The 54,440-nt window shown below is 69.3% G+C and carries 57 protein-coding genes, 1 tRNA gene and 2 pseudogenes (1 of these 60 running past the window's edge); 29 read left to right on the top strand and 31 right to left on the bottom strand.

Annotation, left to right across the window (positions count from 1 at the left end; genetic code table 11):
• Positions 1-256 (bottom strand): annotated as a pseudogene (locus AB0C16_RS22830) (hypothetical protein); the annotation flags it as partial.
• 617 nt (positions 257-873) lie between these two features.
• Between AB0C16_RS22830 and AB0C16_RS22835 the strand changes: the two are divergent.
• Positions 874-1,014, top strand: coding sequence for a hypothetical protein (locus tag AB0C16_RS22835; RefSeq protein ID WP_357685909.1), 141 nt, complete (start codon positions 874-876; stop codon positions 1,012-1,014).
• A 28-nt stretch (positions 1,015-1,042) separates the two neighbouring features.
• Here AB0C16_RS22835 and AB0C16_RS22840 read toward each other — a convergent pair whose 3' ends face one another.
• From AB0C16_RS22840 to AB0C16_RS22880, 9 genes and pseudogenes are all read right to left on the bottom strand, one after another.
• The gene (locus AB0C16_RS22840) at positions 1,043-2,230 is read right to left on the bottom strand and encodes a hypothetical protein (protein ID WP_357685910.1); all 1,188 of its coding nucleotides are present in this window, start codon (positions 2,228-2,230) and stop codon (positions 1,043-1,045) included.
• Complete coding sequence (locus AB0C16_RS22845) at positions 2,227-2,748, bottom strand: SigE family RNA polymerase sigma factor (RefSeq protein ID WP_357685911.1); 522 nt, start codon at positions 2,746-2,748, stop codon at positions 2,227-2,229. Before AB0C16_RS22845 ends, AB0C16_RS22840 begins: the two co-directional genes overlap by 4 nt.
• Before the next feature lie 522 nt (positions 2,749-3,270).
• Positions 3,271-4,728 carry a Re/Si-specific NAD(P)(+) transhydrogenase subunit beta gene (gene pntB / locus AB0C16_RS22850; protein ID WP_357685912.1) on the bottom strand — a complete coding sequence of 486 codons (1,458 nt, stop codon included), beginning with the start codon at positions 4,726-4,728 and terminating at the stop codon, positions 3,271-3,273.
• Positions 4,729-4,737: 9 nt separating this feature from the next.
• Positions 4,738-6,276, bottom strand: coding sequence for a Re/Si-specific NAD(P)(+) transhydrogenase subunit alpha (locus AB0C16_RS22855; protein WP_357685913.1), 1,539 nt, complete (start codon positions 6,274-6,276; stop codon positions 4,738-4,740).
• 440 nt (positions 6,277-6,716) lie between these two features.
• Positions 6,717-7,376, bottom strand: a pseudogene (locus AB0C16_RS22860) (HAD-IC family P-type ATPase); the annotation flags it as partial.
• A 186-nt stretch (positions 7,377-7,562) separates the two neighbouring features.
• The gene (locus tag AB0C16_RS22865) at positions 7,563-8,333 is read right to left on the bottom strand and encodes a hypothetical protein (RefSeq protein ID WP_357685914.1); all 771 of its coding nucleotides are present in this window, start codon (positions 8,331-8,333) and stop codon (positions 7,563-7,565) included.
• A 208-nt stretch (positions 8,334-8,541) separates the two neighbouring features.
• Positions 8,542-8,913, bottom strand: a complete 372-nt coding sequence (locus AB0C16_RS22870) for a group II intron maturase-specific domain-containing protein (RefSeq protein WP_357686037.1) — start codon at positions 8,911-8,913, stop codon at positions 8,542-8,544.
• Positions 8,910-10,802: a cation-translocating P-type ATPase gene (locus AB0C16_RS22875; protein WP_357685915.1), complete on the bottom strand. Its 1,893-nt coding sequence runs from the start codon at positions 10,800-10,802 to the stop codon at positions 8,910-8,912. Before AB0C16_RS22875 ends, AB0C16_RS22870 begins: the two co-directional genes overlap by 4 nt.
• 193 nt (positions 10,803-10,995) lie before the next feature.
• Positions 10,996-11,679 carry a Crp/Fnr family transcriptional regulator gene (locus AB0C16_RS22880; RefSeq protein ID WP_357685916.1) on the bottom strand — a complete coding sequence of 228 codons (684 nt, stop codon included), beginning with the start codon at positions 11,677-11,679 and terminating at the stop codon, positions 10,996-10,998.
• Positions 11,680-11,817: 138 nt separating this feature from the next.
• Between AB0C16_RS22880 and AB0C16_RS22885 the strand changes: the two genes are divergently transcribed.
• The 4 genes from AB0C16_RS22885 (at position 11,818) to AB0C16_RS22900 (ending at position 15,211) form a co-directional block, all read left to right on the top strand.
• On the top strand, positions 11,818-12,051 hold the full coding sequence (locus tag AB0C16_RS22885; RefSeq protein ID WP_357685917.1) for a heavy-metal-associated domain-containing protein: 234 nt from the start codon (positions 11,818-11,820) through the stop codon (positions 12,049-12,051).
• Between the two features lie 342 nt (positions 12,052-12,393).
• Entirely contained in the window at positions 12,394-12,936 is a 543-nt protein-coding gene (locus AB0C16_RS22890) for a hypothetical protein (RefSeq protein WP_357685918.1), read from the top strand.
• A gap of 645 nt (positions 12,937-13,581) precedes the next feature.
• Positions 13,582-13,953, top strand: coding sequence for a YciI family protein (locus tag AB0C16_RS22895; protein ID WP_357685919.1), 372 nt, complete (start codon positions 13,582-13,584; stop codon positions 13,951-13,953).
• 43 nt (positions 13,954-13,996) lie between these two features.
• A complete protein-coding gene (locus AB0C16_RS22900) occupies positions 13,997-15,211 on the top strand; it encodes a DUF6596 domain-containing protein (RefSeq protein ID WP_357685920.1) in 1,215 nt (404 codons plus the stop codon).
• Between the two features lie 614 nt (positions 15,212-15,825).
• Here the strand turns inward: AB0C16_RS22900 and AB0C16_RS22905 are convergent.
• Positions 15,826-16,389 carry an ABATE domain-containing protein gene (locus AB0C16_RS22905; RefSeq protein WP_357685921.1) on the bottom strand — a complete coding sequence of 188 codons (564 nt, stop codon included), beginning with the start codon at positions 16,387-16,389 and terminating at the stop codon, positions 15,826-15,828.
• A 102-nt stretch (positions 16,390-16,491) separates the two neighbouring features.
• On the opposite strand from AB0C16_RS22905, the gene AB0C16_RS22910 reads away from it, so the two are divergent.
• The 8 genes from AB0C16_RS22910 (at position 16,492) to AB0C16_RS22945 (ending at position 22,748) form a co-directional block, all read left to right on the top strand.
• Positions 16,492-17,388: an arginase family protein gene (locus AB0C16_RS22910; RefSeq protein ID WP_357685922.1), complete on the top strand. Its 897-nt coding sequence runs from the start codon at positions 16,492-16,494 to the stop codon at positions 17,386-17,388.
• An 18-nt stretch (positions 17,389-17,406) separates the two neighbouring features.
• Complete coding sequence (locus AB0C16_RS22915; RefSeq protein ID WP_357685923.1) at positions 17,407-18,441, top strand: alpha/beta hydrolase-fold protein; 1,035 nt, start codon at positions 17,407-17,409, stop codon at positions 18,439-18,441.
• A 93-nt stretch (positions 18,442-18,534) separates the two neighbouring features.
• Positions 18,535-18,768, top strand: a complete 234-nt coding sequence (locus tag AB0C16_RS22920) for a hypothetical protein (RefSeq protein WP_357685924.1) — start codon at positions 18,535-18,537, stop codon at positions 18,766-18,768.
• A gap of 435 nt (positions 18,769-19,203) precedes the next feature.
• Positions 19,204-19,425 carry a hypothetical protein gene (locus AB0C16_RS22925; protein ID WP_357685925.1) on the top strand — a complete coding sequence of 74 codons (222 nt, stop codon included), beginning with the start codon at positions 19,204-19,206 and terminating at the stop codon, positions 19,423-19,425.
• Between the two features lie 35 nt (positions 19,426-19,460).
• On the top strand, positions 19,461-20,219 hold the full coding sequence (locus AB0C16_RS22930) for a hypothetical protein (RefSeq protein WP_357685926.1): 759 nt from the start codon (positions 19,461-19,463) through the stop codon (positions 20,217-20,219).
• Between the two features lie 16 nt (positions 20,220-20,235).
• Complete coding sequence (locus AB0C16_RS22935) at positions 20,236-21,039, top strand: alpha/beta hydrolase (protein WP_357686038.1); 804 nt, start codon at positions 20,236-20,238, stop codon at positions 21,037-21,039.
• A gap of 587 nt (positions 21,040-21,626) precedes the next feature.
• Positions 21,627-22,280, top strand: a complete 654-nt coding sequence (locus AB0C16_RS22940) for a recombinase family protein (protein WP_357686039.1) — start codon at positions 21,627-21,629, stop codon at positions 22,278-22,280.
• Positions 22,281-22,310: 30 nt separating this feature from the next.
• Positions 22,311-22,748, top strand: a complete 438-nt coding sequence (locus AB0C16_RS22945) for a hypothetical protein (protein ID WP_357685927.1) — start codon at positions 22,311-22,313, stop codon at positions 22,746-22,748.
• Positions 22,749-22,918: 170 nt separating this feature from the next.
• On the opposite strand, the gene AB0C16_RS22950 is transcribed toward AB0C16_RS22945, so the two are convergent.
• From AB0C16_RS22950 to AB0C16_RS22980, 7 genes are all read right to left on the bottom strand, one after another.
• Complete coding sequence (locus tag AB0C16_RS22950; protein ID WP_357685928.1) at positions 22,919-24,025, bottom strand: cytochrome P450; 1,107 nt, start codon at positions 24,023-24,025, stop codon at positions 22,919-22,921.
• A 17-nt stretch (positions 24,026-24,042) separates the two neighbouring features.
• Positions 24,043-24,813 carry an NAD(P)H-binding protein gene (locus AB0C16_RS22955; RefSeq protein WP_357685929.1) on the bottom strand — a complete coding sequence of 257 codons (771 nt, stop codon included), beginning with the start codon at positions 24,811-24,813 and terminating at the stop codon, positions 24,043-24,045.
• Between the two features lie 122 nt (positions 24,814-24,935).
• Positions 24,936-25,322, bottom strand: a complete 387-nt coding sequence (locus AB0C16_RS22960; protein WP_349695089.1) for a DoxX family protein — start codon at positions 25,320-25,322, stop codon at positions 24,936-24,938.
• A 90-nt stretch (positions 25,323-25,412) separates the two neighbouring features.
• Complete coding sequence (locus AB0C16_RS22965; protein ID WP_357685930.1) at positions 25,413-25,883, bottom strand: carboxymuconolactone decarboxylase family protein; 471 nt, start codon at positions 25,881-25,883, stop codon at positions 25,413-25,415.
• A gap of 85 nt (positions 25,884-25,968) precedes the next feature.
• A complete protein-coding gene (locus tag AB0C16_RS22970; protein WP_357685931.1) occupies positions 25,969-26,850 on the bottom strand; it encodes a sigma-70 family RNA polymerase sigma factor in 882 nt (293 codons plus the stop codon).
• Positions 26,851-27,092: 242 nt separating this feature from the next.
• Entirely contained in the window at positions 27,093-27,686 is a 594-nt protein-coding gene (locus AB0C16_RS22975; RefSeq protein WP_357685932.1) for a hypothetical protein, read from the bottom strand.
• 619 nt (positions 27,687-28,305) lie between these two features.
• Positions 28,306-28,671, bottom strand: coding sequence for a hypothetical protein (locus AB0C16_RS22980; protein ID WP_357685933.1), 366 nt, complete (start codon positions 28,669-28,671; stop codon positions 28,306-28,308).
• Positions 28,672-29,004: 333 nt separating this feature from the next.
• Between AB0C16_RS22980 and AB0C16_RS22985 the strand changes: the two genes are divergently transcribed.
• Both AB0C16_RS22985 and AB0C16_RS22990 read left to right on the top strand, forming a co-directional pair.
• Entirely contained in the window at positions 29,005-29,472 is a 468-nt protein-coding gene (locus AB0C16_RS22985) for a hypothetical protein (protein ID WP_357685934.1), read from the top strand.
• A 275-nt stretch (positions 29,473-29,747) separates the two neighbouring features.
• Complete coding sequence (locus AB0C16_RS22990; protein ID WP_357685935.1) at positions 29,748-30,482, top strand: hypothetical protein; 735 nt, start codon at positions 29,748-29,750, stop codon at positions 30,480-30,482.
• Between the two features lie 237 nt (positions 30,483-30,719).
• On the opposite strand, the gene AB0C16_RS22995 is transcribed toward AB0C16_RS22990, so the two are convergent.
• Complete coding sequence (locus AB0C16_RS22995; protein WP_357685936.1) at positions 30,720-31,064, bottom strand: hypothetical protein; 345 nt, start codon at positions 31,062-31,064, stop codon at positions 30,720-30,722.
• Between the two features lie 131 nt (positions 31,065-31,195).
• Positions 31,196-31,828 carry a hypothetical protein gene (locus AB0C16_RS23000; RefSeq protein WP_357685937.1) on the bottom strand — a complete coding sequence of 211 codons (633 nt, stop codon included), beginning with the start codon at positions 31,826-31,828 and terminating at the stop codon, positions 31,196-31,198.
• A 317-nt stretch (positions 31,829-32,145) separates the two neighbouring features.
• Here AB0C16_RS23000 and AB0C16_RS23005 point away from each other — a divergent pair, with 317 nt between their 5' ends.
• Entirely contained in the window at positions 32,146-32,271 is a 126-nt protein-coding gene (locus AB0C16_RS23005; RefSeq protein WP_357685938.1) for a hypothetical protein, read from the top strand.
• A 256-nt stretch (positions 32,272-32,527) separates the two neighbouring features.
• On the opposite strand, the gene AB0C16_RS23010 is transcribed toward AB0C16_RS23005, so the two are convergent.
• A complete protein-coding gene (locus AB0C16_RS23010; RefSeq protein WP_357685939.1) occupies positions 32,528-32,917 on the bottom strand; it encodes a hypothetical protein in 390 nt (129 codons plus the stop codon).
• Positions 32,918-34,366: 1,449 nt separating this feature from the next.
• Positions 34,367-34,440 (bottom strand) — tRNA-Pro (locus AB0C16_RS23015).
• 92 nt (positions 34,441-34,532) lie between these two features.
• Here AB0C16_RS23015 and AB0C16_RS23020 point away from each other — a divergent pair.
• The 4 genes from AB0C16_RS23020 to AB0C16_RS23035 all read left to right on the top strand — a co-directional run bounded on the left by AB0C16_RS23020 (position 34,533) and on the right by AB0C16_RS23035 (position 36,530).
• Positions 34,533-34,958, top strand: a complete 426-nt coding sequence (locus AB0C16_RS23020) for a hypothetical protein (protein WP_357685940.1) — start codon at positions 34,533-34,535, stop codon at positions 34,956-34,958.
• A gap of 67 nt (positions 34,959-35,025) precedes the next feature.
• Complete coding sequence (locus AB0C16_RS23025) at positions 35,026-35,571, top strand: hypothetical protein (RefSeq protein ID WP_357685941.1); 546 nt, start codon at positions 35,026-35,028, stop codon at positions 35,569-35,571.
• 7 nt (positions 35,572-35,578) lie between these two features.
• Positions 35,579-36,334, top strand: coding sequence for a hypothetical protein (locus AB0C16_RS23030; protein WP_357685942.1), 756 nt, complete (start codon positions 35,579-35,581; stop codon positions 36,332-36,334).
• A gap of 1 nt (position 36,335) precedes the next feature.
• The gene (locus tag AB0C16_RS23035; protein ID WP_357685943.1) at positions 36,336-36,530 is read left to right on the top strand and encodes a hypothetical protein; all 195 of its coding nucleotides are present in this window, start codon (positions 36,336-36,338) and stop codon (positions 36,528-36,530) included.
• Positions 36,531-37,036: 506 nt separating this feature from the next.
• Here the strand turns inward: AB0C16_RS23035 and AB0C16_RS23040 are convergent.
• Positions 37,037-37,453, bottom strand: a complete 417-nt coding sequence (locus AB0C16_RS23040; protein WP_357685944.1) for an ATP-binding protein — start codon at positions 37,451-37,453, stop codon at positions 37,037-37,039.
• Between the two features lie 14 nt (positions 37,454-37,467).
• Positions 37,468-38,238 carry a SigB/SigF/SigG family RNA polymerase sigma factor gene (locus AB0C16_RS23045; RefSeq protein ID WP_357685945.1) on the bottom strand — a complete coding sequence of 257 codons (771 nt, stop codon included), beginning with the start codon at positions 38,236-38,238 and terminating at the stop codon, positions 37,468-37,470.
• A gap of 177 nt (positions 38,239-38,415) precedes the next feature.
• On the opposite strand from AB0C16_RS23045, the gene AB0C16_RS23050 reads away from it, so the two are divergent.
• Positions 38,416-38,772, top strand: a complete 357-nt coding sequence (locus tag AB0C16_RS23050) for an STAS domain-containing protein (RefSeq protein ID WP_357686040.1) — start codon at positions 38,416-38,418, stop codon at positions 38,770-38,772.
• 23 nt (positions 38,773-38,795) lie between these two features.
• Here AB0C16_RS23050 and AB0C16_RS23055 read toward each other — a convergent pair whose 3' ends face one another.
• The gene (locus tag AB0C16_RS23055) at positions 38,796-39,425 is read right to left on the bottom strand and encodes a GAF and ANTAR domain-containing protein (protein WP_357685946.1); all 630 of its coding nucleotides are present in this window, start codon (positions 39,423-39,425) and stop codon (positions 38,796-38,798) included.
• A gap of 146 nt (positions 39,426-39,571) precedes the next feature.
• On the opposite strand from AB0C16_RS23055, the gene AB0C16_RS23060 reads away from it, so the two are divergent.
• Both AB0C16_RS23060 and AB0C16_RS23065 read left to right on the top strand, forming a co-directional pair.
• Positions 39,572-41,407, top strand: a complete 1,836-nt coding sequence (locus tag AB0C16_RS23060; protein WP_357685947.1) for a SpoIIE family protein phosphatase — start codon at positions 39,572-39,574, stop codon at positions 41,405-41,407.
• Positions 41,408-41,528: 121 nt separating this feature from the next.
• Positions 41,529-42,632, top strand: a complete 1,104-nt coding sequence (locus AB0C16_RS23065; RefSeq protein ID WP_357685948.1) for a glycosyltransferase — start codon at positions 41,529-41,531, stop codon at positions 42,630-42,632.
• Between the two features lie 96 nt (positions 42,633-42,728).
• Here the strand turns inward: AB0C16_RS23065 and AB0C16_RS23070 are convergent, their stop codons facing one another.
• Positions 42,729-43,823, bottom strand: coding sequence for a helix-turn-helix domain-containing protein (locus tag AB0C16_RS23070; protein ID WP_357685949.1), 1,095 nt, complete (start codon positions 43,821-43,823; stop codon positions 42,729-42,731).
• A gap of 76 nt (positions 43,824-43,899) precedes the next feature.
• Here AB0C16_RS23070 and AB0C16_RS23075 point away from each other — a divergent pair, with 76 nt between their 5' ends.
• Together AB0C16_RS23075 and pruA are read left to right on the top strand one after the other, a co-directional pair.
• Positions 43,900-44,817 carry a proline dehydrogenase family protein gene (locus AB0C16_RS23075; RefSeq protein ID WP_357685950.1) on the top strand — a complete coding sequence of 306 codons (918 nt, stop codon included), beginning with the start codon at positions 43,900-43,902 and terminating at the stop codon, positions 44,815-44,817.
• Position 44,818: 1 nt separating this feature from the next.
• Positions 44,819-46,444: an L-glutamate gamma-semialdehyde dehydrogenase gene (gene pruA / locus AB0C16_RS23080; RefSeq protein ID WP_357685951.1), complete on the top strand. Its 1,626-nt coding sequence runs from the start codon at positions 44,819-44,821 to the stop codon at positions 46,442-46,444.
• A gap of 115 nt (positions 46,445-46,559) precedes the next feature.
• Here the strand turns inward: pruA and AB0C16_RS23085 are convergent, their stop codons facing one another.
• The 3 genes from AB0C16_RS23085 to AB0C16_RS23095 all read right to left on the bottom strand — a co-directional run bounded on the left by AB0C16_RS23085 (position 46,560) and on the right by AB0C16_RS23095 (position 50,522).
• Positions 46,560-47,351 (bottom strand): HAD-IA family hydrolase, encoded by a 792-nt coding sequence (locus tag AB0C16_RS23085; protein ID WP_357685952.1) that lies wholly within the window; start codon positions 47,349-47,351, stop codon positions 46,560-46,562.
• Positions 47,352-47,377: 26 nt separating this feature from the next.
• A complete protein-coding gene (locus AB0C16_RS23090) occupies positions 47,378-49,795 on the bottom strand; it encodes a glycosyl hydrolase family 65 protein (RefSeq protein WP_357685953.1) in 2,418 nt (805 codons plus the stop codon).
• 130 nt (positions 49,796-49,925) lie between these two features.
• Positions 49,926-50,522, bottom strand: coding sequence for a hypothetical protein (locus tag AB0C16_RS23095; protein WP_357685954.1), 597 nt, complete (start codon positions 50,520-50,522; stop codon positions 49,926-49,928).
• A gap of 228 nt (positions 50,523-50,750) precedes the next feature.
• Here AB0C16_RS23095 and AB0C16_RS23100 point away from each other — a divergent pair, with 228 nt between their 5' ends.
• From AB0C16_RS23100 to AB0C16_RS23110, 3 genes are all read left to right on the top strand, one after another.
• A complete protein-coding gene (locus AB0C16_RS23100) occupies positions 50,751-50,990 on the top strand; it encodes a ferredoxin (RefSeq protein ID WP_357685955.1) in 240 nt (79 codons plus the stop codon).
• A 104-nt stretch (positions 50,991-51,094) separates the two neighbouring features.
• Positions 51,095-51,412: a DJ-1/PfpI family protein gene (locus AB0C16_RS23105; protein WP_357686041.1), complete on the top strand. Its 318-nt coding sequence runs from the start codon at positions 51,095-51,097 to the stop codon at positions 51,410-51,412.
• On the top strand, positions 51,327-51,923 hold the full coding sequence (locus AB0C16_RS23110) for a DJ-1/PfpI family protein (protein ID WP_357686042.1): 597 nt from the start codon (positions 51,327-51,329) through the stop codon (positions 51,921-51,923). Before AB0C16_RS23105 ends, AB0C16_RS23110 begins: the two co-directional genes overlap by 86 nt.
• Here AB0C16_RS23110 and AB0C16_RS23115 read toward each other — a convergent pair.
• Complete coding sequence (locus AB0C16_RS23115) at positions 51,892-52,722, bottom strand: hypothetical protein (RefSeq protein WP_357685956.1); 831 nt, start codon at positions 52,720-52,722, stop codon at positions 51,892-51,894. The two genes, AB0C16_RS23110 and AB0C16_RS23115, sit on opposite strands and share 32 nt — an antisense overlap.
• Positions 52,723-52,820: 98 nt before the next feature.
• On the opposite strand from AB0C16_RS23115, the gene AB0C16_RS23120 reads away from it, so the two are divergent.
• A complete protein-coding gene (locus AB0C16_RS23120; RefSeq protein WP_357685957.1) occupies positions 52,821-53,816 on the top strand; it encodes a helix-turn-helix domain-containing protein in 996 nt (331 codons plus the stop codon).
• 122 nt (positions 53,817-53,938) lie between these two features.
• Here AB0C16_RS23120 and AB0C16_RS23125 read toward each other — a convergent pair whose 3' ends face one another.
• Positions 53,939-54,440, bottom strand: partial view of a SpoIIE family protein phosphatase gene (locus tag AB0C16_RS23125; protein ID WP_357685958.1) — the 3' end only. It continues 674 nt past the right edge of the window; 502 of the gene's 1,176 nt are visible here — the last part of the coding sequence; the start codon falls outside the window, past its right edge; it ends in the stop codon at positions 53,939-53,941.

The raw sequence follows: 54,440 nt of genomic DNA on the forward strand, positions 1-54,440 counted from the left end.
TGAGGACGCCGAGCTCAGTATCGATCGCAGCCTGTTCCGTGACGACCCACGAGGGGCGTGGTTCCGGGCCGCGAGAACCGCGCTCGACCTCCAGCCAGGTGGACCACCGCTGATCCGGGCCCAGCTCCTCGTCGACCGAATGGAACTTGAAGACGAAGGCTGCGGCCGGATCTGGCTGGGACTCGTCACCGGTGAAATCGGACCAGCGGGAGTCGAGGTCGGAGTAGGTATCAGAGAGTTCGTACTCGGAAGACAACGGGTGTGCTCCTGAACAAAGAGGTGGGACTGATGCGGACATGCCGCAGCACAGTGATGGCCATCCGTCAGCCCTCCTTAGTCCAGGCAGCGCTCTCCGCCGCTCGATCGACCCAGCATGCCCCCCGTTCCGGACCCCGCAACGGTTGTTCTCGGCAACCAAGCTCTCGAACGCCGCGACCGGCTGGGCACCGGTCGCGGCCAGCACAGGGACACGTGATCGGCGAAGTATTCGAAGAACCCGTCGTCGGCGGGGCGTCCAGCGCCGGATAGCCGGCACTGAGCCGCACCGGCTTCAGCAGCAGTCGCTTGACCGGGGCTGATCATTCTAAGGTCGGCTCGGTGGGGCTCTGCCCCTGAAGCGTGGATACCTTGAGTACCGGATGATGGAGATCCGGAGACAAGGAGTTCCACGTGGCGATGAAGTCGTACCCGCCGGACGGTGTCGCTAGATGGCTCGGCGGAAACACCAACGCGCTCCACGGCGCAGGGGATGACGTTGAACGTCACGCATGCACGACGCGCGTGTGACCACTGTGACTGACGCGACCAAGATGACGATCAAGAAACGAATCTTCCAACCTCAATGATCACCTTGACAGATGGAGATCGGCAACTGTGCGACAGCCTCTCCGCCGTTGCGGCCCGACAGGAACCCTGATCGGCGGCGCGCACATGCTGTTCGCCGATGGGGAGAGCGACCCGCCCGAGGCCGTCGGCAAGGTCGTGAACGCGGTCATCGCCGACATCGTGCAATGACGCCTGCTGTGAGGCAGGAAGGTCGCGGTCAGATCGCCCCTGGAGGGCCGGGCATGGCGATGCCGAAGATGTCCCGCGCCCTGTACGTGGTGAGTTTCCTGGCCTCGCCGGTCCTGACGTTCACCGCGTAGGCCGTGAAGGTCCGGTATGGCGGGTCGATCTGCGCGGGCTCGTCGTCTGGCACCTCGGAGGACGGTCTGCAGTGGACGGACGTCGTCAGGGCCGTGACCTCGTCGGCGCTGCGCCACGTACGCAGGTAGATCTGGCTGACGTCAGGCGACAGGCCACGGATGGGGGCGGTCTTCCGCTTCTTGCCGGTGAGCGGGTCCAGCAGGACGAGGTCGCCCATCTGGCAGGGCTTCTCGGCGGTGCTGAGGTCCTCGACGGCCGCGACGGTCTTGCCGTCCGGGGCCAGCGGGCTGAAGTCGTAGTGCTGCGGCAGGATGACCGCCGTGGAGTTGCCCGGTGAGGTGGGCGGCCACAGGTTGGAAATCGTGCGCAGCTGGGAGTTGGGCGAGTACTCCGCAAGGGTGATGGTGGCGCCGTCCGGTGACAGTCCGATGGGAACCCAGCGGGCCGGAAGTTCGCGGACGACCCTGTCGCGCATGTCGAAGAGCAGCGCGGGATCCTTGAACTCGGGGACCTTGCTGAAGGCCAGGAACCGCCCGTCGTCCGACACCATTAGCCGCGTGATGCTGTACAGCCACTTCTTCGCCGGCAGCTTCATCGGCGCCGTGGTCTTCGCGCCCGAGGCCAGGTCGCGGACCTGGAAGGTGCCTTCCTTCGCGCTGTAGTAAGCGATCTTGCGGCCGTCCCGGCTGATCGCCAGCGGGCTGTCCCGCTGGCTGAGGCTCGGCAGCGCCTCCGGCACGTGGTAGGTCCTGCCGCTGCGGGTGACCACTCGCCAACCCCCGTCCTGGCAGTGTGACGGAGCCTTCCCGCTGACCGGCTTGCAGAAGGTCTTGTACGCATGACTCAGCGGCCCCACCCCACGCGCGGGCAGGTCGTCCTTGCCCAAGGTGGCCGGAGTGGGCGCCTGCGGCATCAGCCGCACGGCGAGCGTCCCGCCGAGCGCGGTGACCACGACCATGGCCGCCGCGAGGAGCGAGATCGCGGTACGCCGCCTGCGGTCGCGCGTGGCGATCGTGCGCTCGGCCAGGTCCACCCGTGGTGACTCTGCGGCCAGATCGACGAGCACATCTCGCAGCCAGGTCATCGGTAGGCCTCCTCGGTGTCCAGGCCGGCGAGCTTCGGCGCCAGGCCGGGCGCCAGCTCGCGCAGGCGGGCCAGCGCGTAGTGGGTCTGACTCTTCACCGTCCCGATCGAGCAGTTCATCAGCTCAGCGGTCTCCCGTTCCGTCCGGTCCTCGTAGTAACGCAGCACGATCACCGCCCGCTGCCGAGGCGGCAGCCCCATGAGGGCCTGGCGCATGACGAGCCGTACGAGGGTGGAGTCCTCGCTCGAGTACGGCCGGTCGGGCGGTTCGGCGGTCGGGAACTCCGTCCTGACCCGGCGCCGCCGCCACGAGATGTGCTGGTTCACCAGCGCCTTACGCGCGTACGCCTCGGGGCGCTCGACGTGCGACGACCGGGACCAGCGCCGCAGCACCTTCAGCAGGACGCTCTGCAGCAGGTCCTCGGCCTGGTGGGCGTCTCCCGTGAGCAGGTACGCCGTGCGCATCAGCGCTTGCTGATGCGCGGCGACGAACTCACGGAAGCTGTCATTGCGATCCAAGACGACTCCTCTCAACCGATACCGACGCCGGAGAGGAGTGGAAAGGTTCGATCCGCGCTAGAAGGGGTGCCGGTAAGAACCGAGTCACACGCCCAACCGAGCGGAATCGTCGCAGGTCGCTACACGCGACCGGTATCCCGACAGAAGCAAAGGAGCGACGAATGGGGGCAACGCTACGCTCCCGGGCAGGCGTCGAGGGCACCATCCGCCCCAGGAGTCAAAGGTTTCGGCCTGCGACGGTCTCGCTGTCCGCGGGATCGCCAAGATCGGCAGGAGGCTGCGTGGCCACAGGCAGACGCCTCGGAGATGGACCCGGGCAGATAGCCGGCGAGCTTCCAACGGCGCACTCACGCGCCGGGCCTATGAGACGGGGACCGCACTGGGACTGCTCCCCCAGCCGCCACGTCGGAATTCAGGGGAAGCTCATCACTTCGTCATACGAGCTCTGTCAGCCCAGATGGCGAAGTTTTCGAGACGCCGAAGGGACCGTAGCTGACGCTCCGGCGTCCCCTCGGCTCCTCATCATCTCCTCGCCCCCGCTGGGGTAACGACTTCGTCGCTACCCAGGGCTCGGACGATGTCCTCCACACGGTCCTTCGCGTCGCCGAACAGCATCTGGCTGTTGTCGCGGAAGAACAGGGGGTTCTGGACGCCGGCGTAGCCGGCGGCCATGGAACGTTTGAAGACGATGACGTCCTTGGCGTTCCAGACCTTGAGGACCGGCATGCCGGCAATCGGGCTACCAGGATCTTCGTCAGCGGCCGGGTTGACCGTGTCGTTGGCGCCGATGACGAGGACGACGTCGGTGTCGGGGAAGTCGTCGTTGATCTCGTCCATCTCCAGCACGATGTCGTAGGGCACCTTGGCCTCGGCCAGCAGCACGTTCATGTGGCCGGGCAGGCGGCCAGCGACCGGGTGGATGCCGAACCGGACGTCGACGCCCCTGGCTCGCAGCTTCGCGGTGAGCTCGGCGACGGGGTACTGCGCCTGGGCGACCGCCATGCCGTAGCCGGGAGTGATCACGACCGAGGAGGCCCGTGCGAGGAGCTCGGCCGCGGCGTCCGCCTGGATCTCGCGGTAGTCGCCGTAGTCGGTGTCGTCGGACGGTCCGGCCTCGATGCCGAAGCCGCCGGCGATGACGGAGATGAACGAGCGGTTCATCGCCTTGCACATGATGTAGGACAGGTAGGCGCCCGAGGAGCCCACGAGGGCGCCGGTGACGATGAGCAGGTCGTTGTTGAGCAGGAAGCCCGACGCCGCGGCGGCCCAGCCGGAGTAGCTGTTGAGCATGGACACCACGACCGGCATGTCACCGCCGCCGATGGAGGCCACGAGGTGCCAGCCGAGTGCCAGCGCGAGCGTGGTCAGGACCACCAGTACGAAGTCCTGGGCGGTGCTCGCGCGGTCGCCCGCGACGTAGACGACGGTGAGGATCGCGAACGCGACCAGGGAGCCGACGTTGATGAGGTTCTTGCCCGGCAGCATGAGCGGCGCGGACTTCATCCTCGCCGACAGCTTGAGGTTGGCGACGATCGAGCCGCTGAAGGTGATTGCACCGATGAAGATGCCGATCGAGACCTCGGCCTCGTGGATGTTGTTGAGGCTCTCCAGCGTGTGGTGCGAGCCTTCGAGGTGGCCGTTCCAGCCGATGAGGACCGCGGCCAAACCGACGAAGCTGTGCAGCGCGGCGATGAGCTCCGGCATGCCGGTCATCTCCACGATCCGCGCCCGCCACAGGCCGATCACGGCACCCATGACGACCGCGCCCAGCATCAGCACGATCGGGATCCAGCCGTCATCGAGGTCGGTGGTGACGTCGATGACGAGGACGCCCGTCGCCACCAGGGCGATGGCCATACCGATCATGCCGTAGACGAGACCGTTCCTGGAGGTCTCGTGCTTCGACAGCCCGGCCAGCGACAGGATGAAGAACAGCGACGCAACGATGTACGCCGCGGTGGTGATTGAACCGATGTCCATGATGTGGCCTCAGGATCCCTTGCTGAACATGCCGAGCATGCGGCGTGTGACGGCGAAGCCACCGAAGATGTTGATGGAGGCGAGCAGGATCGCGCCCGCGGAAAGGGCGCGGATCACGCCGTCGGCACTGGCCACCTGCAGCAGCGCGCCGACGACGACCACGCCCGAGATGGCGTTGGTGACCGACATCAGCGGCGTGTGGAGAGCGTGCGCGACCTTGCCGATCACGTAGTAGCCGACCACGATCGAAAGCATCAGGACCGTGAAGTGCCGCGGGATCGGGTCCGGCGCGGTGGCGTTGACCAGCCAGAACGCGGCGATGCCGGCGAGCACCAAGCCGATCCTCGCGCCCGGCGACAGCGGCTTGGTCTCCTTGGCCGACTCGGCCGCCGGCTTGACGGCCGAGGGCGAGGCGGGCGCGGCCGACACCTGCACCGCCGGAGGAGGCCACATGCCCTCGCCGTCACGCACCACGGTGATGCCGCGCTGGACGACGTCGTCCATGTCGAGGGTGAGCCGGCCGTCCTTCTCGGGGGTCGTCAGCTTGAGAAGGTTGAGGACGTTGGTGCCGTAAAGCTGCGAGGTCTGGGCGGCCAGGCGACCGGCGAGGTCGGTGTAGCCCAGGATGGTCACGCCGTTGTCGGTGACGACCCTCTCCCCGGAGACCGTGCCGGCCACGTTGCCGCCGTTGGCCGCCGCCATGTCGACCGCGACCGAGCCGTTCTTCATGCCGGCGACGGTCTCGGCGCCGATCAGGCTCGGCGCGGGCCGGCCTGGAATCAGGGCCGTGGTGATGACGATGTCGGCGGCGCGGGCCTCCTCGTCGTACATCGAAGCCGTCGCGGCCTCCTGCTCCGCGGTCATCTCCTTGGCGTAGCCGTCGGCGGAGACCTCGGACTCGAAGTCGACCTTGACGAACTGCGCGCCCATCGACTCGACCTGCTCGGCCACCTCGGGACGCACGTCGAAGGCGCGCACGATCGCGCCCATCGCCGAGGCGGCGCCGATCGCGGCCAGACCGGCAACGCCGGCTCCTACCACGAACACGCGCGCCGGCGGGATCTTGCCCGCCGCGGTGACCTGGCCCGTGAACATCCGGCCGAACTCGTGGGCGGCCTCGACGACCGCGCGGTAGCCCGCGACGTTCGCCATCGAGGACAGCACATCCATCGACTGCGCGCGGGAGATTCGCGGCACGGCGTCCATCGCCAGCGCGGTGACACCCGCGGCCTGCAGCTTCTCCAGCAGCTCGGAATTGCGCGACGGAGCCATCATGGAGATGATCGTCGCGCCTCGCCGGAGGCGGCCGATCTCCTCATCGGTCGGGGCGTTGACCTTCACGACGACGTCGGCGGCCCATACCTCCTCCGTCGTACCGACCTTGACACCGGCCTCGACGAACGCGCTGTCCGGCTGGTCGGCGAGCTCGCCGGCGCCCGACTCGACGATCACGTCGTACCCGAGGCCGGTCAGTTGTGACACGGTCTTGGCAGTCGCCGCAACCAGGGTTTCACCCTGTTTCGACTCGCGCGGGATGCCGATCAGCATGCAAGTCCTCCGACGTTCCAGCAGGATCGATTAAGCGGTCGGCTCATGCCTGCGGGAGCTCTTCGCCGTCCACATCGAAGACGATCGTGAGGCGGTTCATCGAACCGTGACTCACCGTCCTCATCGGCGTAAACGCGTAGGACCACCGGTTCCATTACGGACTGGTGCCTTCCTGCTTGCGACATCGTTCTCTCCGCTCAGCTATGCGGTCGCCGGGTGGTGCGGAACCACCGACGCCCTGGACATAGGGGATCAGACCGCCCGTTGGGATTGGGAGACTGATCATTCTGTCAGCCTCGGCCGACAAATCGGTTTCGGACTGCTCCGATCCCCTCAACCCGCGACAGGGACATCAGGATCGCGCCGACCGACATGGGCAGGACGAACCCGGCGGATGCCAGAACCCCGGCGGCGAGCGGCACGGAGATCAGGTTGTATCCAGCGCGGACGATCGCCTTGGCCAGCGGGTGCTCGCTGTCGGTCTCGGCCGCGGCGGCGAGCGCGAGCACTTCATCGGTGGTGAACCAGGCTGCCGGTTCGACGGCGATGACGGTCGGCTCGCCCTTGGTCAGGGTGCCGGTCTTGTCGAACAACACGGCGCCGACGGTGCGCATGCTCTCCAGGGCCAGCCGGTCCTTGACCAGCACCCCGCCACGGGCGGCGCGTTCGGTGGCGATGGACACCACCAGCGGGATGGCCAGGCCGAGGCCGTGCGGGCAGGCAATGACCAGCACGGTGATGGTGCGGGTAACCGCATCGTCGGGGTAGCCGAGCAGCAGCGCCCAGACCAGTACGGTGATCACGGCCGCACCGAGCGCGAACCAGAACAGCCACCCGGCGGCGGTGTCAGCCAGCCGCTGCGCCCGGGAGGAGGAGTTCTGCGCCTCGGACACCAGGCGCCGGATACCGGCCAGTGCGGTGTCCTCGCCGGTGGCGGTGATCTCGATCCGCAGCCCCGAGTCGGTCGCGACGGTCCCGGCCACGACCTGGTCCCCGATACCGCGTCGGACGGTGCGGGACTCGCCGGTAACCATCGACTCGTCCACTTCGGCCGCACCGTCAACGATCCGCCCGTCCGCCGGTACGCCGCCGCCCGGTCGCGGACGTCGATGCCCTCGTGCAGGTAGCGGTAGCCAGTGGCCTGGCGGAACGTCAAGCGTGGCCACATAGGTGACCAACGTGAAGCCTCTGGTTGTTACGGACACGATCTTGTGGTGAAACCTGTCCTACCAGAGGCTTTGCGTCTCTCTGCAACGAGGGCGGACCGTCACGAAGCTGAGGTCCGCTCAGCTCCCGGCTTCGGTGCGGGTGAAGACATGCGAGCGGCCGATCGGGCTGAAGCCCCGGCGGGCGTACCAGGTGCGTGGCCAGTCGTCAGGGTCGGCGAGCAGGAAGACCAGGCCGTAGGCCGAAGCGTGTTGCAGGGCGGTGACGAGGATGGTGTCCGCGTAACCGCGCCGGACGTGGGTGTCGGCGGTGACGACGTCCTCAATCTGGGCGATCCCCTGGGCCGCGTCGAGGTAGACATCGGCCCAGGCGCCGACAGCGCCGTTCTCGTCGCGGACGGCAAGAAAGCGGACCTGCTCGGCACCGCGGAGCCGGGCTGTTCGGCGGTCAGCGAGCTGGTGGACAACAGCGTCTTCGGCCTGGGGCATCCAGATGCGGAGCTGGCGGATCAGCGCGGGTCGCAGGTCAGCGAGGGCGACGGTCTGTGCGAGCGCACCAGGGACGGGGGCAGCGCCGGAGTAGGTCATGACGAGCTCGGCCTCGTGGGCGTAGCCGGCTGCGGTGAGGGCGGGCGCGCAGAAGGTGCCAGCGGCGTCGTCGAGGACCGTGATCCGACGGTGGCGCAGGTGGCCGAGAGCCGTATCGGCCAGAGCCGGGAGGTCGGAGGGAGCCGTCGGCCCCTCGAAGACGAGCTGGTTGTGCTCGTGGGATGCCGCGTACTCCTGGTCCAAGACCGCCACGCCGCCGGGAATCTCGGTCACCGCAGCGGCCTGACGCCGGGCGAAGGACGCGCGGAAGGCCGCGATGCGCTGGAGATCCGTGGCCGACATGCGATCAGTCTATGGATCGATGCCACCCTGGAGTGATCGTTGTAGGGTCGGGAGCTGGCGCGGTGGCTTCCTGGCTGTAGGGCTCGGGGCCTGTCTTCCGCCGGTTTCCCGGTCGGCTGTGCCCTCCCCGATGACCATGACCAGGTTCATGGCTCCGTTTCCAGCTCCCGCCGCATCGATCCGTGCATGCGGTTCTCCCGCACACGGCTCACCGACGCCGTTCACCGGCGGCATTCGGCCTCACCCGCCAGGGTTTGCCCGCCCTGGGGGCGACGGTGATTCCATACAAGCTGATCAGTCCGAGGCCCGGCGGCCGGGAATTGAGCAGGACCTGCCAGCCGAACGCCATGCTGCGACGGTGACGTCGGCGCATGAACTGCGCCAGCCGCCACTGCGCATATCGCCTGATCTTGCTGAGGCGCTGGGCCGAATGTCCGTAACGGAAATAGGCGGCCCAGACGACCGGCTGGGTAGCGGTGACGCAGGCGTTCCCGGCGGCGGACCTCAGCTCCCTACGCTCCCTGATGGACGCGGAGCCAAACCGGGATGCCAGCCCCCGGCCGCGGTGCTGATGGGTCAGGCCGGCTGTCGGTCCGTGTCGCGGGCCTCGGACTGGTTTGACGTCGGTCCGGTGGCGCTGCCGCCGTTCTGGGGCGTGCCGCGGCGGCGCAGCAGCCGCATCGCGTTGCCGATGACCACCAGCACGGACATCTCGTGCACGAGCATCCCGATCGCCATCGTGACGCCGCCCAGGAGCACCCCCGCGAGGAGCGCGCCCACGGTGACCAGGGCGATCGCGATGTTCTGGCGCATGACCGAGACGGTGCGGCGGGCCAGGCTGACGGCCCGGGGCAGTTTGAGCAGGTCATCCTTCATCAGGGCGATGTCCGCGGTCTCGATCGCCACACCCGTGCCCGCCGCGCCCATCGCGACGCCGATGTCGGCGGTGGCCAGGGCGGGGGCGTCGTTGACGCCGTCGCCAACCATGGCGACCACGTGTCCACGGGCCTGCAGGTCGCGAACGACCTCCAGCTTGTCTTCCGGCAGCAGGCCCGCATGGACCTCGTCCACGCCGACCTGTGCGGCGACGGCTTCGGCGACCCGCCGGGTGTCCCCGGTGAGCATGACGAGCCTCCGCACGCCGGCGGCGTGCAGGTCGGCGACCATCCGCGCCGCATCGGGGCGGACCCGGTCGGCCACGGCGACGACACCGGCCAACCGGCCGTCCACGGCCACGACCATCGGGGTGCGCCCCGCGGCGGCGAGCCCGTCGACCACGCCGGCAGCCGCGGCGTACGGAACGCCCTCATCCTCGTGCAGGGCCAGGTTGCCCACCGCGACGCGGCGCCCGTCGAGGGTCGCGACGATCCCCTTTCCCGGCACCGGTTCGGTGGCCTCAGGAAGACCGGTGACGTCCAGGCCCTCGGCGCGCGCGGCGTCGACGATCGGGCGGGCCAGCGGATGCTCCGATCCGGCCTCGGCGCGGGCGGCCCAGCCGAGCACGTCGGCGCGGCTCCACGCCTCGTCCAGGGGCACCACGTCGGTCAGGTACGGCCGCCCTTCTGTCAGCGTGCCGGTCTTGTCCAGCGCGACGGCGTCGATCCTGGCCGACGTCTCCAGGAACTCCCCGCCTTTGATCAGGATGCCGTCCTTGGCGCCACGACCGATGCCGGCGACGATCGCGACCGGGATGGAGATCACCAGCGCGCCGGGGCATCCGATGACCAGCAGCGTCAGCGCCAGCACGACGTCGCCGGTCGCCAGGCCGAAGACGAGGGCCAGGACGATGATCGCCGGGGTGTACCAGGCCGAGAAGCGGTCCATGAACGCCGCGGTACGCGCCTTGGCGTCCTGCGCCTCCTCGACCCGGTGGATGATCCGGGCCAGCGTGGTGTCGGCACCGACACCAGTGGCCCGCACCTGCAGGAAGCCGCCCATGGAGACCGTGCCGGCGAACACCTGGTCACCGGTGATCTTCTCCAGCGGGATCGACTCACCCGTGATCGACGCCTCGTCCAGCGCACCCGTACCGTCGATCACCACGCCGTCGACCGGCACCTTCGCGCCGTTCTTGACCAGCACCGTCTCACCGGTCGCCACCGAGGCGGCGGGCACCTCCACCTGGTCGCCGTCGCGAAGCACCACGGCCACCTCGGGGGCCACCGCGACCAGCTCGGCCAGTGCCGACCTCGTCCTGCTCAGCGTGGCGTTCTCCAGCGCGTGACCGACGGCGAACAGGAACGTCACCGCGGCCGCCTCCCAGTACTCGCCGATGACCACCGCGCCGACCGCGGCCACCGAGACCAGCAGGTCGATGCCGACCACGCGTGCCATCAGGGCTCGGGCCGCCTTGACCGCGATTCCCCAACCGGCCACCACCGCCGCCGCGACCATCAGCACGTCACCGGGCACCTGGGCGCCCAGTGCGGCCGAGGCCGCGAACGACGCCACGATCAGAAGGCCACTCACCAGCGGTACGCTCCACCGCCATGAACCCCATGCCCTGATCCTGTCCATTCGCGTCAGCTCCCTTCCGGTACCGCGTCCCTGTTGACGTCCGATTCGACGTTAGGCTGGGACGCCTGGACGTTCCTTGACGCGGGTCAAGCCGCTTACGGAACGAGCGGGCCACACCGCTCACAGCCGCGGGAGCCGGCCGCGGTCAGCGAGGGACGGCCGCCCGCTCCAGAGCCTCGACGTCGAGAATGCCGACGTCGCGGCGCCCGTGCAGCTCGATGACGCCACCCGCGGAGAGGGCGGCGAGGGATCGGCTGAGGGTCTCCGGTGTCGTTCCCAGGTAGGCGGCGACGTCCTTCTTCGCCATCGGCAGCCGAACCACGGGCGCCCCCTCCTGCGCGCCGGCCGGCAGATCGAGCAGATAGGCCGCGATGCGCGCAGTGACATCACTGGAGGTGACCGCGGCGAGCAGCCGCTCGACGGAGGTGAGCCGGTCCGACAGCGTGCGCAGCATCCGCAGGCCGATGTCCGGGTAGTCGCGCAGCAACGCCGAAAGGTCGCCGTGGTCGAAAACGCACATCCGGCTGTCCTCGAGGGCGACCGCGAAGTGATCTGGCCGGTGACCGGTCAGGAAGGCCCGCTCGCCCACCACGTCGCCGTCGGCCGCCGTGCGCAGGATCTGTTCCTGGCCGTTGGCCGCAACGTGGCTGATCTTGAGCTGGCCGCTGTGCATCACCAGCAAACGGGAGACCGCCCGCCCAGGGGCATAGACCGTCTCCCCTTTCGCCACGGCCACCGGGCGCGCGAACCTCGCAACCTCAATCTGCTCCTGGCGGGTCAGCCCCTGGAAGATCGGAACACGTGTCACGCACAGGTCATCCTCGGCCATGGTGTCAGACTGCCACGCGACCCTGGCGGGCAGCGACGCCTGGCCCGGTACTTGATCCACGTCAAGGCAGCCTTCGCCCCGAATGGCTAGCTTGAAGTCGTCACCAGGAAAGACCGGTGAGGAAAGGAGACCAGGACCATGTCCGTCGCAGAGACCACCACGACCATCCTCCGTGCCGAGGGCTTCTCGTGCCCGTCCTGTGTGAACAAGATCGAGAAGCAGGTCGGCCGGCTCCCCGGCGTTGAGTCCGTGAAGGTGCACTTCGCCTCGTCCCGGGTCGAGGTCGTCCACGACCCGGCGAAGGTCGGCACCGACGAACTGATTGCCGCAGTGAAGAAGGCCGGCTACATTGTCCGCTCCGCCGCCTTCTGACACGCCAGGCGCCGACCTGGCCGGCGGTGATCTCGCTCCGGCCGGTCAGGTCGCGTCCTGCCGCCTGGCGCCAGTCGGTTACGCGAGCAGCGGTGGGATCGGTGGCGCTTGTCGAGCCGGCTAGGGAACGCTGTCGCGTAGTCGATCTGCTCGGCGGCGTTGCGGCGGACGCTCGGGGTGCTGTGGCTTGTCTCGGCTCGGTCCCGGTGACAGGCTGATTCGCGGCCATGCTGTCCTCGTTCACTGTCCCGTGACAGCGAACCTTGAGCACGTGCCATCGAACCTTGCGTAGCACTCCCCATAGGACTTCCCCTGAGAGCCGACCGTTGTCATGATCCAGCCATGGAAGACCACACCTCACCCGTGTACCAGGCGCGCTACGGCTGGGACATCAGGACCATCGGCGTCGTAGTGGGCGGCGCCGTATTCACCGCGGCCCTGCTGCTTTTGGACATGCCGCTGGTCGCGAAGATACCGGGCCTGGCACTGTTCGGCGCAGGCGGGCTCTTCATGGCGTACGTGGCGTTCAGCCGCAAAGTCGCGTTCCGGGTGGACGAGACAGGTGTACTGCTTGGCGGGAGCCCTGCCCGATATAGCGCCACCACCGTCCATGTGCCCTGGGAGGACATCACAGGTTTCGTCCTCTGGCGCCAAACTGTGAGCGGCGCTTCGCTGCCCTATGTCGGGGTCACCCGAAGGGAGGGGGCTCCGGCTCTGCCTGGGGACGGCCCGAAGGCCCGTGCCATCCTGAAGCATCTCGTTCCGGTGCCCGCCGATGTTGCGATGTCCTCCCGGGCAGTGAACGGGTGGCGCTTTGATAAGGACCGACTGGTCGCCGCTGTCTCCCACTTCGCGCCCGATATCCCTGTGAGGGACCACTCATAGTCAAAGCACGCCTTGTGGCCACACACTTATGCACCACCGATCAAGATTCGTTGGCATGAGCTCAACCTTCGATGACACAGGACATTCACCCAGGCCTCCCATCGGTCGGTGACGTCTGGTTTTGTTCGTGAGTTCCGGCGCCAGATGTCGCTGAGTTCGGGCGCCAGCGAGATCTCGCCGCTCTCGCCGCTCTCGATGTTCGTGAGTTTCGGCGCCACGCCGGTTGCGACGGCCGCGCCCGGCGTCGAACGGATCTCCGCTCACGCATAGTGACGAACCATGGGAGGCCGGCCGCGCGTTGTCTGCGGCATGAGAGTGCGCCGCGGGCGAAACGCCGCTAAAGATTCCCGTCGCCCCTCTCTTCAGCCCGGTAGCGGAAAGAAGTCACTGAGCGCGTCCCGAATGCTTTCCCCAGATCTGTGTGAGCGTCGCGGCCTTCCAAAGATGCGACGATAAGCTTTCTGATCAGCAGGGCGTCCGCGTCAGCCATCGCTCAGGGGCTGCTCTGACGGGCGAAACGTGGGTCGGAGGGATCGGCTGCGTCGCGGCGAGAGATTTCTCCGGGGCCGTGTTGATCCGCGGGCCGCTCGTTCGACGTGTGGGTGCGAGGGCCGAGAGGCGGCCACGCCGGGCGAGGAGAACGCGATGCCGAAGTACCTACTGATCATGCGGGGCACCGACGAGTCGAACGCGGCCATGATGGCCAACATCGACGAGATGATGGCCACGACCCGCCGGTTCATCGAGGAGATGGTCAAGGCCGGCATTCTCCTCGCGGCGGAAGGGCTGGACGATCCGGGCCAGGGCGTCGTGGTCGACTTCAGCGGCGAGGCCCCGGTGGTCACGGACGGGCCGTACGGCGAGACCAAGGAACTGTTCGGGGGCTTCTTCCTGCTCGACGTCGCCTCGAAACAGGAGGCGGTCGAGTGGGCCAAGCGGGTCCCGGCGGCGCCCGGGTCCAAGATCGAGGTCCGGCGGGTGCCCGGGAGCGACGAGGTCCCGCAGGTCGACAAGTGATCATCAAGGACTGGGCCGGGCGCGAGAGCAACGGCCAGATCTGATGGGTACGGCCGATGTCGAGGCCGTCTGGCGGATCGAGTCGGCGCGGATCGTCGCCGCGCTGACCCGGTTCACCGGCGATTTCGGGCTGGCCGAGGACGCGGCCCAGGAGGCGGTGGCCGAGGCGCTGGTGTCGTGGCCGCTCGCCTCTCCGGCGAATCCGGCCGGCTGGCTGATGGCCACGGCCCGGCGGCGGGCGATCGACGCGATCCGCCGCCGGACCGCCCTCCAGGACCGATACGCCCTGCTGGCGGCCGACCCCGCGGTCGACCAAGAAATCGACCCCGACAAGATCGACGACGACGTGCTGGCGCTGATGTTCGTCAGCTGCCACCCGGTGCTCTCCCGCGAGGCCCGGGTGGCGCTGACCCTGCGCGTGGTCGGCGGCCTGTCCAGCGAGGAGATCGCCCGCGCCTTCCTGGTACCCGTACCGACCGTGCAGGCCCGCATCACCCGGGGCAAGAAGACGATCGCGGCGGCCGGGGTCCCGTTCGAGCTGCCGCCGGCCGCCGAGCGCCGGGAACGGCTGGGCGGCGTGCTCAGCGTCCTCTACGTGATCTTCACCGAGGGGTCGACGGCCACGTCGGGCGACCGGCTGCTGCGCCCCGACGTCGCGTACGAGGCGATCCGGCTGACCCGCACGCTGGCCGCGCTGCAGCCGGACGAGCCGGAGGTGCACGGCCTGCTGGCGTTGTGCGAGCTGACGGCCGCACGCTTCCCGGCCCGGACCGGCCCGGACGGCACGCCGGTCCTGCTCGACGAGCAGGACCGGCGGCTGTGGGACTTCTCGGCGATCCGCCGGGGGCTGGCCGCGCTGGCCAAGGCATCGACCCGCGGCCTCGGCCCCTACGGCCTGCAGGCCGCGATCGCCGCCACCCACGCGTCGGCGCCCTCGGTCGAGGCGACCGACTGGGACCGGATCGTGCTGCTCTACGAGGCACTCGGCCGGGTCGCACCCTCGCCGGTGGTCGAGCTCAACCGGGCCGTCGCCGTCGCCATGGCCTCGGGCCCGGCGCAAGCCCTGACCATCGTGGACGAGCTGATCGCCTCGGACCGGCTCCCCGGTTCGCATCTGATCCCGACCGTACGCGGTGAGCTGCTGGCCCGCCTCGGCCGGCGACCGGAAGCACGCGCCGAGCTGGAGCTGGCGGCTCGGCTGTGCGCCAACCAGCGCGAACGCTCAGTGCTGCTGCGCAAGGCGGCCACGCTGAGCTGACTGCTCCAGCTCGGCCAGCTGGGACTCAAGCACGGCCCGGATGCCGTCGATCGCATCGGCCCCGACGGCCGAATCCCCGAATGCGACGGCGGGAGCGCGGCGAACCCGGGGAGAAACTCGCCCACGGTCGGCGCGTAGACCTCGTCCGGGACCGACCGTGGCCCAGGTGCTTTGTCAGGCCAGGGTGGCAGCAACGGTTCGATCAGATCCCATAGGTCGTCGACCAGTACACGACCCGTCCGGATCTCAGCAGCCCAGTCCAGACCGGCGAAGAACTGCGCAGGGGGCAGCGCAACAGACAACTCGACTCCTACAGGTGGCAGCGACAGCGGCTCGGCGGCGACGAGGCCTGCTCCCGGGCGGTCACTAACCGGCGCTCGACGGCGCATCTCCCTGTTGCCGGTCCGAAGCCTCGCGAGAACCGGGGGCGGTGGTGTCATGCAGGCCGTCGAACGGCGACCAGCACAGACCGTCCCCGTGATGGCACCAGGGCACGCGTCGTGCCGCAGGGCGGGGTGTGCCGCACCGGCCCTGCGGCACTGCCGGTCGGCTTGGAGGACTCGTCCTCGCCGACGTCATCCTGCCGGAGCGTGTGCGCGTGGCGTGCCGGCGGGTCACCGCCGGGCGGTCTTGGAAGCGTAGTAGCGCCGCGACTTCACCTGGTTTCCGCACATCGCCATGCTGCACCAGCGACGGCGGCCGTTGCGGCTGGTGTCCAGGAAGAGCCATCCGCACGAGGGGCATTGCCCCAGCCGGCCCAATGGGCCCTCCAGCAACAGCCGCGCGGCGGAGGCGGCGACGGCCCACAGGACCGGGCGGGCCGATCGTTGTCCGGGCCAGCGCAGCACGTGGCCGGCACCCTCGCGGTGGAGATGGGCGGCCCGCAGCCCCGCCGCGTAGGTGTCCATGATGACGGTGACGTCATCCGGGTCGGGCTGCCGTCGCGCGACGATCGCCGAAAACGTGCGGTACACCGACGCGCGCAGGTCGATCGCCTCGCTGAGCGCGACTCCGCCTGCGGTGACCGGGACATCCGTCGGATGCGCCCCCGACGCGCGCGCCCAGGTCAGCAGGTCCTCCATCGTCGTCAGGTAGTCACGGTCGCATTGGGGCCGCCGGGCGACGCTGTTGGCGAAGTCGAGACAGAGGCAGTTGCCGACCAGTTCCGTTGGGCTCACAGACGGCATCGTCTCACCACTCAAGCCGTCTTGACAGGTCGGAAGCTGCCGAACAGAATTCACACCATCAAATAGCTAGATACCGGTTAGACGGAGGTCCTGATGCACCGACGACCCGCGTTGCTCGACGCCCCTTCCAACCTGGGGTTGAGGCCGCCCACGCCGGGGGCCGTACCCGGGTGTTACAAGCTGCCGGGGGCCCTGCGCGACTGCGGCCTGCAGCGGCGCCTGAACGCCGTGGACGCGGGCTGCGTCACCCCGCCTCGCTACGACCGCGGCGAATGGCAAGAGGGGGACGGTGTGTTCAACGCCGCCGCCATGGCCACGTACACGGTGAGCCTGGCCGACCGGGTCGGCGCGCTGCTCCACGACGATCAGTTCCCGATCATCCTCGGCGGGGATTGCAGCATCCTGCTGGGCACCACGCTGGCGCTCGCCCGCCGGGGCCGCTACGGCCTGGTGTTCATCGACGGGCACGACGACTTCCGGCACGCGGGAAACTCCTCGAAGATCGGGGCAGCGGCGGGCGAGGACCTCGCCCTGGTCACCGGACGAGGTCAGGCCGACCTGACCGATATCGAAGGCCGCCGCCCGTACGTGCGGGATTCCGACGTGGTCGTGGTGGGCGTCCGGGACGCGGACCCGAATCAGGGCGAGCTCGACGACCTCGGCATTCCCGTCTGGAACGTCAGCCGGATCCGGCAGGAGGGCGCCGCCGTGATCGCGGACGCCGTGATCGCGCATCTCGAGCGCGCGGAGCTGGAGGGCTTCTGGGTGCACCTCGATGCCGACGTCCTCGATTCCCACGTGATGCCGGCCGTCGACTCACCCGATCCCGGCGGACTGGAGCACGAGGAGCTCGTCGCGCTACTGGACCCCCTGCTGGCGGCACCGAGCTGCGCCGGTCTGCAGGTGACCATCTTCGATCCCGATCTCGACCCGGACGGCCGGCTCGCCCGGGATCTGACTGACACGCTGATCGCTTCGCTGCGCGACTGAGACGAAGGAGAACCGATCGTGCTTCCCTGGTCCGCCGACCTCGCCGGTCGCCTCGACCACCACGTCATCGACAGTCAGGTGCTGCGCGGCAACCCGCTGGGCGATCCCCATGAGCGCCCGCTCTGGGTCTACGTCCCACCCGGCTACGACGACGACCCCGCCAAGCGCTATCCCACGGTGTACGTCATCCAGGGCTACACCGGCCACCTCGCGATGTGGGCCAACAGGACCCCGTTCCGCCGCCCCTTCCCGGAACTGGCCGACGAGGTCTTCGCGGCCGGCGACACGCCCCCGGCGATCGTCGTCTACGTCGACGCGTGGACGGCCTACGGCGGCAGCCAGTTCCTGGACTCTCCCGCAACCGGGCGGTATCACACCTATCTGTGCGAGGAGGTCGTGGCCTGGGTCGACGCCCGCTACCGGACCATTCCCACCCGCGACATGCGTGCGATCACCGGAAAGTCGAGCGGCGGGTACGGCTCCATGGTGACGGCCATGCTCAGCCCGGATGTGTTCGGCGCGCTCGCCACGCACGCCGGCGACGCGCTCTTCGAGACCTGCTACCTTCCGGAGTTCCCGAGCAAGGCCCGAACGCTGCGAGACCTGTACGGAGGGTCGTACGACGTCTTCCTGGCCGACTTCCGCAGCCGTATCCCCTTGACCAGGCCCAACGACGAATTCCTGATCGAGATCTACGGCTACGCCGCGGCGTACTCCGCCGACGACGACGGCACGGTCCATCTGCCCTTCGACGCGAACGGCGCCCTCGTACCCGACGTCTGGGAACGCTGGCTGGCCTGGGACCCGGTACGCATGGCCCGGCAGGAGCGATACGCCGAGGCGCTGCGGTCCATGCGGGCCGTCTGGATCGACGCCGGCAACAGGGACGAATTCCACCTGGATCTGGGCGCGACCGCGTTCCACCAGGCGACCCTGGATGCCGGAGTGCCCGGCGAACGCGTTCACTTCGAGCTGTTCGACGCCGGCCACGGCGCGATCGAGTACCGGTACCCGCTCGCGCTCGACTGGCTGTGCCGACGACTGGCCTCCTGATTCGGCCGTCGTTACCTCGGGAGCGTGGGATCCGGCGGCTGTAGGTTCTTGGCGTGACATCTGAGTTCTCCTTTCGGGCAGGTCCGCAAGATCGTGCTCGATCCGCGTGTCTACCTCGAGCTCTCGCCGTCCGAGCTGTCCCACGCGCTGGTGGAGCAGATCAGCCATGCCGCCAGGGCGGTCGCCGAGCAGTCGCGCGAACTGATCGGCCCGCTGCTGCCCGATGACCTGCCGTCCGGGTGGTCCTTCGGAGACCACCCGGGCCCCGACGACCTGCTGCCTCGGTCGGATGCCCGACGACGATCACTAGAGAGCGACGTGCGGTGAAAGTCGCATGCGTCGTTCGGGAAGAGGGCGATGGAAAGGACCCACACCACGGGCACCTCGCCAGCGTCCGACTTCACTCGGAGGGGGCCGTCGGAAAGGACCAGATCAACTAGCCCATCGTCGGCGGCCTACCTTTGGGGGCGGCAGGTAGCTCAGGTGCTCTCCATGGCCTGCTTCAACCGCAGCAGCGTCACGCGCATCGTTTCCCGGTTGTGCGAGGCTCGATCCCGGATGCCGGAGGTTAGGGCGCTCAACCGGCACCAGCTGCTTAATCGACTCGTTCCTGCTCAGCGGCGGCGTAGGCGGCGCTGAGTCGCTCGATCCGCCGGCGCGTCCGCCCGTGCCCGCTACCACGCCCTCTGGGCCACGGGCCGCACCCGCCGACTCCTGGTCCGCCTGGCCGTCGCGATCACTGTCGGTGGGCTGGTGGCGTGGATGAGCACCATCTGGCTGGGCCTGATCACCGCCGTTCTCGCTGCACTGATCACCATGGTCCATCAGGTCCGTACGCACTCGCCTGCGGCGGCCTGGCGCAAGGGCGCGGCGGGAGAACGTGCCACCGCCCGTCGCCTGCGCACGCTCGAACTGGCCGGCTACACGGTGCTGCGCGACCGGGCGCTGCCACGCAGCCGGGCGAATACTGGTAACCCCGGCTAACAGAGGCAGCGGAATGGCCTGCTGGAGCTTCTTTGGTGCCGCTATCGGAACCGCTGGTAGTCGTCAGGAATGGAGATAGCGAACCGTTCGCACTGGGCCTAGACATCGGCCCAGTCATCGGTGTCGACGGCATAACCCGTGTGGAACCTCACCAGCCACTCCGGACTGATGCAGGCCACCGCGCGACCATCGATCCGGCCTACGCCGGCGGCGCCGATCCGCCTAGTGCGACCTGGGACGACGTTTCCTTCCTTCTTGACATACTCTGCCAAGTACTTGCTATTGTTCGTCAAGTGAACCATGCGAGTACGGCAGAGCACGTCGAACTGGCCGGAGAGCTCGTCCGGCTGATGGAAACCCGGATCGTCGACCCGCTCGAGATCCTTTTCGAGTCGGATGATCAGGTCCGGCCGATACGGAAACGCCTGCGCATCGAGGCCGAGGTATGGGCGGCACAGCTGCTCGGCCCAGATGACAAGCTCGCGGTCCGTACGGTGGCGCGGCTGATCGCGGCGGTCTTCCCTAGCGACGAGCCGTTCGACCCGCCGGAGGCGTGGTGGCGTTCAGCCTTCGGGCAGGCCGTCGCCCGCCGCGCGGGGCACCCGGGGGCTGCGGCCGTGCCGTACGCCACGGCCGCAGCCATGCTCGGCATCACCCGCCAGGGGGTTCACGACCTCGTCAAGCGCGCGAAGCTCGAACGCCATCCCGACGGCGGGGTGGCCACGGAGTCCGTGCGCGCCCGGCTCAATCAACCAAAGGAGCAGCGTGTCCCCTCAGGACATCACCATCACTGACCATGTCATTCCTCTGGTGGCCCGCGACCACGGCGGGGACGGTCCCGCCGTATTGCTCCTTCATGGGCTGGGCGGGACGCTCGAAGCCTGGGACGCGCTCGCACCGCTCCTCGCGCGAAGGCACCGGGTCGTGGCCATGGACCTGCGCGGCCATGGGCTGTCCGGGGACGGTCCTTGGGAGTGGGACGCGGTTCTCGGCGACCTTGATGCCGTGGTCAAGCATTTCCGCCTGGACCGTCCGGCGATCGTGGGCCACTCTCTCGGCGGCATGCTCGCCATTATGTGGGCGCGACGCCACCCCGAATGTCCGGCGATCGTCAACCTCGACGGCCTCAGGTCCGCGGAGAACGACCCGGGCAACTATCCGGGCATGGCGCAGGACGCGCTCAAGACGGCCCTCGACCAGCTCAAGACCACCTTCGACGCTCAGGCTGCGGTGATGGGCCGGCCGGTCCCCGCCGAGCAGGCGCCGATGCTCCCTCAAAGGGCCCTCACCACCCGTGACGGCCACAGCTACCTTCGCCCTGGCCCGGAGACTCTGGCGGCGCTGCGCTACGCGCCGGAGTTTCGCGATGCGATCCCTCTACTTCGTGCGGTGACGTGCCCCGCGCTGGTGGTCCTGGCCGACCGAGACCCGGCGGGAATGGATGGCGGTGAGCTCATGGCCGCCTTCCGCCGAGGGGTACGGCGCGACCTTCACGACCTTCCGAGCACTGTTCGCGTGAGCGAGCTGGCCGCGAGCCACAACATGGTCGCGGAGCAGCCCAGCGACCTCACCGATCTGATCATCCGATTCCTCGCGAGCTCCGCGAAGAAATGAGCAGGCGCAGCGTTCGCCTACGGATCAGGCCGGGTGGCCGGGGTCGATGCGCTGCTGGTCTTCACTCACGACAGGGGGCGCGAACATCTGTCCGTCCGCTTCACCGGTGCCACAGGCGCCACCACCGACTGGACCACCGATCCGGAAAAGCCAAGAACTGGTTCCCCATCCACCCCCGGCGTAGACCTCAGCGCCGCCAGCCCTTCCGGCGTACTTGGTCCGTCTCGGCTCCCACCCGATCCCGCTAGATGATCAACGGCGTGGCGGTTCGCCGTAGCTACGGGAGTTCCAAGCCAACACGAGAGCGACCACCCCCACCGCACCAGCACACCTACGCCGCACATCACCAGATGGTCTGCATGCTGCGGGCGTGCAGACCACTTCGCGCATCCGTACAGACGACTTCGGAAACCGACACCGGATCCCAAGATCGACCCCTGCCGGAGTGTCTGAAAAACGTGTCGAAAAGTCGGAGTGTCTAACAACTCTGACAGCACCGTTTCTCATACGATGGCGCGGTGACGATCATCCCGCCCGCCGCCGAGGACGTCGAAAACCTCGCTGCCGATCTCGTCGTCGAGGATCCTCTGGCCTCCGTGCCCGCGAAGGCGACCGGTGCCCTCATCGGCTACGCCCGGGTCAGCACCGCCGGCCAACTCCTGGACCGCCAGATCACCGCGCTCCAAGCGGTCGGCTGCATGCGGATCTTCTCCGACAAGAAGTCCGGCAAGAACGCCGAACGCGAAGAACTATGGAAGGCACTGGACTATCTTCGCGAAGGGGACACCCTCGTGGTGCCCTCCCTGGATCGACTCGGCCGCTCCCTGCAAGATCTGATCTCGATCGTCGCTGGACTGCGCAAGCGCGGTATCGGCTTCCGCTCCCTGCACGAGGCGCTGGACACCACCACTCCCGGCGGTCGGCTGGTCTTCCACGTCTTCGCCGCGCTGGCCGAGTTCATCCGCGAACTCATCGTCGAAGGCACCCGCGAGGGCCTGGAGGCCGCCCGCGCCCGCGGTCAGCGCCTGGGCCGCCCGCCCGCGATGACCCCCGAGCAGATCCGCCACGCCCGCGACCTGCTCACCCACCCGGGCAACAGCGTCTCCAGCATCGCCCGCCTCCTCGGCGTCAGCCGCTCCACCATCTACAAGTACGTGCCCGAGCTCACCACCGGCGACCGGCCCACCCTGACCGAGTCCGCCGACCACGGCCAGCTGCCGAAGCGCACCCTCGACCAGTGACCCTGTGAACCCCCGCCCGAAGGAGAATCTGTGTCCAGCTTCCCGTCCCAGATAAGCGTGCAGGCCGAGCACGAGGGCCACCGCTACGAGCTGACCATGACCGTCGACGGTGACCATCTACACATCGAGATGCGCGGCAACGACGCCGACGGCCAGCTTCTGTTCGACTGGCACACCGCGCAGCCCGTCCCGGCGGCCGGTCTGCCGGTGCTCACCCAGCTGCTGACCAGCGGTATGGCCGCACTGCCCGAAAGCCTGCGGGCACCGACGATGCAGGAGCGGCGGCGCGTTCACAGCAACTCGCACCTGCCTTGGAGCGCCGAGGACGACCAGCGGCTCAAGGACCTCGCCGCAGCTCCTGGGGCCACCATCCGGGACCTGACGCAGGCCTTCGGCCGCAGCCGTGGCGCGATCCGATCCCGATTGCAGCGGCTGGGCGTCGAGCTGGGCGACACGGCCAAGGGCTAAGAAGTGCGCGGCCTTCCGAAGCTCAGCCCTCATCGCCCGCCCTTCGCGCGGGCGATGAGCTTGTCGGCTTCGGCGAAGCCGTAGTGGAACTCGGTGTTGGTGATGGGGCCTGGCTCGTCGTGGCCACGGCGGACCTTGAGGAGAATGTCGGCCAGTACCCCGCGGATCAGCTAAGCGTCCCCGGGGCGGCCCTCGGACCAGATCGCCACCAAGGTGGCCAGGAGGTCCATGGCTCGCCGATACTGCTCGCCATCGTGGACGTCGTCCACATCGGCGGCATCGGCGGCATCGGCAAGGGCCTGACGCGTGTCGAGCCGCCATGGCGAGGTGACCACCGAACGGGAGACGATGTCGGCGTCGACCGGTATCCGCAGGGATGGGTCTGCAGCGGCCTGCCATCGCCTGGTCCGGGCCGGCAGGCGCAGGGCGGCGCTGTAGTCGGTAGGCACGGACAGCTGGGTGACCATGGTGTTCAGGCGGCCTTCGGGGTAGCCGCTGTGCTGGACCGCGTACTCGAGCACGATGCTCGGGGTGAGATCGGACATGCTGGTGGTTCTCCTCGGCTCGGTCCCGGGAAATGGGGAGCCCTCCGGCCGCAGGGGCCGAAGGGCTGACAGGGTGTGGCGGTCGAGGCGGCGGCGCACGGCCTCGATGAAGACGCCGGCGTTGATGAGTTCGGTGGCGTGGGCGTGGCGCAGCTGGTGGATGTCGATCTCGACGCGTGCTGCGGCGCAGTAGGTCTGCCAGCGGTGGTGAGCGGCGTCGTAGGACAGCGGTCCGCCGCGGCCGTTGATGGGGGCGCGGAACAACGGCCCGGCGGTGTAGCCGGCGCGGGTGAGGTAGAGCTTGAGCAGGGTGACGTAGCCGCGGTCGTCGAGCAGGACGGTGCGCACGTTGCCGCCCTTGCCGTGGATGCGGACGTGTTCGCCGTCCAGGCGCAGGTCGAGGTCTTCGACGTACAGGCCGCAGACTTCGGAGGCGCGGGCGCCGCAGACGTAGGCGGTCTCGAACAGCACCCGGTCGCGCAGCCGGTCCAGCGGCAGGTCCTTGCGTGGCCGCCGCGGGCAAATCACCGCCAGCACCTTGGCCACGTCGGCGGCCGCGGCCGGGCGCGGCAGGCTCTTGGGCAGCTCCATCCGGGCCAGGTTCTGGCCCAGGCACTGGTGCGGGCCGAAGCCGAAGGCGAGGTGGTGGCGGGCCCCGCGCTCGACATCCAGTTCGGCCGGATCCTTGAACGCCGCCGGGTCCCAGTCGGCCGACAGGGTCGAGACGCACATCGAGCATGTCACCTACATCAACAGCTTGAGTGACCGTGGACACCGCCGCCGGGCATGCACGCGACTCTCGCGGTGAGCGCGTCGACGTAATCGTCGATCCCCTGGGCGGGCATGCCGAGGCGGGCCATCTCGTCCCGCAACCAGTCCTCGGATTGCTCCTGCCACCGCAACGGCCGCCCGATGGTCTCCGCGATGATACGCAGCCGGTCGATCTGGGTCAGCGACTGCGGTCCGGTCACCGAGTACCCCTCGCCGGCGCGCCCGTCGAGGAGGCTGCGGACGGCGACCGCGGCGATGTCGCGCGGGTCGACCGGGGCCGTCGCGGCGTCGCCGTACCGTCCGCGCACGACATCGCCGTCGATGATCTGGGATGCCCAGACCAGATCGTTGGTCGTGAACCCGTCAGGCCGCACGAAGGTCCACGGCAACCCGGACGCTTGGACGGATCGTTCGAGCCGCAGGTGCACCTCGCCGACCCAGCCGGGCACAGACCACGTGACGGATATCGAGGACAGCATCACGAGATGCCGCAGGCCGGCGTGCTTCGCCGCGTCGAGGAATCCGTCGACCCCCTGGAGAACGGGGAACAGGAAGGCCCGCTCGATGCCGGACAGGGCCTCCGTCAGGGTCTCCGGCTGGGTCAGGTCGCCGGTCGCGACTTCGACCTGGTCGGGGAACGCCTGGCCGCTGGGGTTGCGAGTGATGACGCGGACCTTCTCACCCTCCTCCAGGAGTTGGCGGACGACGTTGGAACCGACGTTTCCGCTGGCACCGGTTACCAGGATCATGGTGGAGATCTCCTTTAGTTTCGTTTTTTGTGTGCACCAACCACGTCACCGACGACGAACCCCACACCCAGGGACGGCCTGCGGGGTCGGGGACTGGCTCCCCGACCCCGCACGCGAGGGCATCAGCCGATGAAGGACTCCGGGCCGAAGAAGCGGCCCCACGCCACGAATGCGGCCAGGGCGAGATAGACCACGTCGCCCACGACTGTTGCTCTCTCGCCACGACGGAGGCGCGTGATGATCGCGCCAACAAACAGCAGCACCGCACCTGTAGCGGCCAACGGAACGAGAACCGGCGCGATGCCGAGTACGGCGGGCAGGATCAGTCCCACCGCGGCCAGGAACTCGAGGCCTCCGATGGTCTTGAGAGCACCGGGGCTGAAGTCTTCGACCCATCGGGTTGCGGCGCCGAAGCTGGCCATCTTCTCCTTGGGCACGAACAGCTTGGCGCTGCTGACCAGCAAGGCGGCGGCCAGTAATCCGGCGACGATCCATAGTGCGATGTTCATGAGTTTTGTCCTTGGCCCAATGTCGGGGGCTGACGAACGGACCCGGGGTCGTCCCGGGTCCGCCCGCGAGCCTGAGGGGGAATGTCCGCGTCAGCCGAACTGACCGGGCTGGTACTCGCCGCCGGGCGTCCGCGTGATCACGTTCAGCCGGTTGAAGGCGTTGATCACGCAGATCAGGGCCACCAGGGCCATCAGCTGATCCTCGTCGAAGTGCTTCGCCGCGTTCGCCCACGCCTCATCGGTGACGCCGCTGGAGTCGGCGAGGCGGGTGCCCTGCTCGGTGAGTTCCAGCGCCGCCCGCTCCACCTCGGTATAGACGGTCGTCTCCCGCCATGCCCCGACCAAGTTGATCCGCACCATGCTCTCGCCGGCGGCCGCGGCGTCCTTAGTGTGCATGTCGAGGCAGCCGCCGCAGCCGTTGATCTGGCTGGCGCGGATCTTCACCAGCTCCTGCACCGCCTTCGGCAGTGCCGAGTCGGTGATGACCTTGTTCGACGAGATGATGTACTTGGCCCACTTCGACCCGACCTCGTTGACCATGGGGTTGATCCGGGTTTCCATCTCAATCTCCTTCGTCTTCGGATGCTTGCACCACTACGACGAAGCACCCCGCCAAGACGTAACAACCCCATGCGACAGACGTGCGCTACTCGGGTCGCGTGGGCAGACCCATGGTGTCGAGGAGCTTGCGGTCGCTCACGGTAAGGAGCTCGACGATCCGGCCGTCGGCCACGGTGCACCCCACCACGCCGAGCACCTTGCCTTTCGCACCCCAGGCCACGAACCCGGGCTCGCCGTTGACCAGGACTGGGAGCACCGAGGTCATCGACCGGATGCCGCGCAGGATCGGACCGGCCACCTCGGCCGCCCCGACCGTGGTCATCACGCCCTGCGGGTGGTACGTGCGCCAGGTCACCTTCGGATCGAGCAGCCGTACGAGCCCTTCGAAGTCCCCGTTCCGCGCCGCGGCAAGAAATGCGTCGACCACTGCGCGCTGCCGCCGCGGCTCCTGCTCTGGCCGCGGTGTGCCCTGCACCTTCCGGCGGGCCCGGCTGGCGAGCATCTTGGTCGCGTCGGTGGACCGGCCGATGATCTCGCCGATCTCGGCGAAGGGCACCGCGAACATGTCATGCAATACGAACGCCAGCCGTTCGGTGGGCGTGAGGGTGTCGAGCACCACCAGCAGTGCCAGCCCGACCGATTCGGCGAGCATCGCGTCCTCCTCGGGTGCCGCCCCGCCGTCCACGGTCACCACCAGCTCGGGCAGCCGGTCTTCGTACGACAGCTCGGCCCGGGTTGTGCGCGAGCGCAGCACGTCGATGCAGACCCGGCCGACCACCGTGGTCAGCCAGCCGGCCAGGTTGTCGATCGCGGCCGCGTCCTGCCGCGCCAGCCGGATCCACGCCTCCTGCACCGCGTCCTCGGCGTCCACCCGCGACCCGAGCATCCGGTAGGCGACCGCCACCAGGCGCTCGCGCTGCTGTTCGAAGGCTCCCACCAGTGCTTCGTGCGGACCTGATCCGGCCATGTTGTTACCTTCCTTGCGCGAACTCCGTCATGATCATGACGGGCCCGAAGGTGCCGAGGTAACCGTTCGGCGTGCATCGGGCACAACAGAGGCAGGGCCAGAACACTGGAAGCCAGGACAGGGAACGTCAGATCGGCACTCATTCGGGTGAGCGCCGGCCCCGGCTCGGCACCGTGCTTGGCGCTACCCAAGGGACGGGGCGGCGGACAGTCATACGTCCGCCACCCCGCCTTTGGCCTCACTTACGCGGTCGTCGGCTGGCCCTCCTGGGCTTGCCGCGCGTTCTTGGCTTTTGCGCTGGCGAGGATGCCCGGGAGGTGCTTCTTGACGAGGATCCGCAGGCGGCGCTCATTCATGCCGGACGAGCCCACGACCTCGTGCACCAGCGGCTCGATGTCCGCCAGGTCCGGGATCGGCTCGGGCAGGACGCCGGCCTCGTCCGCGCGCTTGAGCAGGCGCTCGTACTCGTCGCACCAGTGCTGGCTGGCGCCGAACTCCTCCATCTCCTCCCGGCTCATCGGCAGGGCCTTCAGCGCGGCTTCCGCGTGCTGGGGGTAACGCTGCACTGCCGGGTCGGTGACGAGGAAGCGCACCAGCGGGTCCTCGGACGCGATCAGCTTCTGGTACGCCTCGGCCTGCTTCCTCTTGTGCGCCCGCGCCAGCTCGCGCAAGACAGCATTCTGCTTGTCCTCCGCCTCGAAGTAGGAAGCGACTTGGTCGGGAGACATGGTGTGGTCCCATGCCGGAACCGGATGTGCTCTGTACACGCGGTCGGTTTCGATGCGGTGGTTCCGGCTGTCGATGGCGTCGAAGAACGCCTTCACCTCAGGCAGCATGGGGAACTTTCCTTTCCTGTGCTGGTGGATGGACTGCCGGAAGAGGGCTTGGTGGTGAGGGCCCGGGCCGTTTGCGGCGGGCTTCCCCCGTCCGGCAACGAGCCGTCAGCGGCACGGAGAAGCGCCCCGCAACCGTCCGTTTCGGCCTGTTCCAAGACGTTTGCGCCAGCAAAAGATCTTGGAACAGGCCGAACTCGCCCACCAGGACCGCGGAGCGGGGCGAGAGGACGGTTGCAGGGGCGCGCCGCCGTGACGCAGGCTGCGAAGCCGGAAAGGGGGGACACCGCACGGGCCCGAGCGCCTCACTCAAGTGCCTGGCTGGCTGCCGTGTCAGCCACAGGGTGGGAGGCGGACGACATCAGTCGCCCTGTGAGAGGGAGGGGCGGGCTGGTGACCGGGCACGTGCGCTGGATGCCGTCAGGCGGCGCGGCGCGGAGCCGGTGTGCCCGTTACTGCCGGGAGCGTGAGGCAGAGAAGGGCGCGTGCCGGTCTCGGCGAGGAAAGGGATGATCGGCGTGCCGATCGTGACGCGGGATCGCTGGTGGCGCGGCCCTATCGTCCACGCGAACTTGTGGTTGCCGCCGTGCCTGATCTCGATGGCGCCTGCCTCGTCGAGGACTTATGTCACCCAGTCGTGGCGAGACTGACCGGGGCGACGCAGGGTGGCCTTGGCCTCCAGGAGCCGCCGTATGGTGTGGTCGCTGGAAGGTTCGCCGGCGCGGACCTTCTGTAGGCTGCGCTCGGGCAGTGCGGTGCCGTCAGGCAGCAGCCTCAGCGGTCGCGGTTTGGTGCGGCCGAGGTATCGGGCGCCTGCGGGGCGGTAGGCGATGCCGTCGTGACCCGGCAAGATCACTCGGCCGTCGGCGGCGATCCGGGCCACGGGATCGGAGTAGGCCAGGACGCCCCGCAAGCCCGCCTGCGCAGCCAGCCGGAAGACCTCCGCAAGGGCCCAGCTTTCTCCGTTGGACCGGACGTCGTCCAGCAATACGAAGCGTCCCAAAAGGCCCGGTACTCGGGTCCGTGCCATCAGGGGCAAAGTAGCTGTAAGTGACCAGGAGCTCCCGGACCGCTTGGCATAAAGGCTCTTACCGGGCATCGCGACCTGCGGAAACACGGCCGCCGTCGTTATCACGATGTTCGGCGCCCGACTCATTCCTGACTGTCCGGACCGAAACCTAGGAGCGGCGCGGGCAACCGTCACCGCCAGTCACCTGTGGAAACGCTCTACTTTGCCCCACTGTTTGGTGCGGCCTGCCCCGGGCCTGGGTAGCTACTTTCTGAGCATGCACCAATACGTTAAGTAATCACGGAGGGATCTATGGGACTCCCAAACGGACGGTTCTCCATCTTCAGGGGCACGGAGCTGCACGCCCAGAGCCGGCTGATCTTCGAGTACCGCACGCACGAGGCCGTCGGCCACCCCTCGCACCTGGTGGACACCAAATGGCTGTGTTGGGGCACCGTCAATGCCAACAACAACGCGCGCTTCCGCGCGGTGGACGGCAAGGAAGAGGACGACGGCTGGAGCTGCCGACTGCAGATCGCCGACGACCCCTACGTCGACTACTGGCTGGACTCCAGCGACGGCTACGTCTGCGCCGTAGGCTCCTCCAGCCAGCGGTGGAAGTTCCTGGGCAGCGGCGACCACTACGAATGGTGGCAAGGAGAACGGCCGGTAGTGATCAGCGACCACAAGCCCGCCTCGGACGTGGGCAGCGGCAATCAACTGCGCGCCCGGCTCGGCGCCACCCCGCAGATGTACACCATCAACCGGATCGACGGCTAAGCCCCGGTCGGTGAACCCCTGCCCATCGCGATCAGAGCAGTTTCTGCGATCGCGATGGGCAGGGTTGTGACACGCACTCGCGGAACGATCTATGGCAGCCAAAAAGCCGATCTGGTTGCGGTTCGATGCCGCGTTTCCGCTGGTAGGAGTATCTCACCACGTAGACGATCTCTACAGAACACCACGGCTGGCGGGCCGCTTACGCCGCCTGTCCTGGCGCGGTTCAACCCCTTCCCGGGGACAGCCGCGTCAGCCGTTAACGCTAAAGGAGCGCAATGAGCGACAACACGGAACCGAAGCTGATCTACGGCCAGGGGGTCGAGGCGTGCCCTGAGGGGAACTTCTGTCTCTACCGAGCCAATAACTTCAACGCGGGTCAGACCCCGGGACGTGGCGACAAGATCCTGGCCATTCCGACGGGCGCGCACGTCAACGACTTCTCCGAGTACGGCTTCGACCACAGCGGCGACGGGGTGAGCGCCGTCGTCAACAACACGGTCGAGGACAACGCGCTCTTCTCGGCCGCCAACCAGCAGGGACACTCACTACCGGTAGAGCGTGGGGCCTCGATCGCGAGGCTGTCGGACATCCCCATGGCCGGGAGTCCGAACGGCTCCTGGAACGACCAGGCCCAGTCCGCACTGGCAGCCCGCTTCGTCGGGAACCTGCGCGTCGACCAGGAACTGCGGGGCCACTGGGCGGAAGGCTCGGGGCACCTCTACTCCTACCGGCTCACGATGCACGCCGAGGACAGCCGCGTCATGAAATGGGCTGTGGGCTTCGGTGACCTGCCGGAGGGAACCTCACTGTCCAAGAGCTTCATCGACACCTTCTGGGGCGAGATCCACCGCAACGGCACCGACGGTGCCGTCCTGCTCGGCTCCCCCGACGGCGGCGGACACAGCGTCGATCCCGGGACAGCCCTCCCCATCGACATCCAGGTCGTATACCCCGACCAAAGCCCCGCCTACGAACGCCTCACCGGCCTGAACGCCCAGCAACTGGGCTGACCGGGCACCCGGCCCCACCGAGCTCCCCTGGACGGCCGCGTCTGGGGGAGTTCGGCCCGGATCCGACATTGGCCTTCGCCGCCTGGCCCACGCCAACGACCCCGAGAGGGGCCGTCCGAGAGATCTCGGTTACAGAGAGCTACTCTTCCCTTGGTGACACCAACCCGAGTGGAGGGCCCAAAAACAGGCTCTGCGCCTTGACCTCCAGGGCGGGAAAGACGTTTGGTGAGGCTGGCGTTACTGGTCGGCATGGACAAGACCAACCGCCACGCCGACCAGCCGGGGCCAGGCGGGGTCGAGGTGGTCGAACATGCCGTGCTGGTGGATGGCGGCGGGCCACGATGAGCTGTAGTGATGCTGTCGGACGAACGCTTTGGCGGCCGTGCGGTCGATCGGCTCGACGTCCTGCAGGCGTGCCCCGCACAGCTGGCAAAGCCTGCCGATGAGGCAGGCGGTGAGCTTGTCGTGGTCGACCATGCCGAATTCCGGTGCCCCATCGAGATGCCGCAGGGTGATCACCGGGACGACCATCCCCGCGTGGAGCGCCGCCTTGGCGAGCTGGATGGGAATCGGCGCGTTCACTGCGTGACCTTGAAGTCCATGTGCGTGGATCCTTCGTCCGATGGGGGACGGTCCCCGCCCGGGCTGGGCGGGGCGGGGGCCGCACGATCAGCGATGTCGGGCGAGCTCGCTGGGAGATCGAGCTCGCGTTGCTATTGCTCGGCCAGCGCCCGTTGTTCGGCCGCGCGCTGCTCGGCCTCGGCCCGCTGGCGTGCCAGCTGCGCTTCTTGCTTGGCCAGGGACGTCGCGTCATGCTCGGCCTCGCGAGCGCGACGATGGGCTCGGCGCCGAGCGCCTTGTTTGTCCAGTTCGGCGGCCTCTGGCAGCGACCTGTAGTGGTCGAGGAGTTGTCGCACGATCTGGCCCATCTGCTGAGCGGTCGTCTCCGGGACCTGGGACCGGCCTTCACGCCATGGCGAGAAGTGCTCCCAGTGCGTGGAGGGGTAGATGATGCTGGTCGAGGCGAACGCGATCCCGTTCAGGGCCGGCGCGTGCGGACCGGCCACCGTGCGGGAGCTGTCCCAGGAGTAGGAGTGGGTCATCTCCCACTCGCGGGTCACGTTTTCGCCGTACTGGACTTGCAGGGCGGGCTCGTCCTCGCGGGCCAGCTCGTAGGGGCCGATCCAGATGACGCCCAGGCCGGCGATGGCGTAGCGGGCGCCGGGCCGGTCCATGTCCACGGTGTGGTGGAAGCGGTAGCGGCGTGTCTTCGGCTTGCGGCCCGGGGCGGCGCCCTTGGTGAGGGTGACGGTGGTCCAGGCGATGCCGTCGCTGTGCTCGGGCAACGGGGTCGTCGCCGAGGTTGTCGAGCAGGCTGGTGTCGAATCCGCCGATCTGCCGGAGCACGCGGTCGAGCGCGTCGGCCACGTCCTGCCGCGACGGGATCCGGCCGGCTTGCGGCATCATCACCGGGCATGTGTCCGGGCAGCGCTGACCTTCCGCGGTGGCGCAGAAGGTGCACGGCCCGTTCTTCGGCACGGTGGCGGAGGCGGGGAACACGTCCTCGACGGGCCAGAACTTGTAGGACTCCTCAACCGTCTCGGCATTGCCGGTCGTCGGGTTCTCCACCTCCTTGGTCTTGGTCCGTTCGACCTTCGAAGCCATGATCCAGATGGCGGCCGCCTCGTCGGCGATGGCGCGGCCGTGGCCGCTCCAGAAGAAGCGCGGCTGCACGTGCGTGGCCTTCGGGTCCTGCCCGAAGATGCGCAGGCAGTTGCGCAGGGAGTAGGGGTTCATGCGGGCGCAGAACGTCCGGAAGGCATCGATCAGCTCCGGGGTGTCGCGCAACGCCGCGGCCGCGTGAACTTCGCGCTCCTTGGCGCGGGCACGGCCGTTGTCCTTGCGGCCCTGCCAGGCGGCCAGCTCCTCGGCCGTCATGTCCTGTCTCGGCATGGTGAGCCTTTCCATCGTGATGCGGACAAAAATCATGGGGCCGGCCGCGGCGCGGCCGGCCCCATGAGGGGAGAGAAAGAAGGGAGAGAGAGCTATGGGCGGGGGCCGACCTGCTCGGTGATGAGCCGCTCCAGGTCCTCGCGGGTGTTTCCGGGTGCGAAGAGGCCGTCGTCGTCGGAGTCGTGCTCGCCGTCGGGGTTGAGCCCGATCAAGTGGGCCGCCCGGTGTGCGACGTGGATAACGGGCTTGCCGCGCACCTGGAAGACGCGCCGCTGGGGGTCGTCGACGGTGGCGAGCATGTACTGCCACAGCGAGAACGGCACAGACTCGTGGTCAGTGGCCGTGACGGGCGTGCCATCGATGGACATCCAGTCGCCCTGAATGTCCACCAGCCATTGGCTGCCGGCGGCGAGCGCGAGATGTCCGGCGTAGCAGCAGCCTGTGCCCCACGGACTGCGGTATTCAGGTTCGTCCTGGCCCACGAGAGCACCCACCTACCCAAGTCGCGGCCGTGGTCATACGCGCTCCATCTGTTCAGTGGCTGTTCGACGGTTCGCCCCCCGTGCGTGCGGGCCGACAGCGTCTGATCATCGCGATTGTGGGTGTGCTGGGAAAGATCCCCGCGCGTGCGGGGCCGACCATCCGAGCTCGCCGGGCTACATGCGGTGGGACGGAAGATCCCGCGCGCGGGGCCGACTCGCAGCAGGAGTAGAAGACGCCGTACCACGCCGGAAGATCCCGCGCGCGCGGGGCCGACATGCCGACGATGTCCGCGAGGGACAACCCGCAGGGAAGATCCCCGCGCGTGCGGGGGTGGTCCCTCCCGCTACTGGACAGCAGCACGAGCCGCGCCGTCGGCCCTGCGCGTGCGGGGGTGGTCCTTCGAGGACGCGCAGGTCTTCGGTACCGTCCGTGTCGGCCCGCGCGTGCGGGGGTGGTTCCCCCAGACAGCACAAGAGCCGGGTACCTCCCACGTCGGCCCCGCGCGTGCGGGGTCTGGACAACCTTCTACGGGTGCGCCACGGCCATAGGAGCCTCCCCTTTGGGGGACCGTAGGGGGACCGGCAGTCTCGGACACTCCCGCTTCAGGGCGGCATTTCCGACACTGTCCGACCCACCCACGATGCACCTACCTGCAGAAATGCCAGAGCGCGGTGGGGCCCGACATCACCCGGCACGCTGATCCACAGACTCATAATCCGTGGGTCGTGGGTTCAAGGCCACTTGCCGGTTCTTTACCTTGTAGATCAGAACGGGGCCCGCATCCTTCCCCTGCGAGTCCCACGCGGCGAGCGAGCGCCAACGAAGGTGGCAGTTGAACATCACAGACCGCCTGGACCGCGCCGAAAGTGCCGGGGCCTGCCGTCGCGTGGCGGTTCGAGCGGACAAGTGACGGCCGAGGCCACGATCCAACGACGGTCCAGACAGCACGAAGGCCGGTTACTCCAATGGAGGACCGGCCTCTGACCTGCTACAACCTGGTGGGCGATACTGGGATCGAACCAGTGACCTCTTCGGTGTGAACGATGCTGTGGCATGTCATCCTCACTTCCGTTCGGGCCACGCGTCGCCGATGGGGTGCCGACTGTCGCCATTCCCACGCCTTGGGAACGCTCCTTTGATGGCCCCGGCCGGCAGCAGGACCTTGCATCGGCGCACTCCACGGCAGGCCACTGACAGTTTCGGTGAGGCAGGAGAGCGGGAGGAAGAGGCTCCGATCGGCGGCCTTTACGCCGTAGATTTTCGACTCCGTTTGAACACGATGTCCAACCCCGGTCCATGAACCAGCGGATGCGGTGACACGCTGGACAGACATGTGTCACCCGACGGCACCCAGCGGGAGGACGAGTCTTGATGACGCCTGGGTGACACAAGAAAAAAGCCACAGCATCCGATCTCGGATACTGTGGCTCCGACCTGCGAAAATGCAGTCGGGACGACAGGATTTGAACCTGCGACCCCTTGACCCCCAGTCAAGTGCGCTACCAAGCTGCGCTACGTCCCGGTCGTGCTCACCGCCCTGGCGGGCGAGACGTCATAACCTTAGCGCACATCGGAGGCGCACGCGTACTCAGCGGGCGGGAGTGAGGAGGGCCGGTGGGCCGGAGGCCGACGATCGATCGCGAGGAGCTGACCAGGCTCGTCGCCGAGGGGCTGAGCGTGCAGGAGTTGGCCGCGCACTTCGGTGTGAGCGAGTCGGGGGTGCTGCAGGCGAAGCGGGCGGCCGGGCTGGCCAAGCCGATGCTCGACCACAGCCGGGCGGTGCCGTGGAAGGTGGCCAGGGTGCACATGCAGTCGGGGCCGGCGACCAATCTGCGTAATCTGTCGGCCGCCGCGCAGGGCAGGCCGCCCGCCTCCGAGCGGCTGAACACGGCTCTGCGGTGGGCGCAGCGGCTCGTCGACGCGGGTCTCGACGTGGATTACGACCATGCTGAGGGGTTCCGGGAGGTGCCCGCTTCACCAGGTGAATCACATGTCGCCGGAGTGCTCGCGGCAGCGCGAAAAGCGCTGGAAGGCCGCTGACACAGCGTTTTGAGAGCCCGATCAGGGGCAGTCGCCGGTCTCTACACGAAGACCGGAGGCGAACATCATGTCCACCTTGATCTGGGTGGCCGTCGTCGTGGTCGCGGTGGTGGCGGTCGCCGCAGTCGGTTATGTGGTGCTGCAGCAACAGCGCCGTAGCCGGCTCCGCACCCGCTTCGGCCCCGAGTACGAACGGCTGATGGCCGAGCACGACAACAAACGGGAGGCCGAGCAGGAGTTGCTCGCCCGCGAGCAGCGCTACTCGGAGCTCGACATCCGCCCCCTGCCGGAGGAGTCGCGCGACAGCTACGCGAACCGGTGGACCGAGGTGCAGGAGCGCTTCGTCGACGCTCCCGGGTTCGCGGTGACCGAGGCGGACCAGCTGGTTTCGGCGGTCATGGCGGAGCGGGGCTACCCGACGGAGGACTTCGAGCAGCGCCTGTCTGACTTGTCCGTCGGCCACGCGGCCACACTCGACCATTACCGCAAGGCGCACGAGGTCAGCGGGCGGGCGGCCCGTAAGGAGGCCTCCACGGAGGAACTCCGCCAGGCGATGGTCCACTATCGCGCGCTCTTCGAGGAATTGCTGACCGAGACCACCCGAGGACGGTGAAGCGATTATGGGCGACGAATTGAGAGTGCCGTCGCAACGAGCCGATGAGGCCGGCGCCGATCACACTCGCGCCCCCTACCACCCCGGCTATTCCCCCACGAACACCAACGACGTACGGGCGAACGACAACGACGACCTGCGAGTGATCGAACCGAACGACCACGACGATCTACGGGCGAACGAGCCGAACGACCACGACGTGCGGGCCGGCGACCCGGACGGCACGGACGACGGGCACGCGCCGGCGAACGACACGGGCGACGAGCGGTTCGAGGACACCCCCTACCGCGACCCCTACAGCAGGACCGGCGACACTCTGGCCGAGCCGGACCCGGACCCCGTCCACGAAGAGACGACCGGCGTCGAGACGACCCCAGTGGTGGACCAGCAGCCTGCGCACACCGAGGCGGTGGTGGACCAGGCGCACGACGAGCCCGTGGTGGCCGGCGCGCCCTCCCACGCGGCGCCCCAGGAGGTGGTCCTGTTCGACCAGGACCCGGCCGAGGTGCAGTCCCGCTGGCGTGACGTTCAGGCGTCGTTCGTGGACGATCCGGGAGACGCGGTCCAGCGCGCCGACGGTCTGGTCGGCGAGATCGTCGAGTCCCTGACGGCCGCTCTCACCAGCCACACCGGCGAGCTGCGCGGCCGTTGGCAGGGCGCCGACCAGGAAGACACCGAGCAGCTCCGTCTGGCGCTGCGCGACTACCGGAACGTGCTCGAGCGGCTGCTGTCGTTCGCCGGCCCCGGAGAAGAGGTGACGTGACATGCTCGCGATCGTCGCGGCGATCATTTTCGGACTCGGTTTCCTGCTCGATCTGCTGAACACGCAGATCGCCGGGGGCATCTCCGGCACGACGTTCATGCTGCTCGGCCTGACGCTGCTGGCGCTGCACCAGGCAGGCATAGGCACGGCCAGCATCCGCAGTTACAGCGGCTGGCGCGGTCGCGCCCGCCGGTAGACCACGCCGATGCCCGGCACCCGTGCTCGAACCCCCAGCACGGGTGCCGGGCATCAACACGTCGTACGGCCCCAGTACGCATAAGGCGCCACGTACAGCCAAAGGCCGAGAGCCCTCGGCAGACGACCGGCCCCGGCCACGGCTACGGCGCCCGGCCCGCACTGTGCCGGCAAGTGAAGGCTTCAGCTACGGCGACCAGCCGCACAGGGCCGGAAACGGGCGCTTCAGCATCGGCGAGAAGCCAGACCAACAGACCCCGGCAAGAACTACGGCGGCGATGCGGGACGGCCGGGCAGCGTAAAAGCGGAGGCGGGTGGGCGTTCCGGCCGACTTAAGACCGTGCCAGTTACCCCCGCGCCCGCAACAAGGCCGAAGGCCAAATCACCAGACCCCCGGCAATCGCGGTCGGCCGGAACGCCCACCCGCCTCCGCGGCACCCCACGGAACCCACGAAACCCACGAACCCACGAACCCACGGACCCACGGAACAGACGCGCGGCACCCAGTCAGGCCTCACCCGGGAACCGCATGGTGACGGTGCTCCCGTTGCTCCCGACCCGCAGGTTGAGATCGAGGGCCAGCAACCGCGCCACCCACAGCCCCATCCCGCCCACGGACCCGGGCATCGGCCCGGGCTTCCATTCGCCCTTGTCGTGCACCTCGACGACGACGTCACCGTCGTCGACCCAGAGGCGTACCCGGCCGTCCGTGGTGCCGTGGGTGACGGCGTTGGTGGCCACCTCGTTGACCGCGATGACGAAGTCGCCGATGGCCTCCTCGGGCATTCCCGCCGTGCGGGCCTCGGTCTCGGCGAAGTGCCGGACCTGGGGCAGGTCCGGCAGCCGGAAGCGGAGCACCTTCACGGGCGCGCCGGGTGGCGGGCTCGTGGAGCCCGCGACTTGAGGATCAAGGTCCTCGTCCACCCGGAGATCCGCCCCTAACCGACGAGTTCTGTGCGTAGCTGGTCCAGCACCTTACGCAGAATTCTGGAGACGTGCATCTGCGATATGCCGAACTCGGCCGCGATCTCCGCCTGCGTCATGTTGCCGAAGAACCGCAGCAGCAGGATGTGCTTCTCGCGCGACGGCAGCGCGTCGATCAGCGGCTTGACCGCCTCGCGGTCGACCATGGTGCTCAGGGTGTCGTCGTCCTCCGGGATGACGTCGCCGAGTGAGGCGGCGTCGTCGTCGGTGCCGAGCGGGGCGTCGAGCGAGAGCGTGCTGTAGGCGGCGGAGGCGTCGAGGGTCAGCAGGACGTCCTCCTCGGTGATGTTCATCTTGGCCGCGAGCTCCGCCACGGTGGGGGAACGGCCGAGGTCCTGGCTGAGGTCGGCGACGAGTCTGTTGAGCTCGGAGCGCCGTTCCTGGTAGAGGCGCGGCACCCGGATGGCCCAGGTGCGGTCGCGGAAGTGGCGCTTGACCTCTCCGGTCATCGTGACGACGGCGTAGCCTCTGAACGCGTGGCCGAGAGTGGGATCGAAGCCGTTGACGGCCTTCATGAGGCCGACGTACGCCGCCTGCAGGAGGTCTTCCATGGGCTCACCGCGGTAGCGGTAGCGCCTGGCGATCTCCATGGCGAGGGGCCGGTGCATCTCGACGATACGCTCGCGCAGCCGTTCCCTCTGGCCGTCGGGGGTGCCTTCCCTGACCATCTCGGCCAGGAGTTGCTCGGCGGTCATCTCTTCGAGGATGTACTCCTGCACAGCCATCGCTGCTCCTCTAAATGCTTCACGGGAGCGCCTCGGCCAAGGGAAAAAGCCCAGGCAGAGGCACACCTCGCGGTGAATCGCGACGAAAGCCCTCTGCTGGACTTCGCCCCCAGTATCCCCCCTTCCGCGGGAAGTATTCCTCGCCACCGCAGTGACAGTAGGGTTGCCTCCGTGACAATGCCGGAGAACAGTGAGGGCTCGATCGCCGCCCTGAGCCTGACCTCGTCGACCGTGGACGAGATCACTGTGGTCAAGGTGGACGGCGTGCTCGACGCGACGACGCGGGAGCAGTTCGCCGACTACCTGTCCCTGGCCGGCTCGGAGCTGATCCTCGACCTGGCCGGGGTGACCTTCATGGATTCGCGGGCCCTGGGGCTGATCGTCCACCAGTGGCAGACCAGCCTGGCGTCGGGCGCCAGGTTCGCCCTGGTGGGGGTGGAGTATTCGAAGTCCAAGGTGATGTGGATCACCGGGCTGGCCCAGCGGCTTCCCCTCTACGACACGCTGGACGACGCTTTGGCCGCCATTGGCTAGTGGCGCGACCCGCGCCGGTGTGGCTAACGGCGTGACTTGCGCTGGTGCTCCTCGACCAGCAGCCGGGCCAGGTCGGCCACCTTGACCTGGTGATGTTGCGAGATCCGGCGCAGCTCCTCGAAGGCGGCCTCGGCGGTGCATCCGCTGGTCTGCATGATGATGCCCTTGGCCTGGTCGATCACGGCCCGGCCGGCGAGGGCCTCCTGCAGCTGGGCGGCGTCGGTCCGTACGTCCTCGAAGTCGGACATGTTGGCCATGGCCACGCCGACCTGCTCGGTCAGCATCTCGGCGAGCGCGTGCGCGGCCATCGGGGAGAAGGCGCCGGCCCGTACCGAATAGAGGCCGACGACCAGCAGCGCCGGGGGCACCTTGATCGGCAGGGCGAGCACCGAGCGTACGCTCCAGCGGGTGGCCAGGGCGGCGTAGCGGGGCCATCGGCCGTCGGTCAGCACGTCGGTCACGACCACGCGGCCGCCGGTCCGCCGTGCGTCGATGCCGGGGCCCTCACCGAGGTCGTGCTCCCCCTCGACGAGCATGATGAGCTCGCTGTGCGAGCCCGAGACGAGCACCCGCTGGTCGCGCCAGTGCTCGGCCGAACCTCCGGAGCAGCCTGGCACGCCTGCCGCGAGCGCGGTGGTGAGGCCACGGAGCACACTTTCTGTGGATGTGTCCTGTTTGAGGCGTCCCAGGGCCGCCAGATCCCGGGCCAGGCCGGATGTCATCATTGCCGTCGATTCCATAACAAAGTGCCCCTACCCCTTAGTAGCTAGCATTATCCCCCGTGGCGTAGCGTCAGAGGATGACCATGCCCGACCTCGAACACGCCCTGGACGCGCTCGCCGCGCGTGTCTCCTCGTTGCGTGAGGCGAGGACGGCCTACCCCTCTGACCTCGCGCCCACCCTGGACGCGGCGCTGGCCGAGCTCGACACCGCCGCCGAGTTGCTGGCCGCGGCCGGCGAGGAGCTGCACAAGGCGGCGGGCAGGCGGCCGGGCGGCAAGAAGGAGGGTCCGCAGCGGGAGCTCAAGCTGCTGCGCCAGGTCTTCAGGGCCTTCCCGGTCCCGGTGATCGTGCTCGACGGCGGCGGGGTGATCAGGCGCATCAACGGGGAGACCTCGCGGGTGCTGGGCAGCCCCGACGGCTACCTGGTGGGCCGGTCGTTCCCGCTGCTGGTCGACGTGTCGAGGCGGGCGGCGTTCCGCTCGCACCTCACGTCGGTGCTGCAGACCGGGCAGCCGGCGGCGTTCGAGACGCGGCTGGCGCATCAGGGCCGGACACACACCGTGCAGCTGGCGCTGACCCGGCTGACGATGCCGGGAGAGCCGCAGCAGATGGTGGCCGCCGTCGCGCTGCCGACCGAGGTGCAGTTGCCCGGGCCGGACACCGGGCGGCCGGAGCAGTCCGACGGCGCGCTGCTGATGGCGGCCTCGAAACGGCAGGACCTGCTGGCCCGGATGGGCGCGCTGCTGCTCGACGATGACGCGCTCAGGCAGCCGATCGCGCTGGCCAGGGCGACGCGGCTGCTGGCGGCCGACTGGGCCGACTGGGTGATCGCGGACATGGTGCGCGAGGGGCTGCCGCGCCGCGCGATCGTGGTCGCGCCCAAGAACCACCCGCTGGGCGGCCTGGTGCGGCAGGTGGAGGACGCCGACCCGGCGGCGAGCCAGGTGGTGGCCCAGGTGCTGGAGCGTGGTTCCGGCGTGGTGCACGAGATGATCGACGACGAGACGATTCTCGGGTTCTGCGCCGACGGGCCGCTGCTGACCGCGATGGGGGCCGGCTCGCTGCTGTGCGTGCCGATCGGCGCGACCGACGGCGCGCTGACGCTGATCAGGGCGGGCGACCGGGCGCCGTTCACGCTGGCCGACCTGGGCGTCGTCCAGGAGGTCGGGCTCCAGCTCGGGCTGGCGGTGCGCGCGCAGAGCAGCTTCCAGAGCCGGTCGCGGGCGGCGGAGGCGCTGACGGCGAGCGTCGCGCCGCGCAACCTGCCGGACGTGCCCGGCTACGAGGCGAGCGCGATCTACAATCCCGGCGCGTCGGTGGGCGCCGAGTTCTACGACGTGTTCCCCGTCACGGGCGGCTGGGGATTCGCCCTGGGCGGCGCCGCGGGCAAGGGTGAGGAGGCGGCGTCGGTCAGCGCGATGGTGCGGGGCGGCCTGCGGGTGCTCAGCGCCTGGGACTCCGACCCCGACGTCGTGGTGCGCAAGGTCAACGAGGCCCTGGTCAAGCAGGGCACCGGCATGTTCGTGATGGCGGTCACGGGGTTCGTACAGGGGCGCAAGATCCGTCTGTCGTCGGCGGGGCACCATCCGGCGGCGCTGCTGCATCCCGACGGGGGCGTGCGCTTCGCCACGGGCGGCGGGGTGCCGCTGGGCATCTCGCCCGAGGCGGAGACCGGGGTGGAGGATCTCACCGTCGGTGTGGGCGAGACCCTGGTCCTCTACTCCGAGGGTTTGATCTCCTCCAGAAACGAGACGGGCGAGACCTACGGCGAGGAGCGGCTGGCCGACGTGCTGGGCAGATGCACTGGTCAGGCGCCCGCCACGGTGGTCAAGGCGATCGAGGCCGACCGGCACGCCTTCTCCGGCGGGCAGGTGTGGGACGAGATCGTCATCCTCGCCCTCCGAGGCGTGTGACCCAGAAGTCTGATCTGTGGGGGTTTGCGACTCAGCGGTTCTTGGGTAAAGTCTTGAAAGCAGATAGACGTGCCTAAGACGCAGGCACACCTTGAAAGCTTTTTTCACGCTGAGGTGTGCCATGAATATCGCGATCGTCGCTTCCGTGTCCGGCAACAAGCGCCACCACCTGCACGCCATAGCGCGCGAACTGGGGCGAGACCACCACGTCACCATCTACTCCCGCCGTGACAGCGCCGAGGGCAAGTCCAGGACGCGGGTGGCCCCGGGGGTCATGGTGGAGCACATCGACGTGGGCCCGGCTCAGAGCCTCACCCCCGACGACGTCGTCCCCTACCTCAACGACGTCGGCAACCACCTGATGAAGCGGTGGAACCAGGACCGGCCGGACGTGATCCACGCCTACTCCTGGACCGGGGGGCTCGCCGCGGTCGCCGGCGCCAAGGGGCTGGACGTGCCCGTGACGCAGACCTTCCACACCGTGGACCCCACCCACCTGAAGCTGGAGCGGGCGCTCGGCCGCAGGGCCGACGCCGTCATCGCCGGGTCGGGTGACGAGGAGTCGGCGCTGATCAGGCTCGGCGTCCCGCGCAGCAACATCGCCATCGTCCCCTACGGCATCGACACCGAGCGCTTCCACCGCCAGGGCGCCGCCGCCTCGCGCGGTTCCCGCAAGCGGCTGCTGCACGTGGGTCCCCTGTCGCCGGACCGCGGCGCGCACACGATCGTCCGCGCGCTGCAGGGGCTGACGGACGTCGAACTCGTGGTGGCGGGCGGCCCCGACCCCGACCTGCTCGACGACGACAGAGAGGTACGCCGCCTGCGCGCCCTGGCCGAGCAGCTCGGCGTGGCCGACCGGGTGACCCTGCTCGGGCAGGTCAAGCGCACCGCGGTGCCGAAGCTGATGCGCAGCGCCGACGCGGTGGTGTCGGTGCCGCGCGAGGCCTCGACCGGCATCGTCGCGCTGGAGGCGATGGCCTGCGGCGTGCCGGTGATCGCCTCGGCCGTCGGCGCGCACCTCGACTCCGTCATCGACGGCGTGACCGGCCTGCTGGTGCCGCCGGACCGGCCCGCCCGCACCGCCCGGCTGGCCCGCGAGCTGCTGACCGACCCGACGCTGCGGACCGCCCTCGGCTACGCCGGCGCGGACCGCGCCCGCTCCCGTTACTCGTGGGAGCGCGTCAGCCAGGAACTCGTCCGCGTGTACGAGGCCGCCTGCGCCTGACGCCCCGCCGCGTCGCTCGCCTGACCATTCCCCCGCCTGACCATTCCCCCGCCTGACCATTCCCCCCGCCTGACCCTGTCCTCCCACCTGACCCGGCTACCCCGCCGGGAACGGCCGCACCGCTCCCCCGCCGTCGCGGGGGCGCAGGCGGGCCGCCTTGAGGCCCAGGTGGACGGTCAGCCGGTCGTCGCCGTCGGACAGGTCGCGGCCCAGCAGGCGTTCGGCCTTGCCGAGGCGGTAGTAGAGCGTCTGGCGGTGGATGCCGAGCTCGGCGGCGGTCTTCTGGGCGTGGCCGCCGAGGTCGAGGTAGGTCTCGACGGTGTGGGCCAGCTCGGGGTCGAGCGCCGCGACCTCGGCGGCCAGCTCCCGCAGGTCGGCCTGGCCGAGCTTGGCCAGCAGCCGGTGGACCCCGAGGTCCTCCCACCACGCCACGGCGGCGAACCGGGGGAAGTGCTCGGCCACGCGCAGGGCCTGGCGAGCCTCCCGCCAGCTCTGCCAGGCGTCGGCCGGGTCGTCCCTGGGCGCGCCGATGCCGGCCGCGGTGCCGTACGCGCTCCGCAGGGTCTGGGCGACCTCGCCGGCCAGGCGCGCGGGGACGAGCAGCGCCACCGGCGAGCCGGCGTGGGCGAGCACGCCGCGCGGCAGGGTCCACAGGGCGGCGACGCGCTCCTCCGGCTCGCACACGGCGATCGCCGTGACGGGCCCCTCGATCTCGATCGCGGAGCCGGCCCGCTCGTCGGGGTCGGCGGAGAGCAGGGCGCGCAGCCCCCGGCTGAGGTCCTGGCGGCTGCGGGCCTCCTGGGCGAGCGCGGCGGCGGCCCTGGCGACGAGCGGCTCCACGGGGCGCAGCGCCTCGTCGGTGAGGCTGCCCGAGTCGAGCAGCCACAGGTAGCCGTAGGTCACGTCACGGGAACGCAGCGGCCAGCAGACCCGGGCCAGCACCTTGAGACCGGCGTCGGCGGGGATGCGGACGGGGGTGCCGGCCCTGGCGATGCCGTAGCGCTCGAAGTAGTCGCGGACCTCGGGGGTGGCGCGCCTGCGCAGGATCGACTCCTGGCGCACGGTGTCGATGTCACCGTGCTGCGCTCCGTACGCGAGCAGGCGGAACGAGCGGTCCTCCAGCGTCGCGGACGCCCCCAGCAGGCGGGCGATCTCGTCGACGGTGTCCTGCAGATCAGCCGAATTGTCCATGTGTATGACAGCCTGCCACACCGGACGTTACGCCCGTCGATGGCCGCCGTGTGAGCTGCGGTTTTAGGCTGGTCGCATGCTCGGTCATCTACTCCTTGCCGCCTCCCGGAGCGGTCTGGTGCGACGTTCCGTGTCCGGATTCCCGCTCACGCGCAAGGTCGTCGACCGGTTCGTGGCCGGTGAGAGCGTCCAGGACGCCCGCGACGCCGTCGCCCGGCTCAGCGAGGCGAAGCTGGCCGTGACCGTGGACCATCTCGGCGAGGAGACCCTCGACGCGGGCGCCGCGGAGGCGACCGCGGAGGCGTACGTCACCCTGCTGGAGGCGCTGCGGCCGCTGAACCTCGGCGACGCCGCCGAGGTGTCGGTGAAGCTGTCGGCCGTCGGGCAGGCGTTCGACGAGGGGAAGGCGCTCGAGCACGCGCGGCGGATCTGCGCCGCCGCCGCGGCCGGCGGCTCGGCCGTCACGCTCGACATGGAGGACCACACCACCGTCGACTCGACGCTCCGGATCCTGCGCGAGCTGCGCGCCGACCATCCGTCGACCGGCGTGGCCATCCAGGCCTACCTGTTCCGCAGCGAGGACGACTGCCGCGAGCTGTCCACCGCCGGCAGCAGGGTGCGGCTGGTCAAGGGCGCCTATCGGGAGCCCGCCTCGGTCGCCCACCAGAGCAAGGCCGAAGTCGACAAAGCCTACGTGCGGTGCCTGCGGATCCTCATGTCGGGGAAGGGGTATCCCATGGTGGCGACGCACGACGACAGGATCATCTCCATCGCGGAGTTGCTCGCCGACCGGTTCGGCCGGACGGTCGGCGGCCACGAATACCAGATGCTGTACGGGATCCGCACCGACCGGCAGGAGGCCCTGGCGGGGGCCGGCCACACGGTCCGCGTCTACGTCCCCTACGGCCATGACTGGTACGGCTACTTCATGCGCCGTCTGGCCGAGCGCCCCGCCAACATCGCCTTCTTCCTTCGTGCCCTTGGGGGTAAGTGAAATGGACGCCATCAGCAACGTGCCCGTGCCCGCGAACGAGCGGGTCTACGGCTACGCGCCCGGGAGCGCCGAGCGGGCTTCGCTGGAGGCCCGGATCAAGGAGCTGGCCGGGTCGTCGATCGACCTGACCATGACGATCGGCGGTGAGCAGCGGCTCGGCGAGGGCGCGCCGATCGACGTGGTGCAGCCGCACAACAAGACCGCCGTCCTGGGACGTGCCAACGACGCCACGGCTCAGGACGTGCGTGACGCCATCTCCAGCGCGCTGGGGGCCGCGGCCGACTGGCGCGCGCTCTCCTTCGACGAGCGGGCGGCGATCTTCCTCAAGGCGGCCGACCTGCTGTCCGGTCCGTGGCGGGCGACGCTGAACGCGGCCACCGTGCTGGGGCAGTCGAAGTCGGCTCAGCAGGCGGAGATCGACGCGGCCTGCGAGCTGATCGACTTCCTGCGGTTCAACGTGGCCTACGCCCGTCAGCTCTACGCCGAGCAGCCGGTGTCGTCGCCCGGGGTGTGGAACCGGATGGAGTACCGGCCGCTCGAGGGGTTCGTGCTGGCGATCACGCCGTTCAACTTCACCGCCATTGCCGGAAATTTGCCGACATCCGCCGCTCTTATGGGGAATGTCGTCATCTGGAAGCCTTCGCCTACCCAGCAGTTCGCCGCGCACTTCACCATGCGGCTGCTGGAGGCGGCGGGCCTGCCGCCCGGGGTGATCAACATGGTCACCGGCAACGGCCAGGCGGTCTCCGAGGTCGCCCTGACCCACCCGGCCCTGGCGGGCATCCACTTCACCGGCTCGACCACGACCTTCCAGCACCTGTGGAGCACGGTCGGCGCGAACATCGCCTCCTACCACGGCTACCCGCGGCTCGTCGGCGAGACCGGCGGCAAGGACTTCGTGCTCGCGCACCCGTCGGCCGACCCGGGCGTGCTGACGACCGCGCTGGTCAGGGGCGCGTTCGAGTACCAGGGGCAGAAGTGCTCGGCCGCGTCGCGGGCGTACGTGCCGCGCTCGCTCTGGACGCGGATGCGCGACGACCTCGTGGGCGTGGCCGAGTCGCTGACCGTGGGCGACGTGGCGGCCGACCTGTCGACGTTCATGGGCGCCGTCATCGACGAGCGGGCCTTCGCCAAGCACAAGGCCGCCATCGACCGGGCTCGCGGGACCTCCGGCATCGAGCTGATCACCGGCTCGTACGACGACTCCACCGGATATTTCGTGAAGCCGACCATCATGGAGTGCGCCGACCCCACGGACGAGATCTTCGTCAAGGAGTACTTCGGCCCGCTCCTGGGCGTGCACGTCTACGACGACGCCGACTTCGACGCGGTGCTCGACCAGATGGAGAGCGTCTCGCCGTACGCACTGACCGGCTCGGTCATCGCCCAGGACCGCTACGCGATCGCCTCGGCCTCGGAGCGGCTCCGCTTCGCGGCGGGCAACTTCTACGTCAACGACAAGCCGACCGGCGCGGTCGTCGGCCAGCAGCCGTTCGGCGGGGCCCGCGCCTCGGGCACCAACGACAAGGCGGGCTCGATCTTCAACCTGATCCGCTGGGTGAACGCCCGCACCATCAAGGAGACGTTCGTGCCCCCGACCGACCACCGCTACCCGCACATGGGCTGACCTTTCGCAGGCCGTCGGCAGCAGCCTCTCGGCTCAACTCGTGACGGCTGACGACGCCCGGGTCTCGCATGCGGGACCCGGGCGTCGCTCGTCACGGGCGCGGTCCGGGTGGCGGTCACGGCCGGCGTCTGGCGAGGCGGTGTCCGGACAGGGCGGGCACCTCGACCTCGTCCAGGGTGGTGACGACGAGGTCGGCGTTCGCGGCGGTCAGCAGGTGCGCGTCGTCCGCGCGGGCGACCCCCAGCGCGGCCATCCCGCCGGCCTTGGCGGCTTGGATCCCGCTGACCGCGTCCTCGACCACGAAGCACTGCCCGGGGCCGGCGGAGAGCGCGGCGGCCGCGTTCAGGAAGATCTCCGGATCCGGTTTGCCGTGCGCCACGTCGCGCCCGGACATGTCGGCGTCGAAGAAGTCGAGCAGGGTCAGGCCCGGCCGGACGAAGTCGTAGGCCAGGCCCTCCTCCTCGGCGAACGTGTCGAGCCGGATCTGCCGCAGGAAGAGGCCGGCGTTCTTGGACGACGAGGCCGCCGCCGTGGGGATGCCCGCGTCCCGGACGGCGAGGACGAAGCGCAGCGCGTCGGGATAGGCCTTGAACCGCTCGGCCTCGATGAGCCGGATCAGCAGCTCCTGCTTGAGCGCCGCGTAGGTCTCGATCCGGGCCTCGGCGTCGGGGACCTTGAAGTGTTCGAGCCCCGCCAGGGCGCCGCTCATCCGCGGCTTGCCCGACATGACCCGCTGGTAGACCTCCGGGGTGAACCGGTCGTCCGACCATTCGCTCTGGTCACGGACATCGGCCCAGGGGCCCTCCATCAGCTCGCGCAGCGCCTCCTTCCACGCCATTTCGTGCGGCGAGTCGACGAGGACGCCGTCGACGTCGAAGATCGCCCCTTCGAATCCCCCTGTGGGCATGGTGGCCCCCTGCCATCGCTCACGGATCACTGGTGCGCCGAAGACGCCTGCGGGGGAAGGGTGAAGACGCACGTGCCGCCCGGGCTCAGCTCGCGGACCTCGTCGCCGACGCCGACCCTCAGCGGGCCGCGGAAGCCCTCGGTCTGGGCGAGCAACGTCAGCTTGTCCCCCTCGATGCCCACCCGTATCGACGTCCCCCTGAACCGCATCGAGAACGCGACGCCGTCGAGCCGGTCGAGCAGCCGCGGCGCCAGGCGCAGCACGTCGCCGGTGACGCTGGTGCCGACGAAGCCCCGCTGCAGGAGGTCCAGGGTGCCGGACATGACGCCCATGTGGATGCCCTCCTTGGTCGTCCCGCCCTGGACGTCGCTCACGTCGCTCTCCAGCGCCACCATGAAGCGGTCCCACGAGCTCGGCGGGTCGATGCCGGTCAGCACGCCGGCGTAGGTGACGAAACTGAGCGTCGAGCCGTGGGAGGTGCGCTGGTCGTAGTACTCGATGGTGCGCCGCGCCAGGTCGTCGTCGTAGTCGTAGCCGAGCCGTTCGAACAGCGTCCGCAGCTCGCCGGAGTCGAACAGGAAGAACAGCATCACCGCGTCGGCCTGCTTGGCCACCTTGTAGCGGTTGGGGTCCTTGCCCTCGGCCTTGAGGATCCGGTCCATGCGCTGGATGTTGTGGTACGCGGCGCGGTAGTGGTCCCAGTCGAGCTCCTCCAGCTCGGCGTAGCCCTCGAACTGGCTGACGACGCCGTCGTGGAACGGGATGTACATCCGGCGGCTCATGTCCTTCCAGGCGTTCAGCTCCTCGTCGGTCACCTCGAGGTGCCGGCGCAGCATGGCGGACCGGCTGGGCGGGAGCAGGTCGAGCACCAGCGGGGCGGTCGCGGTGATCCAGGCGGCCATGGCGTTGGTGTAGGCGTTGTTCCGCAGACCGGCCTCCTCGGCTCCCGGGTAGCGCTCGTGGAACTCGTCGGGCCCCATCACCCCGTGGATCTCGTACCGCTGCCGGTCCGGGTTGTAGTGGGCGATCGACGCCCAGAAGCGGGCGATCTCCAGCATCAGCTCGGCGCCGTAGTCACGCAGGAACTCGAGGTCGTCGGTCGCCTGGAAGTAGCGCCAGACGTTGTAGAAGATGGCCGAGTTGACGTGGCGCTGGTTGCGGCTGAGGTCGGGCTCCCACTCCCCGGACAGCGGGTTGAGATGGACCCGCTGGGTCTCCTCCGTGCCGTCGCTGCCGCTCTGCCAGGGGAACATGGCGCCCCTGTATCCCGCTTCGAGGGCGGCCGCCTGCGCCTCGGTCAGCCGCCGGTACCTGTAGAGGAGAAGGGCTCGGGTGATCTCGGGCAGGCGCAGGTTGAGGAAGGGGTAGACGTAGAGCTCGTCCCAGAAGACGTGCCCGCGGTAGGCCTCGCCGTTGAGGCCGCGGGCCGGCACCCCGGCGTCGTGCCGGGCGGTGTGCCGGGAGCAGACCTGCAGGACGTGGGCGATGTGCAGGCGCAGCAGCAGCTGCGCGCGGGGCTCCCGGGGCAGCTGGACGTCGCAGCCGTCCCACAGCTCGGTCCAGGCCAGCTCGTGCTCCTCCAGGGCCCCGGCGAAGTCGGGGTATCGCAGCACGTGCCGGCCGGCGGCGGTCAGCGGTTCGGTGATCGCGTTGTCGTGCGAGGTGAACAGCGCGACCATCTTCTCCACCCGCGCCGGACGGCCCCGCTCGACGTCGAAGGTGAGCACCTGCTGGATGTAGTCCATCAACTGGTGGAGGCGCCGTTCGGTCTTGGCGGGCTCGTCGCCGTGGAACGCCCGCGTGCGCGCCGCCTGCGCGATGTAGATGTTCGACTGGCGGGTCTGCACCTTGAGCGCGATGACCTCGGGGCCGAACGTCCGTGGCGACACGGGGTCGAGGTGGCGCCCTTCGAGCTCGCGGTAGCGGGCGACGATGTGGTTGGTCATCCGGCCGTCGAGCGCGGTCACCACCTCGACGTGGCCCGACCAGTTCTCGGGGACCAGCGTCCACTCGATGCAGGCCTGGTGGCTGTGGGCCATGCTCACGAACCGGCGGCTGGTCAGGCTCGTCACGCGACCGGCGGAGTCGCGGAAACGCATCTCGCGCCGTACCAGCGCCAGGTGGATGTCATAGGTGTGCCGGTAGTCGAGCACCTCGACGTTGGCCAGCCGCAGGGCGGGGCCGCCCTCGATGCGCAGCTTCAGCACCAGCCAGTTGGGCAGGTTGACCAGGTCCTCGTTCAGCACCGGGTGGCCGTCGAAGATCGTGGTCTCGCGGTTGAACCCGCCGTGGGCGTAGGTGCCGGGGTAGTGGACGGTGTCCACGTCCTCCCACTCGGCGGTCCCCCGGGTGCAGAAGTAGCCGTTGCCCGTCGAGGTGATCGCCTCGCGCAGGAGCTCGAACTCCGGGTCGAAGTGATCGTAGGTGAGTGCGAAGCCATGCATGGCGCCCCCTGAGCGCGTCCGGCGCCGTCAAGACGCCCGGTCCGACCCTCGTACCCACCCAAAGGGGTCGAAATCACCTGTAACCGGGCGGGCCGCACAGAAGGAGCGGCCCGCCACGCGTCGGGGTCCCTCAGGCCGTGGCGTCGCCGATGCGGCGCAGGGCCTCGGCGAGCGGCTCGTGGGCGATCCACTCGGGGACACCGAAGTCCTCGGGGATGAAACCCCACCTGAGCAGGAAGTCCTTCTGGTCCTCCAGGAGGGTGACCAGTTCGGGGTCGAGCGAGGGTTCGAGCGCCGTGACCACGTCCGGGGAGTAGACGGTGTCGACCCACTCCTCGGCCACCCCCGCGTCCCGTGCGATGAGCCGCCTGGCCTCCACGGGCTCCCGCCGTGCCCAGCGGGCGGTGCGCAGCGCCTGTTCCAGGTAGCGGGTCACCACGTCCGGACGGGAGTCCAGCAGTTCTCCTCGTACGGTGAAGACCACGGGGGCCTGGTTGTTGATCCGGGCGCGCCGGTCGGGCGCCCGCGCGAGGTCGGCCACGTGCGCGTCGAGCAGCGCCTGGATCTCGGCCCCCTGCGTGGAGACGTAGATCGCGTCGACCTCGCCTCTCAGCAGGGCACGCAGCTCCGGGCCCTGACGGCGGCGCATGAGGCGGGCGCTGAACAGCGAGCGGCTAAGCGCGCCCGCCTCCGGGGGCCTGCCCACGAGCGGCTCGGTGATCGGCACATCGACGAAGGTGACGTCGTCGTGGCCGAGGCCGGCAAATCTCCCAGGAGGCCACGAAACCTTGCAAACGGCCTCTCATCAGCGCGTTCGTGACGTCACGTCTGTTTTCGCAGCGCGATCGCCGGGTATCCCGGAGCCAGAACCGTGCGGCCTTCGGGGGGCCACGATGGACCGCTGGAGATCGGCCGAGGACGCGACGGCCCAGCGGCGGCGAAGGGGCGGCAGCGTATGAAGCTCGTGGTCGATCTCAACCGATTCCGGGGATTCGCCCAGTGCGCCTTCCTCGCGCCGGACGTGTTCACCCGGCGCGGCTTCACCATGCGCGGCGAGGCGCCCCTTATGTACCTCCTCAGCGTCGGCGAGGAGCAGCGCGTGCACGTGCTGCGGGCGGCGGCGGCCTGCCCGCTGCGCGCCCTCTCCGTCGACCGCGCCGGCGAGCCGGAGGGAGCCGGCGTCCGTGCCCGCTGACGGGGCCGTGGCGTAATCTGCAATCTTCGTGTCGTTGACGCCACGGAGGCTCACGACCAGCATGGGCTGAGGCGACCGCCACGCTCGGCGAGATCGGCGGGCCGATCGACACCCTCCTGGTCGTGGGCGGGCTGTCGGTGCCGGCGCAGTTGGAGGAGCCGGCGCTCGTCGGGGGAATCGCCCGGCTGGCCCCCTCGGCGCGCCGGGTCGCGTCCGTCTGCAACGGGGCCTTCCTCCTGGCCGCGGCCGGGCTGCTGGAGCACCGGCGGGCCACCACCCACTGGCTCGCCGCCGGCGAGCTCGCGGCCCGGTACCCGAACGTCGACGTGGACGCCGATCCCATCTACATCGAGGACGGCAACGTGTGGAGCCGCTCAGGGAACTGCAGGCGTTCATCGACGCCAACCCGACCGCCGACCTGAGCGTGCCCGCCCTCGCCCGGCGCACGGGGATGAGCTCGACGCGGTCGGCCCCTACCCGGTGCTGGCGTTCGCCCCCGGCTACACCGTCACGTTCGTCGCCGCCGAGCCCGGCCCGGTCCTCGACGACCGGGGCGGCCTCACCCTGACGGCCACGGCCTCCTACGCCGACCTGCCGCACCCTGACATGGTCGTCGTTCCCGGCGGCCCCGGAACCGCCGGCGCCCTGTCCGACCGGCGCCTGCTCGGCTGGCTCGGCCGGGCCCACGAGCGGACCCGATGGACGACCTCGGTGTGCAGTGGCTCGCTCCTGCTCGGAGCCGCCGGCCTGCTGAAGGGACGGAAGGCGACAACCCACTGGGGCTGGCTGGAGCAGCTCGCCGTGTTCGGCGCCGAGCCGGTGAGCGAGCGCGTGGTCACCGACGGCAGGCTGGTGACCGCGGCCGGCGTCTCCGCCGGCATCGACATGGCCCTGACAGGAGTCACAGGAGGAAGAGGATGGTCAGGCCGATGACCAGGTCCACGGCGATGCACAATTCGGCGTAGCCGCGGGGCACGACCCTGTCGGCGATGTGGTGGCCCAGGTCCCACAGGGCGTGCGCGAGCCAGCCGGCCGCGATCAGGTAGCCGGCGGTGCGGGGGTCAGCCGACATGGCGACCAGCGCCAGGGCGAGGTAGCCGGCCAGGCCGGCGAGCTGGAGGGCGAGCACGCGCCGGTCGCGCAGGGTGCGCCTGAACAGGCCGATCACCAGGTAGGCGCCGGGCAGCATCAGCAGGATCGGCGTCGGCGGGACGGTGGGGTTGATCCAGAGGTCGAAGGTCATGAGCAGGCCGAGCCAGGTCGGCCACCGGCGGGCCAGCGCCGCGACGACCGGGCCGCCGGGCAGGGGCGCGGGGCCCAGGTGCGGGGCGCTGTACTCGGCGCGGCGGAACAACATCACCAGGAGCATCGCCGGCAACATGAGCACGTGCCCGGCCAGCATGAGGCCGTGCTCGGACAGCGCCCCCAGCCAGTGCGGCACCAGCAGGACGGCGAACGGCGCGTACATGGCCGCGCCCATCTCGGCGATCGGCGCCCAGCCGTGGCCGCGGTAGCGCATCCAGATCGACATGCCGAGCGTCATGTTCGTGGCCATCACCAGCACGCCGACGTCGGTGCGGGCGAACAGCGCGGAGTCCGCGGTCACGGCGTCCCAGATCGGGCCTAAGAGCAGCATCCCGGCGACCATCGCCAGCACCATCTCCACGTAGTGCCGCAGGAACCTCATACGGGCGCCGCTCACGGCGACGCGGGGAGTTGTCTCGGTTGTCATGCCACCACTGTTGGGCCACCGTGGCATGGGGCCAACGAGAGCGAAAAGATGTGTCCGGAAACTTGGGGTACCGGTCCTTCTGACATACGGTGCTGAGCATGGACGCTCGCCGGATCATGGTCGTCGCCTATGACGCCGCGGAGTTACTCGACTTCGCCTGCGTCACCACGCCGCTGTTGGTGGCCAACGTGGCGGGTGCGACTCCGCCATACGTGGTGCGCCTGGCCACGCCGGGCGGACGGGCGGTGACGTGGGGCACCGGATTCACCATCCAGCCCCAGGACACCCTCGAACGCGTCACCGGGCCGCTGGACACGCTCCTCGTGTGCGGGGGGCTCGGGCACGGGGCGGCGGCGGCCGAGCGCGGCATCATCGCGCACGTGCGCCGGCTGGCCAAGGAGAGCCGTCGCGTGGCGTCCGTGTGCACGGGGGCCAGCCTCCTGGCGGCGGCGGGCCTGCTCGACGGGCGACGGGCCACCACCCACTGGCAGTGGGCTCCCGAACTGGCCGCCCGCTACCCGGCGATCACCGTCGACCCCGACCCGATCTTCATCAGGGACGGCGAGGTGGCCACGGCCGCCGGCGTCACCAGCGCCCTCGATCTCACCCTGGCCTTCGTCGAGGAGGATCACGGCGCCGACCTGGCCCGGCAGGTGGCCAGGCAACTCGTCACCTACCTGCAGCGGCCGGGCAACCAGGCGCAGATGAGCATGTTCACCGCCGCCCCGCCCCCGGGCGACGGCCTGGTCCGGCGGATCGTCGACCACATCACCGGCAACCTGGCCACCGACCTCGGCAGCGCGGCCCTGGCCGCCGTGGCGGGGATGAGCGAGCGCCACCTGTCGCGCCTGTTCCTGCGGCACCTCGGCCGCACCCCGGCCCGTTTCGTCCGGCAGGCCCGCACGGAGGCGGCGGCCCACCTGCTGGTCAGCACCCGCCTGCCGGTCGCGGCCATCGCGGCCCGTTGCGGCTTCAGCAACGCGGAGACCCTGCGCCAGGCGTTCGCCGACCGCTACGGCGTGTCGCCGTCCCACTACCGCGCGACCCAGTCGGAGACCGCGCCGGGCCGGGGGCTCGACACGGCCGCCTCGTGACCCCCCGGCCGCCTCCCGGGACCCCGGCCGGCTCCCCGGACTCCCGGCCGGACGGCTCATGAGCGGCTCACGAGCAACTCATGGACGGCATACGAGCGGCTCAAGGGCGACACATGGACGGCTCACGGGCGTGCGGCACCCGCCGGCGCGGTGAGCGGCGCCTTGAGCACGAACAGGGCGATGTCGTCGCTGGACAGGCCGTCCTGGAAGGCCAGCACGGCCTCCACGATCCGGTCGGCGATGCCCTGTGCGTCGAGGGCGCGTGCGCCGGCCAGCAGGCTTGTCAGCCGGTGCTCGTCGAACAGGTCGGTGCCGTCGCGCGCCTCGGTGACGCCGTCGGTGAAGAGCAGGACGGCGTCGCCGGGAGCCAGCTCGACCGTCTCGTCGCACACGGTGACGTCGTCGAACAGGCCGAGGACGGTGCCGGGGCACCCGATCGGGGTCACCTCGCCGTTCGCGCGCACCCGTAGCGGCTGGGGATGGCCGCCGAGCGAGACGGTGAGACTGAACACACCCGGCCGGTCACGGTGGACCCGGGTGTAGACCACGGTGCAGAAGCGGTCGGCGCGCTGGCGTACCAGGGCGGTGTTGAGCTCGCGGAGGACGGCGGCGGGCTCCTTGACC

Origin of the sequence: Nonomuraea sp. NPDC048916 (assembly GCF_040649575.1) — a bacterium.
Taxonomy (GTDB): Bacteria; Actinomycetota; Actinomycetes; order Streptosporangiales; family Streptosporangiaceae; genus Nonomuraea.

Excerpts from the sequence above, each read along its gene's own strand:
- AB0C16_RS22890 (WP_357685918.1), top strand. The coding sequence starts at position 12,394 with ATGGAAGACCACACCTCACCCGTGTACCAGGCGCGCTACGGCTGGGAC.
- AB0C16_RS22880 (WP_357685916.1), bottom strand. The coding sequence starts at position 11,679 with ATGGCCGAGGATGACCTGTGCGTGACACGTGTTCCGATCTTCCAGGGG.
- AB0C16_RS22975 (WP_357685932.1), bottom strand. The coding sequence starts at position 27,686 with ATGCTGCCTGAGGTGAAGGCGTTCTTCGACGCCATCGACAGCCGGAAC.
- pntB (WP_357685912.1), bottom strand. The coding sequence starts at position 4,728 with ATGGACATCGGTTCAATCACCACCGCGGCGTACATCGTTGCGTCGCTG.
- AB0C16_RS23085 (WP_357685952.1), bottom strand. The coding sequence starts at position 47,351 with ATGCCCACAGGGGGATTCGAAGGGGCGATCTTCGACGTCGACGGCGTC.
- AB0C16_RS23065 (WP_357685948.1), top strand. The coding sequence starts at position 41,529 with ATGAATATCGCGATCGTCGCTTCCGTGTCCGGCAACAAGCGCCACCAC.
- AB0C16_RS23035 (WP_357685943.1), top strand. The coding sequence starts at position 36,336 with ATGCTCGCGATCGTCGCGGCGATCATTTTCGGACTCGGTTTCCTGCTC.
- AB0C16_RS22960 (WP_349695089.1), bottom strand. The coding sequence starts at position 25,322 with ATGAACATCGCACTATGGATCGTCGCCGGATTACTGGCCGCCGCCTTG.
- AB0C16_RS23100 (WP_357685955.1), top strand. The coding sequence starts at position 50,751 with ATGAAGCTCGTGGTCGATCTCAACCGATTCCGGGGATTCGCCCAGTGC.
- AB0C16_RS22900 (WP_357685920.1), top strand. The coding sequence starts at position 13,997 with ATGGGTACGGCCGATGTCGAGGCCGTCTGGCGGATCGAGTCGGCGCGG.
- AB0C16_RS23030 (WP_357685942.1), top strand. The coding sequence starts at position 35,579 with ATGGGCGACGAATTGAGAGTGCCGTCGCAACGAGCCGATGAGGCCGGC.
- AB0C16_RS22865 (WP_357685914.1), bottom strand. The coding sequence starts at position 8,333 with ATGTCGGCCACGGATCTCCAGCGCATCGCGGCCTTCCGCGCGTCCTTC.
- AB0C16_RS23090 (WP_357685953.1), bottom strand. The coding sequence starts at position 49,795 with ATGCATGGCTTCGCACTCACCTACGATCACTTCGACCCGGAGTTCGAG.
- AB0C16_RS23005 (WP_357685938.1), top strand. The coding sequence starts at position 32,146 with ATGATCCAGATGGCGGCCGCCTCGTCGGCGATGGCGCGGCCGTGGCCG.
- AB0C16_RS22955 (WP_357685929.1), bottom strand. The coding sequence starts at position 24,813 with ATGATCCTGGTAACCGGTGCCAGCGGAAACGTCGGTTCCAACGTCGTC.
- AB0C16_RS23070 (WP_357685949.1), bottom strand. The coding sequence starts at position 43,823 with ATGGACAATTCGGCTGATCTGCAGGACACCGTCGACGAGATCGCCCGC.
- AB0C16_RS22990 (WP_357685935.1), top strand. The coding sequence starts at position 29,748 with ATGAGCGACAACACGGAACCGAAGCTGATCTACGGCCAGGGGGTCGAG.
- AB0C16_RS23045 (WP_357685945.1), bottom strand. The coding sequence starts at position 38,238 with ATGGCTGTGCAGGAGTACATCCTCGAAGAGATGACCGCCGAGCAACTC.
- AB0C16_RS22985 (WP_357685934.1), top strand. The coding sequence starts at position 29,005 with ATGGGACTCCCAAACGGACGGTTCTCCATCTTCAGGGGCACGGAGCTG.
- AB0C16_RS22925 (WP_357685925.1), top strand. The coding sequence starts at position 19,204 with ATGAGCACCATCTGGCTGGGCCTGATCACCGCCGTTCTCGCTGCACTG.
- AB0C16_RS22950 (WP_357685928.1), bottom strand. The coding sequence starts at position 24,025 with ATGTGCGTCTCGACCCTGTCGGCCGACTGGGACCCGGCGGCGTTCAAG.
- AB0C16_RS23075 (WP_357685950.1), top strand. The coding sequence starts at position 43,900 with ATGCTCGGTCATCTACTCCTTGCCGCCTCCCGGAGCGGTCTGGTGCGA.
- AB0C16_RS23120 (WP_357685957.1), top strand. The coding sequence starts at position 52,821 with ATGGACGCTCGCCGGATCATGGTCGTCGCCTATGACGCCGCGGAGTTA.
- pruA (WP_357685951.1), top strand. The coding sequence starts at position 44,819 with ATGGACGCCATCAGCAACGTGCCCGTGCCCGCGAACGAGCGGGTCTAC.
- AB0C16_RS22965 (WP_357685930.1), bottom strand. The coding sequence starts at position 25,883 with ATGGAAACCCGGATCAACCCCATGGTCAACGAGGTCGGGTCGAAGTGG.
- AB0C16_RS22895 (WP_357685919.1), top strand. The coding sequence starts at position 13,582 with ATGCCGAAGTACCTACTGATCATGCGGGGCACCGACGAGTCGAACGCG.
- AB0C16_RS23115 (WP_357685956.1), bottom strand. The coding sequence starts at position 52,722 with ATGACAACCGAGACAACTCCCCGCGTCGCCGTGAGCGGCGCCCGTATG.
- AB0C16_RS22970 (WP_357685931.1), bottom strand. The coding sequence starts at position 26,850 with ATGGCCGGATCAGGTCCGCACGAAGCACTGGTGGGAGCCTTCGAACAG.
- AB0C16_RS22885 (WP_357685917.1), top strand. The coding sequence starts at position 11,818 with ATGTCCGTCGCAGAGACCACCACGACCATCCTCCGTGCCGAGGGCTTC.
- AB0C16_RS23050 (WP_357686040.1), top strand. The coding sequence starts at position 38,416 with ATGCCGGAGAACAGTGAGGGCTCGATCGCCGCCCTGAGCCTGACCTCG.
- AB0C16_RS22855 (WP_357685913.1), bottom strand. The coding sequence starts at position 6,276 with ATGCTGATCGGCATCCCGCGCGAGTCGAAACAGGGTGAAACCCTGGTT.
- AB0C16_RS22910 (WP_357685922.1), top strand. The coding sequence starts at position 16,492 with ATGCACCGACGACCCGCGTTGCTCGACGCCCCTTCCAACCTGGGGTTG.
- AB0C16_RS23060 (WP_357685947.1), top strand. The coding sequence starts at position 39,572 with ATGACCATGCCCGACCTCGAACACGCCCTGGACGCGCTCGCCGCGCGT.
- AB0C16_RS22840 (WP_357685910.1), bottom strand. The coding sequence starts at position 2,230 with ATGACCTGGCTGCGAGATGTGCTCGTCGATCTGGCCGCAGAGTCACCA.
- AB0C16_RS23025 (WP_357685941.1), top strand. The coding sequence starts at position 35,026 with ATGTCCACCTTGATCTGGGTGGCCGTCGTCGTGGTCGCGGTGGTGGCG.